General features: G+C 67.7%; 55 protein-coding genes and 1 tRNA gene. 36 read left to right on the top strand and 20 right to left on the bottom strand.

Going from position 1 to position 55511, the window contains the following annotated elements:
- Positions 1 to 28: 28 nt before the first annotated feature.
- The gene (locus B5X82_RS21685) at positions 29 to 712 is read right to left on the bottom strand and encodes a GntR family transcriptional regulator (protein WP_079650268.1); all 684 of its coding nucleotides are present in this window, start codon (positions 710 to 712) and stop codon (positions 29 to 31) included.
- 69 nt (positions 713 to 781) lie between these two features.
- Between B5X82_RS21685 and B5X82_RS21680 the strand changes: the two genes are divergently transcribed.
- Genes B5X82_RS21680 through B5X82_RS21670 form a run of 3 tightly spaced genes read left to right on the top strand, consistent with a single transcriptional unit; the run spans position 782 to position 3772 of the window.
- Complete coding sequence (locus B5X82_RS21680; protein ID WP_079650267.1) at positions 782 to 1537, top strand: SDR family NAD(P)-dependent oxidoreductase; 756 nt, start codon at positions 782 to 784, stop codon at positions 1535 to 1537.
- 13 nt (positions 1538 to 1550) lie between these two features.
- Positions 1551 to 2714, top strand: a complete 1164-nt coding sequence (locus B5X82_RS21675; protein ID WP_079650266.1) for an acyl-CoA dehydrogenase family protein — start codon at positions 1551 to 1553, stop codon at positions 2712 to 2714.
- Entirely contained in the window at positions 2711 to 3772 is a 1062-nt protein-coding gene (locus B5X82_RS21670; RefSeq protein ID WP_079650265.1) for a phosphotransferase, read from the top strand. The genes B5X82_RS21675 and B5X82_RS21670 overlap by 4 nt, the downstream gene beginning before the upstream one ends.
- An 8-nt stretch (positions 3773 to 3780) precedes the next feature.
- Here the strand turns inward: B5X82_RS21670 and B5X82_RS21665 are convergent, their stop codons facing one another.
- Entirely contained in the window at positions 3781 to 6492 is a 2712-nt protein-coding gene (locus tag B5X82_RS21665) for an adenylate/guanylate cyclase domain-containing protein (RefSeq protein WP_079650264.1), read from the bottom strand.
- Between the two features lie 204 nt (positions 6493 to 6696).
- Between B5X82_RS21665 and B5X82_RS21660 the strand changes: the two genes are divergently transcribed.
- From B5X82_RS21660 to dxs, 17 genes are all read left to right on the top strand, one after another.
- Entirely contained in the window at positions 6697 to 7599 is a 903-nt protein-coding gene (locus tag B5X82_RS21660) for a LysR family transcriptional regulator (protein ID WP_079650262.1), read from the top strand.
- 69 nt (positions 7600 to 7668) lie between these two features.
- Complete coding sequence (locus tag B5X82_RS21655) at positions 7669 to 8148, top strand: NAD(P)H-dependent oxidoreductase subunit E (protein ID WP_176152661.1); 480 nt, start codon at positions 7669 to 7671, stop codon at positions 8146 to 8148.
- Positions 8145 to 9692, top strand: coding sequence for an NADH-ubiquinone oxidoreductase-F iron-sulfur binding region domain-containing protein (locus B5X82_RS21650; protein ID WP_079650261.1), 1548 nt, complete (start codon positions 8145 to 8147; stop codon positions 9690 to 9692). Before B5X82_RS21655 ends, B5X82_RS21650 begins: the two co-directional genes overlap by 4 nt.
- A 4-nt stretch (positions 9693 to 9696) precedes the next feature.
- Complete coding sequence (gene fdhF, locus B5X82_RS21645; RefSeq protein ID WP_079650260.1) at positions 9697 to 12540, top strand: formate dehydrogenase subunit alpha; 2844 nt, start codon at positions 9697 to 9699, stop codon at positions 12538 to 12540.
- Entirely contained in the window at positions 12537 to 12767 is a 231-nt protein-coding gene (locus B5X82_RS21640) for a formate dehydrogenase subunit delta (protein ID WP_079650259.1), read from the top strand. The genes fdhF and B5X82_RS21640 overlap by 4 nt, the downstream gene beginning before the upstream one ends.
- 1 nt (position 12768) lies before the next feature.
- Positions 12769 to 13554 (top strand): formate dehydrogenase accessory sulfurtransferase FdhD, encoded by a 786-nt coding sequence (gene fdhD / locus B5X82_RS21635; RefSeq protein ID WP_079650258.1) that lies wholly within the window; start codon positions 12769 to 12771, stop codon positions 13552 to 13554.
- Positions 13551 to 14096, top strand: coding sequence for a molybdenum cofactor guanylyltransferase (mobA, locus tag B5X82_RS21630; RefSeq protein ID WP_079650257.1), 546 nt, complete (start codon positions 13551 to 13553; stop codon positions 14094 to 14096). Before fdhD ends, mobA begins: the two co-directional genes overlap by 4 nt.
- Positions 14097 to 14193: 97 nt before the next feature.
- Positions 14194 to 15909, top strand: a complete 1716-nt coding sequence (locus B5X82_RS21625; RefSeq protein ID WP_079650256.1) for an acyl-CoA dehydrogenase — start codon at positions 14194 to 14196, stop codon at positions 15907 to 15909.
- A gap of 217 nt (positions 15910 to 16126) precedes the next feature.
- The gene (gene kdpF, locus B5X82_RS27355) at positions 16127 to 16216 is read left to right on the top strand and encodes a K(+)-transporting ATPase subunit F (protein WP_016746708.1); all 90 of its coding nucleotides are present in this window, start codon (positions 16127 to 16129) and stop codon (positions 16214 to 16216) included.
- Between the two features lie 174 nt (positions 16217 to 16390).
- Positions 16391 to 18094, top strand: coding sequence for a potassium-transporting ATPase subunit KdpA (gene kdpA, locus B5X82_RS21615; RefSeq protein ID WP_079650255.1), 1704 nt, complete (start codon positions 16391 to 16393; stop codon positions 18092 to 18094).
- 33 nt (positions 18095 to 18127) lie between these two features.
- Complete coding sequence (gene kdpB, locus B5X82_RS21610; protein WP_079650254.1) at positions 18128 to 20221, top strand: potassium-transporting ATPase subunit KdpB; 2094 nt, start codon at positions 18128 to 18130, stop codon at positions 20219 to 20221.
- Positions 20222 to 20389: 168 nt separating this feature from the next.
- A complete protein-coding gene (kdpC, locus tag B5X82_RS21605) occupies positions 20390 to 20959 on the top strand; it encodes a potassium-transporting ATPase subunit KdpC (RefSeq protein ID WP_079650253.1) in 570 nt (189 codons plus the stop codon).
- Positions 20956 to 23643, top strand: coding sequence for a sensor histidine kinase (locus B5X82_RS21600; protein ID WP_079650252.1), 2688 nt, complete (start codon positions 20956 to 20958; stop codon positions 23641 to 23643). Before kdpC ends, B5X82_RS21600 begins: the two co-directional genes overlap by 4 nt.
- On the top strand, positions 23640 to 24308 hold the full coding sequence (locus B5X82_RS21595; RefSeq protein ID WP_079650251.1) for a response regulator transcription factor: 669 nt from the start codon (positions 23640 to 23642) through the stop codon (positions 24306 to 24308). Before B5X82_RS21600 ends, B5X82_RS21595 begins: the two co-directional genes overlap by 4 nt.
- 81 nt (positions 24309 to 24389) lie before the next feature.
- Positions 24390 to 24767, top strand: coding sequence for a MerC domain-containing protein (locus B5X82_RS21590; protein ID WP_079650250.1), 378 nt, complete (start codon positions 24390 to 24392; stop codon positions 24765 to 24767).
- 38 nt (positions 24768 to 24805) lie between these two features.
- Positions 24806 to 25282, top strand: a complete 477-nt coding sequence (locus B5X82_RS21585) for a Fur family transcriptional regulator (RefSeq protein WP_011952304.1) — start codon at positions 24806 to 24808, stop codon at positions 25280 to 25282.
- A 47-nt stretch (positions 25283 to 25329) separates the two neighbouring features.
- Complete coding sequence (dxs, locus tag B5X82_RS21580; protein ID WP_079650249.1) at positions 25330 to 27249, top strand: 1-deoxy-D-xylulose-5-phosphate synthase; 1920 nt, start codon at positions 25330 to 25332, stop codon at positions 27247 to 27249.
- Positions 27250 to 27404: 155 nt separating this feature from the next.
- Here dxs and B5X82_RS21575 read toward each other — a convergent pair whose 3' ends face one another.
- The 4 genes from B5X82_RS21575 to B5X82_RS21560 all read right to left on the bottom strand — a co-directional run bounded on the left by B5X82_RS21575 (position 27405) and on the right by B5X82_RS21560 (position 29968).
- Positions 27405 to 27692 carry a flagellar biosynthetic protein FliO gene (locus B5X82_RS21575; protein ID WP_079650248.1) on the bottom strand — a complete coding sequence of 96 codons (288 nt, stop codon included), beginning with the start codon at positions 27690 to 27692 and terminating at the stop codon, positions 27405 to 27407.
- Complete coding sequence (fliN, locus tag B5X82_RS21570; RefSeq protein WP_079650247.1) at positions 27689 to 28012, bottom strand: flagellar motor switch protein FliN; 324 nt, start codon at positions 28010 to 28012, stop codon at positions 27689 to 27691. Before fliN ends, B5X82_RS21575 begins: the two co-directional genes overlap by 4 nt.
- Positions 28009 to 29004 carry a flagellar motor switch protein FliM gene (locus B5X82_RS21565; RefSeq protein ID WP_079650246.1) on the bottom strand — a complete coding sequence of 332 codons (996 nt, stop codon included), beginning with the start codon at positions 29002 to 29004 and terminating at the stop codon, positions 28009 to 28011. Before B5X82_RS21565 ends, fliN begins: the two co-directional genes overlap by 4 nt.
- A gap of 178 nt (positions 29005 to 29182) precedes the next feature.
- Entirely contained in the window at positions 29183 to 29968 is a 786-nt protein-coding gene (locus tag B5X82_RS21560; protein WP_079650245.1) for an outer membrane protein assembly factor BamD, read from the bottom strand.
- 91 nt (positions 29969 to 30059) lie between these two features.
- Here B5X82_RS21560 and B5X82_RS21555 point away from each other — a divergent pair, with 91 nt between their 5' ends.
- Positions 30060 to 31238, top strand: coding sequence for a glycosyltransferase (locus tag B5X82_RS21555; protein WP_079650244.1), 1179 nt, complete (start codon positions 30060 to 30062; stop codon positions 31236 to 31238).
- Between the two features lie 107 nt (positions 31239 to 31345).
- Here the strand turns inward: B5X82_RS21555 and B5X82_RS21550 are convergent, their stop codons facing one another.
- From B5X82_RS21550 to yajC, 4 genes are read right to left on the bottom strand one after another with little or no spacing between them, the layout of a single operon-like run.
- Positions 31346 to 31723 (bottom strand): MTH938/NDUFAF3 family protein, encoded by a 378-nt coding sequence (locus tag B5X82_RS21550; protein ID WP_079650243.1) that lies wholly within the window; start codon positions 31721 to 31723, stop codon positions 31346 to 31348.
- The gene (gene secF / locus B5X82_RS21545; protein ID WP_079650242.1) at positions 31723 to 32688 is read right to left on the bottom strand and encodes a protein translocase subunit SecF; all 966 of its coding nucleotides are present in this window, start codon (positions 32686 to 32688) and stop codon (positions 31723 to 31725) included. Before secF ends, B5X82_RS21550 begins: the two co-directional genes overlap by 1 nt.
- Positions 32689 to 32702: 14 nt before the next feature.
- Positions 32703 to 34298 (bottom strand): protein translocase subunit SecD, encoded by a 1596-nt coding sequence (gene secD, locus B5X82_RS21540; protein WP_079650241.1) that lies wholly within the window; start codon positions 34296 to 34298, stop codon positions 32703 to 32705.
- Positions 34299 to 34305: 7 nt separating this feature from the next.
- Complete coding sequence (gene yajC / locus B5X82_RS21535) at positions 34306 to 34644, bottom strand: preprotein translocase subunit YajC (RefSeq protein ID WP_079650240.1); 339 nt, start codon at positions 34642 to 34644, stop codon at positions 34306 to 34308.
- On the opposite strand from yajC, the gene B5X82_RS26840 reads away from it, so the two are divergent.
- The 5 genes from B5X82_RS26840 to paaK all read left to right on the top strand — a co-directional run bounded on the left by B5X82_RS26840 (position 34574) and on the right by paaK (position 37788).
- Entirely contained in the window at positions 34574 to 34759 is a 186-nt protein-coding gene (locus B5X82_RS26840; protein ID WP_176152656.1) for a hypothetical protein, read from the top strand. The genes yajC and B5X82_RS26840 overlap by 71 nt on opposite strands.
- A 16-nt stretch (positions 34760 to 34775) precedes the next feature.
- Positions 34776 to 34852 (top strand) — tRNA-Pro (locus B5X82_RS21530).
- Positions 34853 to 35031: 179 nt separating this feature from the next.
- The gene (locus B5X82_RS21525) at positions 35032 to 35307 is read left to right on the top strand and encodes a metal/formaldehyde-sensitive transcriptional repressor (RefSeq protein WP_079650239.1); all 276 of its coding nucleotides are present in this window, start codon (positions 35032 to 35034) and stop codon (positions 35305 to 35307) included.
- Positions 35308 to 35315: 8 nt separating this feature from the next.
- The gene (gene dmeF, locus B5X82_RS21520; protein WP_079650238.1) at positions 35316 to 36260 is read left to right on the top strand and encodes a CDF family Co(II)/Ni(II) efflux transporter DmeF; all 945 of its coding nucleotides are present in this window, start codon (positions 35316 to 35318) and stop codon (positions 36258 to 36260) included.
- A gap of 238 nt (positions 36261 to 36498) precedes the next feature.
- The gene (gene paaK / locus B5X82_RS21515; protein ID WP_079650237.1) at positions 36499 to 37788 is read left to right on the top strand and encodes a phenylacetate--CoA ligase PaaK; all 1290 of its coding nucleotides are present in this window, start codon (positions 36499 to 36501) and stop codon (positions 37786 to 37788) included.
- Between the two features lie 119 nt (positions 37789 to 37907).
- On the opposite strand, the gene B5X82_RS21510 is transcribed toward paaK, so the two are convergent.
- The 6 genes from B5X82_RS21510 to B5X82_RS21485 form a co-directional block, all read right to left on the bottom strand.
- The gene (locus B5X82_RS21510; protein ID WP_079650236.1) at positions 37908 to 38435 is read right to left on the bottom strand and encodes a nuclear transport factor 2 family protein; all 528 of its coding nucleotides are present in this window, start codon (positions 38433 to 38435) and stop codon (positions 37908 to 37910) included.
- A 141-nt stretch (positions 38436 to 38576) separates the two neighbouring features.
- Positions 38577 to 39338, bottom strand: coding sequence for an SDR family NAD(P)-dependent oxidoreductase (locus B5X82_RS21505; protein ID WP_079650235.1), 762 nt, complete (start codon positions 39336 to 39338; stop codon positions 38577 to 38579).
- Positions 39338 to 39706 (bottom strand): nuclear transport factor 2 family protein, encoded by a 369-nt coding sequence (locus tag B5X82_RS21500; RefSeq protein WP_079650234.1) that lies wholly within the window; start codon positions 39704 to 39706, stop codon positions 39338 to 39340. The genes B5X82_RS21505 and B5X82_RS21500 overlap by 1 nt, the downstream gene beginning before the upstream one ends.
- Positions 39707 to 39749: 43 nt before the next feature.
- Positions 39750 to 40205, bottom strand: a complete 456-nt coding sequence (locus B5X82_RS21495) for an SRPBCC family protein (protein WP_079650233.1) — start codon at positions 40203 to 40205, stop codon at positions 39750 to 39752.
- Between the two features lie 12 nt (positions 40206 to 40217).
- Positions 40218 to 40976: an SDR family NAD(P)-dependent oxidoreductase gene (locus tag B5X82_RS21490; RefSeq protein ID WP_079650232.1), complete on the bottom strand. Its 759-nt coding sequence runs from the start codon at positions 40974 to 40976 to the stop codon at positions 40218 to 40220.
- Positions 40977 to 41000: 24 nt separating this feature from the next.
- Positions 41001 to 43136 carry a TonB-dependent receptor gene (locus tag B5X82_RS21485; RefSeq protein WP_176152660.1) on the bottom strand — a complete coding sequence of 712 codons (2136 nt, stop codon included), beginning with the start codon at positions 43134 to 43136 and terminating at the stop codon, positions 41001 to 41003.
- 279 nt (positions 43137 to 43415) lie between these two features.
- Here B5X82_RS21485 and B5X82_RS21480 point away from each other — a divergent pair, with 279 nt between their 5' ends.
- From B5X82_RS21480 to B5X82_RS21445, 8 genes are all read left to right on the top strand, one after another.
- Positions 43416 to 44195: a GntR family transcriptional regulator gene (locus B5X82_RS21480; protein WP_125724087.1), complete on the top strand. Its 780-nt coding sequence runs from the start codon at positions 43416 to 43418 to the stop codon at positions 44193 to 44195.
- Positions 44196 to 44297: 102 nt separating this feature from the next.
- Positions 44298 to 45785 (top strand): 2-hydroxymuconic semialdehyde dehydrogenase, encoded by a 1488-nt coding sequence (locus B5X82_RS21475; RefSeq protein WP_079650230.1) that lies wholly within the window; start codon positions 44298 to 44300, stop codon positions 45783 to 45785.
- Between the two features lie 17 nt (positions 45786 to 45802).
- Complete coding sequence (locus B5X82_RS21470) at positions 45803 to 46324, top strand: VOC family protein (RefSeq protein ID WP_079650229.1); 522 nt, start codon at positions 45803 to 45805, stop codon at positions 46322 to 46324.
- 1 nt (position 46325) lies between these two features.
- A complete protein-coding gene (locus B5X82_RS21465; RefSeq protein ID WP_079650228.1) occupies positions 46326 to 47216 on the top strand; it encodes a VOC family protein in 891 nt (296 codons plus the stop codon).
- A gap of 34 nt (positions 47217 to 47250) precedes the next feature.
- Positions 47251 to 47913 carry a class II aldolase/adducin family protein gene (locus B5X82_RS21460; RefSeq protein ID WP_209044878.1) on the top strand — a complete coding sequence of 221 codons (663 nt, stop codon included), beginning with the start codon at positions 47251 to 47253 and terminating at the stop codon, positions 47911 to 47913.
- Entirely contained in the window at positions 47895 to 48704 is an 810-nt protein-coding gene (locus B5X82_RS21455) for a 2-keto-4-pentenoate hydratase (protein ID WP_079650226.1), read from the top strand. The genes B5X82_RS21460 and B5X82_RS21455 overlap by 19 nt, the downstream gene beginning before the upstream one ends.
- A 43-nt stretch (positions 48705 to 48747) precedes the next feature.
- Entirely contained in the window at positions 48748 to 49527 is a 780-nt protein-coding gene (locus B5X82_RS21450; protein WP_079650225.1) for a 2-keto-4-pentenoate hydratase, read from the top strand.
- A 58-nt stretch (positions 49528 to 49585) separates the two neighbouring features.
- Complete coding sequence (locus B5X82_RS21445) at positions 49586 to 50047, top strand: MarR family winged helix-turn-helix transcriptional regulator (protein ID WP_176152658.1); 462 nt, start codon at positions 49586 to 49588, stop codon at positions 50045 to 50047.
- On the opposite strand, the gene B5X82_RS21440 is transcribed toward B5X82_RS21445, so the two are convergent.
- Genes B5X82_RS21440 through B5X82_RS21425 form a run of 4 tightly spaced genes read right to left on the bottom strand, consistent with a single transcriptional unit; the run spans position 50048 to position 52435 of the window.
- Positions 50048 to 50965: a fumarylacetoacetate hydrolase family protein gene (locus B5X82_RS21440; protein WP_079650223.1), complete on the bottom strand. Its 918-nt coding sequence runs from the start codon at positions 50963 to 50965 to the stop codon at positions 50048 to 50050. It abuts the gene before it with no gap.
- Positions 50962 to 51171, bottom strand: a complete 210-nt coding sequence (locus B5X82_RS21435; protein WP_079650222.1) for a tautomerase family protein — start codon at positions 51169 to 51171, stop codon at positions 50962 to 50964. The genes B5X82_RS21440 and B5X82_RS21435 overlap by 4 nt, the downstream gene beginning before the upstream one ends.
- Positions 51171 to 51599, bottom strand: coding sequence for a nuclear transport factor 2 family protein (locus B5X82_RS21430; protein WP_079650221.1), 429 nt, complete (start codon positions 51597 to 51599; stop codon positions 51171 to 51173). Before B5X82_RS21430 ends, B5X82_RS21435 begins: the two co-directional genes overlap by 1 nt.
- 17 nt (positions 51600 to 51616) lie before the next feature.
- Positions 51617 to 52435 carry a pirin family protein gene (locus B5X82_RS21425; protein ID WP_176152657.1) on the bottom strand — a complete coding sequence of 273 codons (819 nt, stop codon included), beginning with the start codon at positions 52433 to 52435 and terminating at the stop codon, positions 51617 to 51619.
- A gap of 245 nt (positions 52436 to 52680) precedes the next feature.
- Between B5X82_RS21425 and B5X82_RS21420 the strand changes: the two genes are divergently transcribed.
- Both B5X82_RS21420 and B5X82_RS21415 read left to right on the top strand, forming a co-directional pair.
- Positions 52681 to 53868 (top strand): cytochrome P450, encoded by a 1188-nt coding sequence (locus B5X82_RS21420; protein WP_079650219.1) that lies wholly within the window; start codon positions 52681 to 52683, stop codon positions 53866 to 53868.
- A gap of 71 nt (positions 53869 to 53939) precedes the next feature.
- Positions 53940 to 55166, top strand: a complete 1227-nt coding sequence (locus tag B5X82_RS21415) for an acyl-CoA dehydrogenase family protein (protein ID WP_079650218.1) — start codon at positions 53940 to 53942, stop codon at positions 55164 to 55166.
- Positions 55167 to 55511 lie beyond the last annotated feature (345 nt).

Raw genomic sequence — 55511 nt, 5'->3', positions numbered from 1 at the left:
TCCCAGGGCCAGCCGTAAACAGGCTTTATTACGGATGGACGGTCGTCAGCTCCCGGATCACGGCGCGGACGTTGTCGACATGTCCGGTCGCGGCGCGTTCGGCGGCGTCGGCGTCGCGCGCGACGATCGCGCGGGCGATCGCCTGATAGTCGGCCAGCCGGATGCCGCGCAGCCGGGGCGACGGATATTGCGCGTGGATGATGTGGATGCCGATCGCCGGGAACAGCCGTTGCAGCTCGCGATTGCCGCCGATCAGCAGCAGCGCGCGATAGAAGCCGCGCCGCGCCCGGCTGAACGCCGCCGCCTCGCCGCCCGGCGCTGCCTCGCCCAACTCGTCGAGCGCGGCCGAGAGCAGCGCGCCATGCTCGTCGCCGAACCCCTTCGCGGCGGCGCGCGCGACGAGCCGGGTCATTGCCTCGGCGACGTCGAGCACCTCGAAGGTCTCGGCGAGATCGAGCCGGCGGATCGCGGGCGAGCGGTTGGGGCTGAGGTCGACGACCCCGCGCACCGCAAGATGTTGCATCGCCTCGCGCACCGCGTTGCGGCCGACCTCGAACCGGGCGGCGAGGTCGGTCTCGATCAGCCGCTGGCCGGGCACCATCCGCCCGCCCTCGAGATCCTGGAGGATGCCGAGATACACCCGCCGCGCCGCGCCGGCGGGCTCGGGTCCGGGCCAGTGGAGGGCCGGCGATGATCCGGGATCGGTCGTCATGGCATTGATTGTTCCACAATCTTGTTCCATAGTCGAGAGACAATCGCCATGGAGTCGCAAGGAGCCCGGATGCCTGACCTTCACGATCTGAGCGGGAAGACCGCCTTCGTCACCGGCGCCTCGGGCGGGCTCGGCGCCCACTTCGCGCAGGTGCTGGCGCGGGCCGGCGCCGCGGTGATCATCGCCGCCCGCCGCCGCGAGGCGCTGGCCGAGGTGGCGGCCGGGATCGAGGCCGCCGGTGGCCGGTGCGAGACCGCCGCGCTCGACGTTTCGGATTCGGCGAGCATCGCCGCGATCGAGCCGCTGCTCGCCGGCGTCGACATCTTCGTCAACAATGCCGGGGTGGTGGTGGAGAAGCCCTTCCTTGACCAGAGCGAGGAGGATTGGGACCGGGTGGTCGGCACCAATGCCAAGGGCATGTTCCTGCTCACCCAGGCGGCGGCCCGGGCGATGAAGGCGCGCGGCAAGGGCGGGTCGATCATCAACATCGCCTCGATCCTGGGCCTGCGCCAGGGCGCCCATGTGTCGACCTATGCGATCTCCAAGGCGGCGGCGATCCAGCTCACCAAGTCGGCCGCGCTTGAGCTCGCGCGCTTCGGCATCCGCGTGAACGCGCTCTGCCCCGGCTATATCGAGACCGACCTCAACCGTTCCGCCTGGGAAACCGAAGGCGGCAAGCGGATGATCCAGCGCATACCGCAGCGCCGCCTCGGCGAGGCGCACGAGCTCGACGGGCCGCTGCTGCTGCTGGCGTCCGACGCTTCCACCTACATGACCGGATCGGCGCTCGTCGCCGATGGCGGCCACCTCGTCAGCTCGCTTTGAAGGAAGATCATCCATGACCGAACGCGCCCTTGCGATCGCCGCCCGCGTCGAGGCCTTCGTCCGCGAAACCGTCATCCCCTATGAGAAGGACCCGCGCTGCGGCGACCACGGCCCCAGCGACGCGCTGGTCCAGGAGATGCGCGTCAAGGCGCGGGCGGCGGGCGTCCTCACCCCGCACATCCTGGCCGACGGATCGCACCTCACCCAGCGCGAGACCGCGGTCGTCCTCAAGGCGTCGGGGCTGTCGCCGCTCGGGCCGCTCGCGGTCAACACCATGGCGCCCGACGAGGGCAACATGTACCTGATCGGCAAGATCGGCACGCCCGAGCTCAAGGCGCGCTTCCTCGACCAGCTCGTGTCGGGGGACAGCCGATCGGCCTTCTTCATGACCGAGCCGGCGCTGGAGGGCGGGGCGGGTTCCGATCCGTCGATGATGCAGACGCTGTGCCATCGCGACGGCGATCATTGGGTGATCAACGGCCGCAAGGCGTTCATCACCGGCGCCGACGGGGCAAGGGTCGGCATCGTCATGGCGAAGTCGGAGGACGGCGCCTGCATGTTCCTGGTCGACCTGCCCGATCCGGCAATCCGGATCGAACGGGTGCTCGAAACGATCGACAGCTCGATGCCGGGCGGCCATTCGGTGGTGGTCATCGACAATCTGCGCGTGCCGGCGAGCCAGATGCTGGGGGCGAGCGGCGAGGGGTTCAAATATGCCCAGGTGCGCCTCTCCCCGGCGCGGCTGTCGCACTGCATGCGCTGGCTCGGCTGTGCGACGCGGGCGCAGGAGATCGCGGTCGACTATGCCTGCCGGCGCGAGGGGTTCGGCAAGAAGCTGATCGACCATGAGGGCGTCGGCTTCATGCTGGCGGAGAACATGATCGACCTGCAGCAGGCCGAGCTGATGATCGACTGGTGCGCCGGGGTGCTCGACGGCGGCTCGCTCGGCACGGTCGAAAGCTCGATGGCGAAGGTGCAGGTGTCGGAGGCGCTCTACCGGGTCGCCGATCGCTGCATCCAGGTGATGGGCGGCATGGGCGTGTCGCGCGATACGGTGGTCGAGCAGATCTTTCGCGAGATCCGCGCCTTCCGCATCTATGACGGCCCGACCGAGGTCCATAAATGGTCGCTCGCCAAGAAGCTCAAGCGCGACCATGCCAGGGCCCATGCGGCATGAGCGGCGGGAACGGCCAGGACGAGAATAGCGGCACCACCCCGGTCCGCGCGGGCTTCGCCTTCGACGAGGCGAGCCTGGCGCGCTGGATGGCCGATCATGTGCCCGGTTTCGCGGGGCCGCTGACGGTCGAGCAGTTCAGAGGCGGCCAGTCCAACCCGACCTACAAGCTGGTGACGCCGGGGCGCTCCTATGTGCTGCGCCGCAAGCCGTCGGGCCAGCTGCTCAAGGGCGCGCATGCGGTCGAGCGCGAGGCGAAGGTGCTGACCGGGCTGGAGAAGGCGGGCTTCCCCGTCGCCCATGTCCATGCGCTGTGCACCGACGACGCCGTGATCGGCACCTGGTTCTACATCATGGACATGGTCGAGGGCCGGGTCTTCTGGGACGCGACCCTGCCAGGCATCGCGGCGGCCGATCGCCCGGCCTATTATGACGCGATGAACGCGACGATCGCCGCGCTCCACCAGGTCGACTATGCGGCGGTGGGCCTTGCCGACTATGGTCGGCCCGGCAATTATTTCGAGCGGCAGATCGGGCGCTGGTCGCAGCAATATCTCGACGATGCCGATGCCGGCCGCGACCCGGACATGGACCGGGTGATCGACTGGCTGCGCGCGAACATCCCGCCCGGCGACGAGACCGCGATCGTCCATGGCGACTTTCGTATAGACAATATGATATTCCACCCGAGCGAGCCGCGCGTGCTGGCGGTGCTCGACTGGGAGTTGTCGACGCTCGGCCATCCGCTCGCCGACTTCGCCTATCACGCGATGATGTACCACATGCCGCCGCACATCGTCGCGGGGCTCGCCGGGGCCGACCTGAAGGCGCTCAACATCCCGGACGAGGAGAGCTACATCGCCGCCTATTGCGCGCGCACCGGGCGAGTGTCGATCCCCAATTACCGGTTCTACACCGCGTTCAACTTCTTCCGCATGGCGGCGATCTTCCACGGCATCAAGGGCCGCGTCATCCGCGGCACCGCCGCCTCCGCCCAAGCCGCCCAGCGCGCGAAGATGTTCCCCGAACTGGCGCGGATCGCCTGGGCGCAGGTGGGATAGGCGCGCCCCTATTTGGAAGTGAGCGTCCAGACCCCGTCCCAGTCGGCGGGCGGGGGCGTTTTGGCGAAGGCGCGGCAGCGCTCGACATACATGGCCGAGGGGCCGTCGCCCGGCATCGCCCGCAGCGCGGCGAGGAAGGCCTGTTCGGCGTCGTCCCAGGCCATGGCGCGATAGGCGGCGAAGCCCGCTTCATAATGCTCCAGCATCGCGCCGAGCCCGCGATCGATCTCCGCCGCGCGATAGCCGAGCGATTCATGGACGCCGACCGGGAAGTCCTTGCCCTTCACCCGGATCAGGTCGATCTCGCGCACCAGCCTGGGATCGGCGAGCCGGGCATGGGTGAATTCGGAGAAAAGGATCTTCGAGCCATAGGCCTTGTTCGCGCCTTCGAGCCGGGAGGCGAGGTTCACGCTGTCGCCGATCACCGTATATTCCATGCGCTTGATCGAGCCGATATTGCCGACGATCACGTCGCCGGTGCTGATCCCCAGCCCGATATCGATCGGCTTCTCCCCCATCGCGGCGCGCTTCAGGTTGAGCGCGGCGAGCTCGACCAGCATCTGGTTCGCGGTCGCCACCGCGTTGTCGGCGTCGTTGGGCCCGGCGAAGGGCGCGCCGAACAGCGCCATGATCGCGTCGCCGATATATTTGTCGAGGATGCCCTTATGGGCGAAGATCACGTCGACCATCTCGGTGAAATAGCTGTTGAGCATCGTCACCGTCTCGCGCGCGCCGATCTTCTCGGCGATCGTCGTGAAGCCGCGCACGTCGGAGAACAGGATCGACACGGTCTGGTCCTTGCCGGTCAGTTCGCTCTCGCCGGCCTCCAATAGCTGGTCGGCGACCTCCTTCGACATGTAGCGCGCCATGGTCGACCGGACGCGCTTCTCGCTGGTGATGTCCTCCATCACCAGCATCGACCCGATCACCGCGTCGTTGGCGTCGACCAGCGGTGCGGCGGTGAGGTTGATCGAGGAGGCCTTGCCGTCACGGCCGATCAGCTCGGCATCGACCGCCAGATAAGCCTCCCGATCGCGGTCGGTGCGTTCCAGCCGCTCGGCGATCCATGCGTTGCTCCCGGTGAAGGCGTCGCGCGCGCTGGCGCCGATCAGCCCGTCGGATGCGTCCATCAGCCGGCGCGCGGCCTCGTTGCTGGTGACGATCCGCCGGTCCTCGTCGAAGGTGATCACCGCGTTCGACGTGCTCTTGAGGATCGCCTCGTTATAGTTCTTCATGTAGAGCACGTCGTCGAACAGCCGGGCATTCTCCAGGCACACCGCGATCTGGGCGGAGAAGGCGCGCAGCCGCGCCTCGTCCTTGGCCGTGAACGCCGCCGCGTCGCGCTTGTTGAGCACCTGGGTCACGCCGATCCGGCCGCCATGCTTGTCGAAGATCGGCTGGCACAGGATCGATCGGGTGACGAAGCCGGTCGCGCGGTCGACCTCCGGATTGAAACGCGGATCGGCATAGGGATCGGTGATCGTCTCGGCGACGCCGCTGGTGAACACCGCGCCGGCGATGCCGCGGTTCGACGGCAGGCGGATTTCGCGGACCAGGTCGCCCTCGGCGAACAGCGAGAACAGCTCGTCGGTCTTGCGGTCGTAGACGAACAGCGTCGACCGCTCGGCGTTGAGCAGTTCGGTCGTCGTCCGCATGATCCGGGCGATCAGTATCTCGAGCTTCAGTTCGCCCGCCAGGTCGTTGCTGACCTCGAGGATGAGCTGCTCCTCGCGCAGCGCCTCCAGCATGTGCTGGAAGCCGCGGAAGATGTCGGCATATTCGTCGGTGGAGACGACCTCCAGCTTCACCTCGTCGAGGTCGCCGCGCTCCACCTGGCGCATGCTGTCGATCAGCCGGCTCGCCGATCGCGACACCTCGTGCGCGGTCAGCAGTGCCATCATCACCGACCCGAGCATGCAGATGCAGACCACGCCGGTGATCCAGATATAGAGCGGCATCATCATCGACGGCGTCGGATCGATCCCCTGCAGGACGAACATCCGCTGGACCTTGAAGATGATCGAGGCGGCGAAGAAGATCAGCGGCAGCGCGGCGACGAAGATCGTCAGGTAGAGCAGCTTGCTCTTGAGCCGGATCGCGACGAGCTGCTGCTGATATTCGGGCGGCAGGCCGCCGTCGAGCTGCTCCGACAGCCGCACGATCGTCGGCACCAGCGCGCGGGCGACCCCGAAATATTCGAAGATCGCATGGGTCGGGGAAGCGAAGAACAGGCACGTCGCGGCGAACACCAGCACCTGCCAGCCCTGATAGCCGGCGTCGAACGCCCAGTTGGCGAAGGGCAGCGCCATGCACACCATCACCGTCACGATCGGGCCGTGCAGGAAGGTGACGCGCATGAACGAATAGAAGGGCAGGTTGAGCGCGCGGACCACCGCCGCCATGATCACCGGCTGCGGCGGCTGCGTCCCGGCGTCGAGTGCGCGCAGCGCCGCGTCGATCGGGCGATAATGGCGGACGATCAGATAGACGTCGGACAGGTTGTAGATGGCGACGACGACCGGCGTCATGCCGATCAGGATCAGCCATTGGCGCAGGTCGAGTTCCAGCCCGAACAGCACGAGCGCCATGGTGATGACGATCGCGGTGGTGCAGCCGCCCTGGTAGAGCCAGACCAGCCGCCAGAACAGCGCCCGGGCGCCGGGCGGCGGCATGGCGCGGGTCTCCGCGCCGGCGCCGGCGATCGGCTTGAGCTCGGTCATGGCCGGACTCGGGCGGGTGGCGGCTTCATGCTGTCGCGGCTCCCCCGATGTCCCCCGACCTGCGTGCATCGCAAGATCCCCCCGCCGATGGTTTGCCGCCGCAGCGGAGCCTTTGTCCAGCGAAGTTTCGCTTGGTCGGCCCGGTCTCGGCTGTCGCGCCAGCCTTCGCGACATGATAGGGCCCGTCTATCGAGAGGAGCATCGATGCAGCTTCGCCTGTTGCGCTACTTCACCACCCTGGCCCGCGAAGGGCATTTCGCCCGCGCGGCCGAGGCGTGCGGCGTCACCCAGCCAACGCTGTCGGCCGGGATCGCCGCGCTGGAGGAGCAGTTCGGCCATAGGTTGGTGCTGCGCGAGCGGCGCTATATCGGACTCAGCCCCGAAGGGCAGGCGATGCTGCCCTGGGCGCAGCAACTCATCGCCGTCTATGACGGCATGGCGCATGCGATGGAGGCGATCGACGGCCCGATCCAGGGCGAGTTCCGGCTGGGCGTGATCCCGGCGGCGATGCCGGCGACCGGCTATCTCGCGCGGGCGCTGCTCGCCGGACATCCGGCGTCGACCCTGTCGGTGCGCTCGCTCACCTCGCGTGAAATCGAGCGGGGCCTGGTCGCCTTCGACCTCGATGCCGGGCTCACCTATCTCGACCATGAGCCGCCCGCCGACATGCTCGCCGCGCCGCTCTATGCGGAGCGCTACATCTTCCTCGCCCGCGCCGGCGGCGATTTCGACGGGCGGACGTCGATCGGCTGGGCCGAGGCGGCGGGGTCCGATCTCTGCCTGCTCCATCCCGGAATGCAGAACCGCCGCATCCTCGACACCCGGCTCGCCGAGCGCGGCCTCGCCATCCGTCCGCGCGCGACCGCCGACAGCTATGTCGCGCTGCTGGCGATGGTGCAGGCGGGCGGTTTCGCGACGATCATGCCCGACAGCTATCTGGCGCTGTTGCCCGGCATGAGCTGGGCCCGCATCCTGCCGTTCGACGATCCCGCCCCGGCCAGCCGGATCGGCGTGATCGTTCCCAACCGCCATCCGATCGGTCCGCTGGCGGCGGCAGCGCTGGCGGTCGCGCGCGCCGTCGCACTGCCCGACGGCTTCAGGATCTGATAGAGAATATCTATCAATCATTGGGATTAGTGATTTGACCCGGCCGGGCGGCGGGGTCACATCCGGGCCATGACGATGGAGAGACGAGAGCCGGTCGAGGCGGTGGTCGCGCGCCTCCTGGCCGCGCAGGGCGAACGGCGCGGGGCGCTGTTGCCGCTATTGCACGATCTGCAGGAGGAACTGGGCTTCGTCGGCGAGGAGACGGTCGCCGCCGTCGCTCACGCGATGAACCTCAGCCGGGCCGAGGTGCACGGCGTGGTCAGCTTCTACCACGACTTCCGCAAAGCGCCGGCCGGTCGGCACGTCGTCAAATATTGCCGTGCCGAAAGCTGCCGGTCGCGCGGCGGCGTCGCGATCGAGACGGCACTGGCCGATCGGCTGCGGGTGGCGATGGGCGAAACCCGCGCCGACGGGCAGGTAACGCTCGAACCCGTCTATTGCCTCGGCCTCTGCGCGATCGGGCCCAATGCGCTGGTCGACGGCGCGCCGGTCGCGCGGATCGACGGCGCGGCGGCGATCGAGCGCATCGCCGCGACGGTGGCGGCATGACCACGGTCTTCATCAGCGCCGACATGGCCTCGGTCGCGCTCGGCGCGGACGCGCTGGCCGACGCGTTCGCCCGCGCTGGCTGCACCGTCGTCCGCACCGGCAGCCGTGGCCTGTTCGCGATCGAGCCGCTGGTCGAGGTGCAGGAGGGCGAGGCGCGGATCGGCTATGGCCGGGTCGGCCCCGACGATGTCGCGGCGATCCTGTCGGGCGACCATCCGCGCCGGCTCGGCCCGGTCGACGCGCTTCCCTTCTTCGCCCGGCAGCAGCGTTTCACCTTCGCGCGATGCGGAATCAACGATCCGCTGGACATGGCCGCCTATGCCGCGAGCGGCGGCTGGCGCGGGCTGGAGGCGGCGCGGGCGATGGCGCCGCAGGCGGTGGTCGACGCGGTCAAGGCGTCGGGCCTGCGCGGCCGGGGCGGGGCGGGCTTCCCGACCGGGATCAAGTGGCAGACCGTGCTCGACGCCAGGCCCGCCGAGAAGTTCGTCGTCTGCAATGCCGATGAGGGCGACAGCGGCACCTTCGCCGACCGGATGCTGATGGAAGGCGACCCCTATTGCCTGATCGAGGGCATGGCGATCGCGGCCCATGCGGTCGGCGCCGGCCATGGCTATGTCTATATCCGCTCCGAATATCCCTTCGCGATCCGGGCGATGCAGGGCGCGATCGAGCGCTCGGCGTCGCTGCTCGCCCCGTTCACCCTGGAGGTGCGGGTAGGGGCAGGGGCTTATGTCTGCGGCGAGGAGACCGCGCTGCTCGACAGCATCGAAGGCAAGCGCGGGCAGGTCCGCGCCAAGCCGCCGCTGCCGGCGATCGAAGGGCTGTTCGGCCAGCCGACCGTGATCAACAACGTGCTCAGCCTCGCCGCCGTCCCGTTCATCCTGAGCGAGGGGGCGGAAGCCTATGCGGCGGTCGGCCTCGGCCGCTCGCGCGGCACCATGCCGGTGCAGCTCGCGGGCAATATCCGCAACGGCGGCCTGTTCGAGATCGGCTTCGGCATCAGCCTGGGCGAGCTGGTCGAAACGGTCGGCGGCGGCACCGCGTCCGGCCGGCCGGTGCGCGCGGTGCAGGTGGGCGGGCCGCTCGGCGCCTATATCCCGCCATCGATGTTCGACCTGCCGTTCGACTATGAATCCTTCGCGGCGGCGGGCGCGCTGATCGGCCATGCCGGGATCACCGTGTTCGACGACACGGTCGACATGGCGCAGATGGCCCGCTTCGCGATGGAGTTCTGTGCGGTCGAGAGCTGCGGCAAATGCACCCCCTGCCGGATCGGATCGACCCGAGGGGTCGAGACAATCGACCGGATCATCGCCGGCGGGCGCGGCGGCGACCGGGTCGAAGCGCTGCCGCAGATGCGCAACGCGAAGGCGCGGCAGAAGATCGTCGAGCAGGAGATCGCCCTGCTGCGCGACCTGTGTGACACGATGAAATACGGATCGCTCTGCGCGCTCGGAGGTTTCACCCCCTATCCGGTGCTGAGCGCGCTCGATCATTTCCCCGAGGATTTTGGCGCGCCGGCGATGCCGGCGGCGGCGGAGTAGGCCCATGGCGTGGATCGGCGAAATCGACCTCGGCACCAAGGCGGTGCCGGTGACCGGCCCGATGGTGGCGCTGACCATCGACGACCAGCGGGTCGAGGTGCCAGAGGGCACGTCGATCATGCGCGCGGCGGCGCTGATGGGGACGACCATCCCCAAGCTTTGCGCGACCGACATGCTCGACAGCTTCGGCTCGTGCCGGCTCTGCCTGGTCGAGATCGACGGGCGGGCGGGCTATCCCGCCTCCTGCACGACGCCGGTGGCGCCGGGCATGGTCGTCCGCACCCAGACCGCCAAGCTCCAGGAGCTGCGGCGTGGGGTGATGGAGCTCTATATCTCCGACCATCCGCTCGACTGCCTGACCTGTTCGGCCAATGGCGATTGCGAGTTGCAGGACATGGCGGGGGCGGTCGGCCTGCGCGAGGTGCGCTATGGCTATGAGGGCGAGAACCACCTCGTCGCTGAAAAGGATGAGTCCAACCCCTATTTCACCTTCGACAGCACCAAGTGCATCGTCTGCTCGCGCTGCGTGCGCGCCTGCGACGAGGTGCAGGGGACGCTGGCGCTGACCGTCGACGGGCGCGGCTTCGAGTCGCACATCGCCGCCAGCCAGGACCAGGACTTCCTCTCTTCCGAATGCGTTAGCTGCGGCGCCTGCGTCCAGGCCTGCCCGACGTCGGCGCTGATCGAGAAGTCAGTGATCGAGAAGGGCACCCCCGACCGCGCCGTCGTCACCACCTGCGCCTATTGCGGGGTCGGCTGCGCCTTCCGCGCCGAGCTGCGTGGCGAGGAGCTGGTGCGGATGGTGCCGTGGAAGGACGGCAAGGCCAATCGCGGCCATAGCTGCGTCAAGGGCCGTTTCGCCTGGGGCTATGCCCAGCATCGCGAACGCATATTGAAGCCCATGGTCCGCGCCTCGGTCGACCAGCCCTGGCGCGAGGTGGGCTGGGAGGAGGCGATCGCCCATGTCGCGTCCGAGTTCCGCCGCATCCAGGCGACCTATGGCACCCGCTCGGTCGGCGGCATCACCTCCAGCCGCTGTACCAACGAGGAGACCTTCCTCGTCCAGAAGCTGATCCGGCAGGGCTTCGGCAACAACAATGTCGATACCTGCGCACGGGTCTGCCACTCGCCGACCGGATACGGGCTGAAGACGACCTTCGGCACCTCGGCCGGTACCCAGGATTTCGACAGCGTCCAACAGGCGGACGTGATCATGGTGATCGGCGCCAATCCGACCGATGGTCACCCGGTCTTCGCCAGCCGGATGAAGCGGCGGCTGCGTCAGGGGGCGAAGCTGATCGTCGTCGATCCGCGCCGTACCGACCTGGTGCGCAGCGCCCGCATCGCGGCCGACCATCACCTGCCGCTCAAGCCGGGCACCAACGTTGCGGTGCTGACCGCTATGGCGCATGTCATCGTCGGGGAAGGGCTGGCGGACGAGGCCTATATCCGCGAACGTTGCGACTGGGACGAATATCAGGACTGGGCGGCGTTCGTGTCCGAGCCGCACCGCTCGCCCGAGGCGACCGAAGCTCTGACCGGGGTGCCCGCCGCCGATCTGCGTGCCGCGGCCCGGCTCTATGCGACCGGCGGCAACGGCGCGATCTATTACGGCCTCGGCGTCACCGAGCACAGCCAGGGATCGTCGACGGTGATGGCGATCGCCAACCTCGCCATGGCGACCGGCAATATCGGCCGCGAAGGCGTGGGCGTGAATCCGCTACGCGGACAGAACAACGTCCAGGGCTCGTGCGACATGGGCAGCTTTCCGCACGAATATTCGGGCTATCGCCACGTCTCCGACCCGGCGACGCGCGCGATGTTCGAAGCGGCCTGGGGCGTGCCGCTCGATCCCGAGCCGGGCTTGCGGATCAACAACATGCTCGATGCCGCGACAGACGGCGTCTTCAAGGGGCTTTTCATCCAGGGGGAGGACATCCTCCAGTCCGATCCCAATACGACCCATGTCGCCGCCGGGCTCGCCGCGATGGAATGCGTGGTGGTGCAGGATCTCTTCCTCAACGAGACCGCCAATTACGCGCACGTATTCCTGCCGGGATCGACCTTCCTGGAGAAGGACGGGACCTTCACCAATGCCGAGCGCCGCATCCAGCTCGTCCGCAAGGTGATGGCGCCGCTCAACGGCTATGCCGACTGGGAGATCGTCCAGCTCGTCGCCCGGGCGATGGGGCTCGACTGGAATTATACCCATCCGTCCGAGATCATGGACGAGGTCGCCCGCCTGACGCCGAGCTTCGCCGGGGTCAGCTTCGACCTGATCGCGGAGCATGGGTCGATCCAGTGGCCCGCCAATGACAAGGCCCCGCTCGGCACGCCGACGATGCACATCGGCGGCTTCGCGCGCGGCAAGGGCAAGTTCGTCGTCACCGACTATGTCGCGACCGACGAGAAGACCGGGCCGCGCTATCCGCTGCTGCTGACAACCGGCCGCATCCTCAGCCACTACAATGTCGGCGCGCAGACGCGGCGGACGGCCAACGTCGCCTGGCATCCGGAGGACCTGCTGGAGATCCATCCGCTCGACGCGGAGAATCGCGGCATCAAGGATCGCGACTGGGTCTATCTGCGCAGCCGCGCGGGGGAGACCACGTTGCGCGCGACGGTGACCGAGCGGGTCGCGCCCGGGGTGGTCTATACCACCTTCCACCACCCGGCGACGCAGGCCAACGTCATCACCACCGACTATTCCGACTGGGCGACCAACTGTCCCGAGTACAAGGTCACGGCGGTGCAGGTCGGCCTGTCCAACGGCCCGTCGGACTGGCAGGAGGACTATGCCGAGCAGGCGCGGCTGAGCCGCCGCATCCTCGTCGAGGCTGCCGAATGAGCGGGATGACCAACGACGAGAAGCTCGTCTATATGGTGAACCAGATCGCCCGCAATTTCGAGGCGCTGGGATATGACCATGCCGTGGCGGCGACCGAGGATCACCTGCTCAAATATTGGGACCCGCGCATGAAGACGCGGATCCGGATGCTTGCGGCGGAGCATGCCGACGCGCTGTGCGCCATCGCCTCGGCCGCATTGTCGCGTCTGGGCGCGGACGCCGGCTGAAATGGCCGACGGGCCGTCCGTCCGCCGACAGTCCTTCCGTCGCGTCTCCCCGACCGGGGCGGTCGAGCCGGTCGAGCGGCCGGTTGCCGACGAGACGCCTGTCGCCATCGACTATAACGGCCTCGGCTATGCGGTGCTGATGGCCAGCGCCGCCGATCTGGAGGACCTGGCCTACGGCTTCAGCCGGGCCGAGCGGCTGATCGACGACGCCGGCCAGATCGTCGACGTCGACCTGCATCGCGCCGAGCGCGGCATGCTGTTGCGCATCACCCTGGCCGACGAGCGGCTGGCGCTGGTCACCGAACGGGTCCGCCACCGTGTCTCCGATTCCTCCTGCGGGCTGTGCGGGATCGAGAATCTCGAACAGGCGCTCCGCCCGTTGCCCCGGGTCGATCCGGGGCAGCCGCCCGCCGACGCCGCGATCTTCGCCGCCTTGTCGGGACTGTCGGCGCACCAGCCGCTCAACGCTGCGACCGGCGGCGTCCACGCCGCCGCCTTGTGCGGCCGCGACGGAGCGATCCGGCTGGTGCGCGAGGATGTCGGCCGGCACAACGCCTTCGACAAGCTGATCGGCGCGATGCTGCGCCGGGGGCTCGACTGGAACGGCGGCTTCGCGCTGCTCAGCTCGCGCTGCTCCTATGAGCTGGTCGAGAAGGCGGCGCTGGCGAACTGTCCGACGCTCGTCACCGTATCCGCCCCGACCGGCCTCGCGGTCGACCGGGCGCGCGAAGCGGGGCTGCGGCTGGTCGCGCTCGCCCGGCCCGACGCGATGCTGGTGGTGCCGTGACCCGCCTGCTCGGGGCGCTGATCGCCGGCGGCCGGTCGAGCCGCTTCGGATCGGACAAGGCCCTGGCATGCTGGCGGGGGAAGCCGCTGATCGACCATGCGGCCGATGCGCTGCGCCCGCATGTCGAGGCGCTGGTGGTGTGCGGCCGGGCGCATGGCGGGCTGACCATGCTCGCCGACCGTCCCGCGCCCGACATGGGACCGCTCGGCGGGCTCAACGCTGCCCTTCACCATGCGCGGGCGAACGGCTTCGACGCGGTGCTGACGGTCGGATGCGACACGCCGCTGCTGCCCGATACGCTGGCCAGCCGGCTGTCGGCTGCTGCATCCGGCGCGGCCTGCCTGTCGAATCTGCCGGTGATCGGCCGCTGGCCGGCGGCGCTCGCCGATCGGCTCGACGCCTTCCTCGCCGAGGACCGCAAGCATTCGATCCGCGCCTGGGCGGCGGAAGCCGGCGCGGAGGTGATCGAGGGGATCGACCTGCCCAACGTCAACCGGCCGGAAGACCTTGCGGTGCTGACCGGTCAAAACTGGTATGAATGATCAAAAATAATTGACTTCACCGGCGGGTGGGCTAGGCGGTGCAAGGTCGAAAGCGCCCGAAGGCGCCGGCATGGATGCAGGATGAAAGGCCCCGTCGATGTTCACGCCTCCTCTCGATGAACAGCGCTTCGTGCTCGAACATGTCACGCGCCTGGCCGAGCTTGGCGCGACCGATCGCTTTGCGGCGGCGACGCCCGACCTGGTCGATGCGGTGATCGAGGGGGTGGGGAGCTTCGCCGAGGGCGAATGGGCGCCGCTGGCGCGCGTCAGCGACCAGGTCGGCGCGAAGTGGACGCCCGAGGGCGTGGTGATGCCGGAGGGCTTCGCCGCCGCCTACAAGGCCTATGTCGAGGCGGGCTGGGGCACGATCAGCGCGCCCGAGGCGTTCGGTGGGCAAGGCCTGCCCTATGCGCTGGCGTCGGTGGTGCTGGAGACGCTCGGCACCGCGAACATGGCTTTCACCCTCTGTCCGCTGCTGTCGGTCGGCGCGATCGAGGCGCTGGTCCATCACGGCTCGCCCGAGCAGCAGGCGCTTTACCTGCCGAAGCTGGTCAGCGGCGAATGGACCGGCACGATGAACCTCACCGAGCCGCAGGCCGGTTCGGACGTCGGCGCGCTGCGGGCGAAGGCGACCCCGCGTGGCGACGGGACATGGTCGATCAGCGGTACCAAGATTTTCATCTCCTTCGGCGACCATGACCTGGCGGACAACATCGTCCACCTCGTCCTTGCCCGCACCCCCGACGGCCCGGCCGGCACCAAGGGCATCTCGCTGTTCCTCGTTCCCAAATATCGGGTGAACCCCGATGGGTCGCTGGGTGCGGAGAACGATGTCCGCACCGTCTCTATCGAGCACAAGATGGGGCTGCACGGGTCGCCGACCTGCGTCCTCTCCTTCGGCGACCATGGCGAGTGCGTCGGCGAGCTGATCGGGCCCGAGTTCGGCGGCATGCGCGCGATGTTCACGATGATGAACAACGCCCGTCTCAACGTCGGCCTGCAGGGTGTTCAGGCGGCCGAGGCCGCGACCCAGAAGGCGGTCGCCTATGCGCGCGAACGCATCCAGTCGGCGCGCGCCGGATCGGGCAGCCCGGCGCCGGTCGCGATCATCGAGCATCCCGACGTCCGCCGCATGCTGCTGCGGATGAAGGCGCTGACCCAGGCGGCCCGCGCGCTGCTCTATTATGCCGCCGGCATGGTCGACCGGGCGACTTTGGGCGACAAGGCGGCGCAGGCCCGGCTTGAGCTGCTGACCCCGCTCGCCAAGGCCTATGGCACCGATCTCGGCTGCGAGGTCGCGAACCTCGGCATCCAGGTCCATGGCGGCATGGGCTATATCGAGGAGACCGGCGCGGCGCAGGTCTTCCGCGATGTCCGCATAACCGCGATCTACGAGGGCACCAACGGCATCCAGGCCGCCGACCTCGTCGGCCGCAAGCTCGGCCTCGAAGGGGGCGAGACGCTCGCCCGGCTGATCGCCGACATGCGCGCCGAGGCCGAGGATGCGGGCCTCCGTAGCCTGATCGACGCCTGTGAGGAGGTTGCCGGGCACCTGAGGGCGGCGGCCGTCGACGATCGGCTGGCGGCGAGCTATCCCTTCCTCACCATGCTGTCGACCGCCGTGGCCGGCTGGCTGATGGAACGGCAGGGCCGGATCGCGGCGAACGGCGATGGCGCCTTCCTGGCGATGAAGCGGACCGCCGCGCGCTTCTATGTCGAGCAGGTCGTGCCCGAGGCGATGGGGCTGATGGTGGCGGCGATGGCGCCCGCCGACATCCTCTACGCGGTCGGACCCGACGAGTTCGCCGCCTGAGGCGCCGCGTGCCGGGCCTCCGGCGCCTTTCCTTATGCTTTCCTTATGCCAGCCGCGGCATTTGCCCGTGGCGGCCTAACGGCCCCGACGCCTAGCTGAGCCTCCGGACAATCGGTTCGGAGGTCATGATGCAGGACGTCTTGTGGATCGCGCTGGTCGCGGGACTGGCCATCGCCAGCCTTTGCTATGCCGGCCTCGCCGGCCGGGCCTGACGATCATGGGCATCGATCTCTGGCTGGGGGCCGCCACCGCGCTGGGCCTGCTCCTCTACCTCGTCGCCGTGCTGGCGCGCCCCGAACGCTTCTAGTCCCGTTCCGGGTTGGTTTGGTGCACGCCTCCCGTTTCCCATCGTCATTCCCGCGAAAGCGGGAATCCATGGATGGCGGCCCGCAAGAGGTCGGACATGCGTGACCGTGGATTCCCGCTTTCGCGGGCATGACGGAAAGATCCGGAAAGAAGCTGATCATAAGGAATTGAAGCCATGAGCCTTGCCGGCTGGGCGCTGATCCTCGTCTTCATCGCCATCCTCCTCTTGCTGGCCAAGCCGATGGGCGCGTGGATGTTCGCGCTCTACGAGGGCCGGCGCACGCCACTCCACCCGCTCCTCGGGCCGGTGGAGACCGGCTTCTACCGCCTGTCGGGTGTCGATCCGGCCGCCGAGCAGGATTGGCGCCGCTATGCGGTCCACATGATCCTGTTCAACCTGGGCCTGCTGCTGCTGACCTACCTCATCCTGCGCACCCAGGCCTGGCTGCCCTTCAACCCGCGCGGCCTGCCCAACGTCGCGCCCGACCTGGCGTTCAACACGGCGGTCAGCTTCACCACCAACACCAACTGGCAGAGCTATGCCGGCGAGGCGACGATGAGCCAGCTCAGCCAGATGGTTGCACTCACCGTCCATAATTTCACCAGCGCGGCGACCGGCATCGCGCTCGCCTTCGCGCTGTTCCGCGGCTTCGCGCGACGCGAGGCGGCGATCATCGGCAATTTCTGGGCCGATGTCACCCGTATCACCCTCTATCTGTTGCTGCCGCTCTCGGTCCTGTTCGCGGTCTTCCTGATCGCCAACGGCGTGCCCCAGACGCTCGCCGGATCGGTCGACGCCACGACGGTCGAGGGCGCGCGCCAGTCGATCGCGCTGGGGCCGGTCGCCAGCCAGGAGGCGATCAAGCTGCTCGGCACCAATGGCGGCGGCTTCTTCAACGCCAATTCGGCGCACCCCTTCGAGAACCCGAACGCGCTGACCAACCTGTTCCAGATGCTGTCGATCTTCCTGATCGCGGTCGGCCTGACCTGGACCTTCGGCAAGGCGGTCGGCAATCCGCGCCAGGGCTGGGCGATCCTCGCCGCGATGCTGATCCTGTTCCTCGTCGGAACCAGCGTCGTCTACTGGCAGGAGGCGGCCGGCAACCCTGTGCTCCACGGCCTCGGGATCCCCGGCGGCAACATGGAGGGCAAGGAGGTCCGCTTCGGCATCGCCGGCTCGGCGCTCTACGCCGCGGTCACCACCGCCGCCTCGTGCGGCGCGGTCAACGCGATGCACGACAGTTTCACCGCGCTGGGCGGGATGGTCCCGCTGATCAACATGCAACTCGGCGAGGTCGTCGTCGGCGGCGTCGGCGCGGGCGTGTATGGCTTCCTGCTGTTCGCGATCCTCGCCGTGTTCGTGGCCGGGCTGATGGTCGGCCGCAGCCCCGAATATGTCGGCAAGAAGATCGAGGCGCGCGAGGTGAAGCTCGCGGTGCTGGCGATCGCGGTGCTGCCGCTCGTCATCCTCGGCTTCACGGCGCTGAGCGCGGTGTTGCCCGCCGGCCTAGCGGGACCGCTCAACAAGGGACCGCACGGCTTCTCCGAGATCCTCTACGCCTTCACCAGCGGCGTCGCGAACAATGGTTCGGCCTTCGCCGGCCTGACCGCCGCCACCCCCTGGTATGACGGGCTGCTCGGCGTCGCGATGTGGATCGGCCGCTTCTTCGTGATCATCCCGATGCTCGCGATCGCCGGGTCGCTCGCCGCGAAGAAATATGTCCCGGCCGGCGCCGGTTCCTTCCCCACCACCGGGCCGCTGTGGATCGGCCTGCTCGTCGGCATCGTCCTGATCGTGGGCGGCCTGACCTTCCTGCCCAGCCTCGCGCTCGGCCCGATCGCCGATCATCTTGCGATGATCCGCGGCCAGCTCTTCTGATGACGACCCATCTCCATCCGAAGGACGCTTGAAATGGTGCGTTCCCAATCCCTGTTCACCGCCGATCTGATGATCCCCGCGATCGGCAACGCCTTCCGCAAGCTCGACCCGCGCGCGCTGGTCCGCAACCCGGTGATGTTCACCACCGCGGTCGTCGCGACGCTGCTGACCCTGCTGCTCGCCGTCGGCGACAGCGGCCTGGGCCGGGGATTCGAGGCGCAGCTCGTCGCCTGGCTGTGGCTGACCGTGCTGTTCGGCACCTTCGCCGAGGCGATCGCCGAGGGGCGCGGCCGGGCGCAAGCGGAATCGCTGCGGGCGACCAAGGCCGATCTCAGGGCGAAGCGGATGCTGGGCGTCGGCGAGACCTGGGAACTGGTTCCCGCTGGCTGGCTCGAAGCGGGCGAGATCGTGCTGGTCGAGACCGGCGACCTGATTCCCGGCGACGGCGAGGTGATCGAGGGCGTCGCATCGGTCAACGAGGCCGCGATCACGGGCGAGAGCGCGCCGGTGATCCGCGAGGCGGGCGGCGACCGGTCGGCGGTGACGGCGGGCACCCGCGTCATCTCCGACCGGATCAAGGTCCGGATCACCGCGCAGCCGGGGCAGGGCTTCCTCGACCGGATGATCGCGCTGGTCGAGGGCGCGCAGCGGCAGAAGACCCCAAACGAGGTAGCGCTCACCATATTGCTCGTCGGACTGACCATCATCTTCCTGATCGCGGTCGCGACCATTCCGGGCTTCGCCGCCTATGCCGGCGGGTCGGTGCCGGTGGCGATGCTCGCCGCGCTGCTGATCACGCTGATCCCGACGACGATCGCAGCGTTGCTGTCGGCGATCGGCATCGCCGGGATGGACCGGCTGGTGCGCTTCAACGTCCTCGCCAAGTCGGGCCGCGCGGTCGAGGCGGCGGGCGACATCGACACGCTGCTGCTCGACAAGACCGGCACGATCACGATCGGCGACCGCCAGGCGACCGACTTCCGCGCGATCGGCGGCACCTCGGCGGAGGCGTTGGCCGAGGCTGCTCTGCTTGCCAGCCTCGCCGACGAGACCCCCGAGGGCCGCTCGATCGTCGCCTTCGCGCGGGAGCGGCATCATGTCGCGACGGTCGAGCTGCCGGCCGATGCCGAGATCATCCCCTTCACCGCCCAAACCCGGATTTCCGGTGTGAAGCTGGGTGGCAGCACGATCATCAAGGGCGCCGTGGACTCCGTTCTGAAGGCTCTCTCCCAGCCTCCGTTCGTGTCGAGCGAAGTCGAGTCACGCAGCCGCGGCGAAACGTCCCTCGACGTCGCTCGGAACGAACGGCCCGGAGAGAGCGAGTTGCGCCGCGTCACCGACGAGATCGCCCGCGCCGGCGGCACCCCGCTGGCGGTGGTCCGCGACGGCCGGCTGCTCGGCGCCGTCCATCTGAAGGATGTGGTCAAGGCCGGGGTGCGCGAGCGCTTCGCCGAGCTGCGCCGCATGGGCATCCGCACGGTGATGATCACCGGTGACAACCCGCTGACCGCCGCCTCGATCGCGGCCGAGGCCGGGGTCGACGATTTCCTCGCCCAGGCGACGCCCGAGGACAAGCTGGCGCTGATCCGGCGCGAGCAGCAGGGCGGCAAGCTGGTGGCGATGTGCGGCGACGGCACCAACGACGCGCCCGCGCTGGCGCAGGCCGATGTCGGGGTGGCGATGAACACCGGCACCCAGGCGGCGCGCGAGGCGGGCAACATGGTCGACCTCGACAGCGATCCGACCAAGCTGATCGAGATCGTCGGCCTCGGCAAGCAGCTCCTGATGACGCGCGGCAGCCTCACCACCTTCTCGGTCGCCAACGACGTCGCCAAATATTTCGCGATCATCCCGGCGATCTTCGCGGCCCTTTATCCCGGGCTGGCGGTGCTCAACGTCATGGGGCTGACCACGCCCCAGTCGGCGATCCTGTCGGCGATCATCTTCAACGCGCTGATCATCCCCTGCCTCGTTCCGCTCGCGCTCAAGGGTGTCCGCTACCGGCCGATCGGTGCGGGGCCGCTGCTCGCCCGCAACCTGGGCATCTATGGCGTCGGCGGCCTGATCGCGCCGTTCGTCGGCATCAAGCTGATCGACCTCGCGGTCGGCGGGCTGGGGCTGGCGTGAGGTCGCCTGCATTCCGACCCGTCATGCTGAACTTGTTTCAGCATCCACCCGGCCGTTCAGGCTGGACGGGAGGGAGGGGACGGGCCGTCGCAACAGGAACCGCGGGGCAGGAGCCTGCCTCCCGGTGGATGCTGAAACAAGTGCAGCATGACGAATGAGAGATAGATCATGAAACAGGACATTCTCACCGGCCTCCGCCCCGCGCTCATGACCGGGCTGCTGTTCGCGCTGCTGCTCGGGCTGGCCTATCCCTTCGCGCTGCTCGGCGTCGGCCAGGCGATCTTCCCGCACCAGGCCAATGGCAGCCTGGTGGTCGAGCGGGGGCGGATCGTCGGGTCGGAGCTGATCGGCCAGGCCTTCGCTGCCGATCGCTATTTCCACGGCCGGCCGTCGGCGGCGGGGAAGGGCTATGACGGGCTCGCCTCGTCGGGATCGAACCTCGGCCCGACCTCGCGGGTGCTGGCCGACCGGGTGAAGGCCGACGTCGCTGCGCTCGGCACCGGGCAGGTGCCGGCCGACCTCGCCACCGCCTCGGGATCGGGGCTCGACCCCGACATCAGCCCGGCGGCGGCCGACTGGCAGGTCGACCGGATCGCCAAGGCGCGCGGTATCGAGCCGGCGGCGGTGCGGCGGATTATCGCCTCCGAAACGCGGGGGCCTGTGCTAGGCTTCATCGGTGACGCGCGGGTCAACGTCCTCGCGCTCAACCGCCGGCTCGATGGCCAGAGGAGCGACTGATCCACCCGCCCGAACCCGCCAGAGCCGATCCGGACGCCCTCCTGCGCGCCGCCGCGCGGGAGGCGCGCGGCCGCCTGAAGCTGTTCCTCGGCGCGGCGCCGGGGGTCGGCAAGACCTATGAGATGCTGTCCGAGGGCGCGGCGCGGCTGCGCGAGGGCGAGGACGTCGTCGTCGGTGTGGTCGAGACGCACGGTCGCCGAGAGACCGAGGCGCTGACCCGGCCGTTCGAGATCATCCCCCGCCGCGTGTCCGAGAATCACGGCCGTCCGCTGAGCGAGATGGACATCGACGCGATCCTCGCCCGCGCGCCGCAGCTCGTGCTGGTCGACGAGCTCGCCCACAGCAACGCCCCCGGATCGCGCCACCCCAAGCGCTGGCAGGACGTGGAGGAGCTGCTGGCTGCCGGAATCGACGTCTATTCGACGATCAACATCCAGCATGTCGAGAGCCTCAACGACGTCGTCGCCTCCTTCACCCGCGTCCGGGTGCGCGAGACGGTGCCCGACCATGTACTGGAGCAGGCCGAGATCGAGATCGTCGATATCCCGCCCGACGAGCTGATCGAGCGGCTGAAGGACGGCAAGGTCTATGTGCCCGAGGAGGCGAGCCGGGCGCTCAGCCATTTCTTCTCCAAGTCGAACCTGTCGGCGCTGCGCGAACTGGCGTTGCGGCGCGCGGCGCAGGCGGTCGACGCGCAGATGCTCGATCATCTGCGGGCTCATGCGCTGGGCGGCACCTTCGCGGGCGGCGAGCGGGTGCTGGTCGCGGTCAGCGAACGGCCCGAGGCCGAGACGCTGGTGCGCGCCGCCAAGCGGCTGGCCGATGCGCTGCGCGCGCCCTGGACCGCGATCCATGTCGAGACCGGCCGCTCGTCGGGCTTCGGCGCGGCCGAGCGCGAGCGGCTGGCCCGCACCCTGGCGCTCGCCGCGCAGCTCGGCGGCGGGACGGCGTCGGTGCCCGCGACCGACGTGGTGAGCGGACTCGCCGGCTATGCGCGCGACTATCGGGCGACCCAGCTGGTGCTCGGCAAATCGTCGCGCAGCTGGTGGTTCGAGCTGCGCCACGGATCGGTGGTCGACCGGATCGTGCGCAGCGCCGAGGGGATCGCCGTCCATGTCCTGCCCGTCGCGGGGCAGGTCGCGGCCGGGCGGCCCGCGCGGCGGAACTGGCGCGAGGGGCTGGAGGCGCGGCCCTTCCTCTGGTCGCTGGTCATGGTCGCGGTGACGGTCGCTTGTGCGGTCGGGCTGCGCCAGCTGCTCGACCTCAACAATGTCGCGATGCTGTTCCTGCTGCCGGTGCTTGCGGCGGCGGGGCGCTTCGGGCTGCGGCCGGGGCTGTTCGCGGGGCTGATCTCGGCGCTCGCCTACAATTTCTTCCTGCTGCCGCCGCTCTACACGCTGTCGATCAGCAATCCGGAGAACGTCATCGCCTTCTTCGTGCTGCTGATCGTCGCGGTGGTGACGAGCCAGCTCGCCGCGCGGATGCGGGCACAGGCCGAGCTCGCCAACCGCTCGGCCCGGCAGAACGCGGCGCTCGCCGGTTTCGCGCAGCGCATCGCCGACGCCGCCAATCCCGACGAGCTGGCCCAGGCGATCTGCGGGGAAATCGCCCGGCTGTTCAACGTCCACGCCATGCTGTTCGTGCCGTCGCCAGCCGGCGCGGCGCTGGTTGCGGCGATCCCGGTAGAGCATCGGCCCGACCAGCTCGACCTCGCCGCCGCCAATTGGACGCTGGAGAAAGGCAAGCCCGCCGGGCGCGGTTCCGACACGCTGACCGCATCCGACTGGCTGTTCCAGCCGATTGCCAAGGGCGACCGGACCCTCGCCGCGCTGGCGGTCGCGCATGTCGAGCCGGACGGCGCGGCGATCCGCTCCGACGAACTGCCGCTGCTGCTCAGCCTCGCCCATCAGTCGGCGCTGGCGATGGACCGGATGCAGCTCGCCGAGGCGATGCGCGAGCTCGATGTGGTGCGCAGCCGCGACCGGCTCCGCGCCGCCTTGCTCTCCTCGGTCGGGCACGACCTGCGCACGCCGCTGACGACGATCCGCTCGGCGATCGGCGAGCTCGGGCAATCGGCGCTCGCCCCGGCGGAGGCGGCGATCGTCGACGCGCTCGACGGCGAGGTCGAGCGGCTCGACCGCTTCGTCGGCAACCTGCTCGACATGGCGCGCGCGCAGGCCGGGGCGATCACCCTGGCGATCGAGCCGATCGACCTGACCGATGCCGTGGCGAGCGCGGTCCACGCCGTGCGCAAGACGCTCGACGGGCATGACATCCTGCTCGACATCCCGCCCGAGCTGCCGATGGTTCGTGCCGACCCGCAGCTCCTCCACCATGTCCTCATCAACCTGCTCGACAATGCCGGTCGCTACGCCCATCCCGGCACGCCGGTGCGGATCGGCGCGCGGCGTGGGCCCGATGGCTTGTGGCTGGCGATCCGCGACGAGGGGCCGGGACTACCCGAAGGCAAGGAGACGGCGGTGTTCGAGACCTTCACCCGCTTCGACGGATCGGACCGCGCGCGGGGCGGCACCGGCCTCGGCCTCGCCATCGCGCGCGATTTCGCCGCGGCGATGGAGGTCGATATCCGGGCGGAGCGTTGCACCGATCCGCAAGGCGCGCGCTTCACCCTGTCCTGGCCCGACCGGCTGGTCGTCCGGATCGACCCGGAGGCGCTGGCATGAAGATATTGGTGGTCGACGATGAGCCGCAGATCCGTCGGCTGCTCGGCGTCGCGCTGAAGCGGGCGGGGCATGAGGTGGCCGAGGCCGGCGACGCCGCATCGGCGCTGCGCCTCGCCCGGACGGAGCGGCCGGCGGCGATCCTGCTCGACCTCGGCCTGCCCGACCGCGACGGGATCGAGCTGATCCCTCTGCTCAAGGCCGATGGCGAGGCCGCGCTGATCATCCTGTCGGCGCGCGACGCGACCGACGAGAAGGTCGCCGCGCTCGATCTCGGCGCCGATGACTATGTCACCAAGCCGTTCGACAGCGAGGAGCTGCTCGCCCGGCTGCGCACCGCCGCGCGCCATGCCGGGCGACGCGGCGAGGAACGGCTGAGCGCCGGGGAGATCATGATCGACCTCGCCGCCCGCCGGGTCGAGCGGGGCGGGGAGGAGGTCCACCTGACCCGCAAGGAGTTCGCGCTGCTCGCCGAGTTGGCCGCGCATCCCGGCCGGGTGCTGACCCACGGCCAGTTGCTGCGGACGATCTGGGGCCCCGCGCATGAGAAGGACATCGAATATCTGCGCGTCGTCGTCCGCAACCTGCGTCAGAAGCTGGAGGAGGATGCGGCGCGGCCGTCGCTGATCGTCAACGATCCGGGGGTCGGCTACCGCCTCGCGCGCTGAGCGGAAGAAAAATCTCCGTCCGAATGGCAATGATATATTGTATCTTCGGCGTGAACATGCCATTTGCGGCGGGAGAGGAAGATGATCGTGACTCGCCCGACCCCTGCCCGCGACCTGTTCGACCGTCTGGCCATCGGCCTGTCGGCGCTGTGCTTCGTGCATTGCGCGGCGAGCGTGCTGCTGGTCGCGGTGCTGGCGACGGCAGGCGGCTTCCTGCTGCATCCCGCGATCCATGAGGGCGGGCTGGTGCTGGCGATCCTCCTCGCGATCGTCGGCCTCGGCCGTGGCTTCACCCAGCATCGTCGGCCGATTCCGGTGATGCTGGGCACGATGGGGATCACGCTGATGGCGGCCGCGCTGACCGTGCCGCACGGCGTGATCGAGGCGGCCTTCACCATGGCCGGCGTCGTCGCGGTGGCGGGCGCCCACTTCCTGAACCGGCGCGCCCACGCCTGGTAAGGCTTGTATGCCCCCCTGCCGGGGCCTAGATTATCGATATGGCAACCGCACATGATCACCGGCTCCACGAGGGGCAGTCGCTGGCCGATGCCGCGCAGCGCGCCTTCGAGCGCGCGGGCGAGCAGTGGACCCCGATGCGGGCCGAGATCTTCGCCGCGCTGAGCGCCGCGACGAAGCCGGCCTCGGCCTATGACCTGGCCGAGGCGGTGTCGGGTTCGACAGGTCGGCGGGTCGCCGCCAACAGCGTCTACCGCATCCTCGACGTGTTCGTAGCGGCCAATCTGGCGCGCCGGGTCGAGAGCGCGAACGCCTATATCGTCAACGCCCATCCTGAATGCCAGCATGACTGCATCTTCCTGGTCTGCGACAGCTGCGGTCAGGCCAGCCATGTCGACGACGACGCGCTGACCGGATCGGTCCGCCGCGCGGCGGAGAAGGCCGGCTTCACCAATCTCCGCCCGGTGATCGAGGTGCGCGGGTGCTGCGCGCAATGTTCGGAAGGCGACGCGGCCTGACGCATCTGCGCTGGCTACCGGGGGTCAATGGGTCTAAGGCGAGCAGGATGAACGACCGTCCCGTAACGCCGCTTCTCGATACCGTCAGCACGCCCGAAGATCTGCGGCGCCTCAAGCCCGCGGATCTGCGTCAGCTGGCCGACGAGCTGCGCGCGGAGATGATCTCGGCGGTGTCGGTGACCGGCGGACATCTCGGCGCCGGCCTCGGCGTGGTCGAGCTGACGGTGGCGCTCCATTACGTCTTCGACACGCCGCGCGACGTGCTGATCTGGGACGTCGGCCACCAGGCCTATCCCCACAAGATCCTGACCGGCCGGCGCGACCGCATCCGCACGCTGCGCCAGGGCGGCGGGCTGTCGGGCTTCACCAAGCGGTCCGAGAGCGAATATGATCCGTTCGGGGCGGCGCACAGCTCGACCTCGATCTCGGCCGCGCTCGGCTTCGCGGTCGCCAACAAGCTGGCGAACAAGGACGGCCGCGCGATCGCGGTGATCGGCGACGGCGCGATGTCGGCGGGCATGGCCTATGAGGCGATGAACAACGCCAAGCAGGCGGGCAACCGGCTGATCGTCATCCTCAACGACAACGACATGTCGATCGCCCCGCCGGTCGGCGCGCTGTCGGCCTATCTCGCCAAGATCGTCTCCTCGCGCCCCTTCCTGTCGATGCGCGGCTTCGCCAAGCGGGTGGCGCAGAAGCTGCCCCGGCCGATCCACGACTTCGCCAAGCGGTCCGAGGAATATGCCCGCGGCATGGCGACGGGCGGCACCCTGTTCGAGGAACTGGGCTTCTATTATGTTGGCCCGGTCGACGGCCATAATCTCGACCATCTGCTGCCGGTCCTCGAGAATGTCCGGGACGGCGATCACGGCCCGATCCTGATCCACGTCGTCACCAACAAGGGCAAGGGTTATGCCCCGGCCGAGGCGGCGGCGGACAAGTATCACGGCGTCCAGAAGTTCGACGTCGTCTCGGGCGTGCAGGCCAAGGCACCGCCGGGGCCGCCCAGCTATACCGGCGTATTCGCCGACGCGCTGGTCGCCGAGGCGAAGCGCGATGACCGGATCTGCGCGATCACCGCGGCGATGCCCTCGGGCACCGGCCTCGACAAGTTCGGCAAGGCCTTTCCGGAGCGGAGCTTCGACGTCGGCATCGCCGAGCAGCATGCGGTGACCTTCGCCGCCGGCCTCGCCGCGCAGGGCTATCGCCCCTTCTGCGCGATCTATTCGACCTTCCTGCAGCGCGCCTATGACCAGGTCGTCCACGACGTGGCGATCCAGAACCTGCCGGTGCGCTTCGCGATCGACCGCGCCGGCCTGGTCGGAGCCGATGGGTCGACCCATGCCGGCAGCTTCGACGTCACCTATCTCGCGACGCTGCCGAACATGGTGGTGATGGCCGCCGCCGACGAAGCGGAGCTGGTCCACATGGTCCACACCGCCGCCGTCCACGACAGCGGCCCGATCGCGCTGCGCTATCCGCGTGGCAACGGCGTCGGGATCGCGCTGCCCGCCGCGCCCGAACGGCTCGAGATCGGCAAGGGCCGGATCGTGCGCGAGGGCAAGACGGTGGCGATCCTGTCACTGGGCACCCGGCTGGGCGAGGCACAGCGCGCCGCCGATCAGCTCGATGCGCTGGGCCTGTCGACGACGGTCGCCGACCTGCGCTTCGCCAAGCCGCTCGATGAGGCGATGATCCAGACGCTGCTGACCAGCCATGAGGTGGCGGTGACGATCGAGGAGGGCGCGATCGGCGGCCTCGGCGCGCATGTCCTGACGCTGGCGTCGGACCTCGGCCTGATCGACGGCGGCCTGAAGCTCCGCACGATGCGCCTGCCGGATGCGTTCCAGGAGCATGACAAGCCCGAGAAGCAATATGCGGAGGCGGGCCTGGATGCCGAATCGATCGTCGCGACGGTGCTCGCGGCGCTGCATCGGAACAGCAAAGGGTTAGAGGAAAGCGCCTGACGCCCTCCTACTCCCGTCGTCATGCTGAACTTGTTTCAGCATGACGACGGGAAGCAGGGGGCAGGTTCCGAGGCTCCTGCCGCCACGGCTCGACCATCGCCCGTTTCGTTTCCAGCCTCCGGGTGGATGCTGAAACAAGTTCAGCATGACGGACGTCAGACGTCCTCGTCCGGCAGCACGAAGGCCCCGTCGGCGGGGGCCTCGGCGATCTTCTCGATGCGGCCGCGCGAGACGGCGACGAGGATGTGGCGGTTGGCGAACTCGACCACCGCGAGCCGGCCGGTGGCGCCCATCGGGATCGCGTCGACGATGCGGATCGCCCTGTCCCTGTTGCCGATGGCGATGCCGGGCTGGAGCTTGCGCCACAGCCACAGCGAACCATAAGCAAGCCCCGCGACCAGCGGGACGAGCAGCAGCAATCGCAACAGGTAATCCAGCATCATTGGCGGCGTTCGATTCCCGGTAGCCGCGCGTCGGCGGCGACGATGTCGACCACCCTTATTCCGAACTTTCCGTTCACTGTCACTACCTCGCCTTTCGCGACGAGCGTGCCGTTGACCATGATGTCGAGCAGCTCATTGGCCTGGCGATCGAGCTCGACCACGCTGCCCGCGTTGAGGTCCATCAGCTCGGCGAGGCGCAGCGAGGTGCTGCCGACCTCGACCGACAGGCGCAGCGGGATATCCGCCAGCAGCCGCAGATTGTCGCGTCCCGCGAGGTCGGCAGTGCCGGGAACCGCGGGAACGTCGGACATGTCGCTCATTTCAGCACTTCCTTGTTGAGGCTTTCGATCATCAGCGCCGCGCGGCCGTCCTGCTCGCCGATCGTACCTTCGGCGAAGCGGCGGTTACCGACGAGGAGAGGGACCGTCTGCGAGAGATTGACCGGGATGACGTCGCCGGGCTTGAGCGCCAGCAGTTGCGCGACGCTCATCTCGGGCCGCGCCAGCACGGATCGGACGGGCAGGGCGACATTGTCGAGCGCGGCGAGCAGCTTGCCCTTCCATTCGGGATCGTCGCCGTCGGCGCCCGCCTGGGTACGCGCGGCGATCTGGTCCTCGATCGGCTGGAGCAGCGCGAGCGGGTAGAGGATCTCGACCCGGGTCGAGCGCGACATGCCGGGCTTGATCGTGAAGCTCTGGACGACGACGGGCTCGTCGGCGCGGACCATGTTGGCGAAGGCCGCGTTGGTCTCGTGGGTCGAGAAATCGAACTGGAGCGGGAAGGTGTCGCTCCAGATGCGCGTCAGCACCTCGACGATCGCGTCGGTCAGCCGGCGCTGGAGGCGCTGCTCGGAGGGGGTGAACTCGCCGCCCTTGGTGGTCAGGCCGTTGCCGGTGCCGCCATAGAAGGCGTCGACCATGTTGGTGATGAAGCTCGGCTCGATCGCGACCATCATCATCCCCTTGACCGGGCGGACCCGGAAGAGGCTGAGGCTCATATGATCGGCCTGGTTCCGCTGCCATTCGTCGAAGCGGCGGGTTTCCAGCGGGATCGGATCGACCTTGCTGCGGGTCTGGGCGATCGGCTCGATCACGTCGCGCAGGCGGCGTGCGATCCGTTCGTTCATCCGCTCGAGATGGGCGAGGTGGGCGACCGGCCGGTCCTTGCGCTGGCCGAGCGCATAGGGTTCGATATCGCGAACCTGGCGGACCTTGGGCGGCTCGACGCCCTCCTGATCGAAGGAGATGTCGCTGAGCTCGTCCATCAGCGCGGCGACCTCGTCACCCGAAAGACTGGAAGCTGCGCGCGTCATCGAATCAGCGAATATCCCGAACCGTCCATGCCGGGGCTGCCGGCGGGATTCGCTATAGATCGAAGGTGGTTAATGAATTGATGATGGAGGAAGGGGAGTTTGTTTGTTTAGCCCTCAGGCGCCGGGCGGCGGACGGATGTCCGCCGCCCGGCGCCTGAGGGCTAAACAAAAGCGAGCTTCAGCTCGCCGAGATACCCTTCTTCCGCAGCAACTCGTAGGAGTGCTGATACCATTTGCTGCCCGGATAGTTGGCACCCAGCACCGCCGCAGCGCGCTCGGCCTCCTTGGGGACGCCAAGCTCCAGATAGCTTTCGGTCAGCCGCATCAGCGCCTCGGGCGTGTGGCTGGTGGTGTCGTATTTGTCGATCACGGTGCGGAAGCGGATGACGGAAGCGAGCCAGTCGCCGCGCCGCTGGTAGAAGCGGCCGATCTCCATCTCCTTGCCGGCGAGATGATCGTTGACCAGATCGACCTTCACCCGTGCATCGGCGGCGTAGCGCGATTCCGGATAGCGGCGGATCAGTTCGTTGAGCGCATCGAGCGCGTTCTGCGTCAGCTTCTGGTCGCGGGTGACGTCCTGGATCTGCTCATAATAGTCGATCGCGATCAGGTAGAGCGCATAGGGCGCGTCGCGGTTGCCCGGATGGATCGAGATGAAACGCTGCGCCGAGGCGATCGATTCGGTGTACTGGCGCGCCAGATAATAGGAGAAGGCGCTCATCAACTGCGCCCGGCGGGCCCAGACCGAATAGGGATGCTGCCGCTCGACCTCGTCGAACAGCGCGGCGGCCAGCTTGTACTGGTGCCGGTCGAGCCGCTCCTTGGCCGCGTTGTAAAGCGTGTCCACGTCGCGGGCGACATATTTGGTGTCGCCCTTGTTCTTGCTGGTGGCGCAGCCGGCCAGCGGAACCAGGGTGGCGGCGGCGATCATCAGCGCGATCGGGCGGGAGACTTTACGCAGCATAGGATCGCCTCTTTACGGGGCAAATCTTCCGGCCGCAATGGTCGCGAAGAGAGGGGGTGCGCAGCGTCGGCAACACGTTAATGTAGGGGCAATGTTGCGGGTCCTGACCTTGTCCACCCTCTATCCGGATCGCACCCGGCCCGGCTTCGGCGGCTTCGTCGAGCGGCAGACCCGCACGCTGGCGGCATTGCCCGGCGTCGAGGTCCGGGTGGTCGCGCCTTTCGCGCTGCCGCCGACCCGCTGGGCGCGGCGCCATCCGGCCTATCGCGCGCTGGCCGAACTGCCCGAGCACGAGATGTGGAACGGGCTGGACGTCCGTCGCCCGCGCTTCGCGACGCTGCCGATGATCGGGGGCAGGATCAATCCGTGGAGCCTGGCGCACAGCGTGACGCCGCTGCTCGATTCGATCCGGGGGACCTTTCCCTTCGACGTGATCGATGCTGAGTTCTTCTATCCCGACGGCCCGGCGGCGGTACGGCTGGGCGCGCGTTTCGGCGTGCCAGTGTCGATCAAGGCGCGGGGCAGCGACATCCACCTGTGGGGCGCGAAGCCCGCCTGTCGGGCGAAGATCGTCGCCGCGGGGCTGGCGGCGGACGGGATGCTCGCGGTATCGGCGGCGCTGCGCGACGAGATGATCGCGCTGGGCCTGCCGGGCGAGCGCATCCGCGTCCACCATACCGGTGTCGACACCTCGGTCTTCCATCCGCGCGATCGGGCAGCGGCGAAGGCAGCGCTCGGCGTGGCGGGGCCACTGGTGGCGAGCGCCGGCAACCTGATCCCGCTCAAGGGCCATGCTCTGCTGGTCGACGCCATGACGGAGCTGCCCGGCGTCACCTTGCTGATCGCCGGGCATGGGCCCGAGCGGGAGGCGCTTGCCGCGCGGATCGCGGGGGCAGGGCTCCGCGACCGGGTCAGGCTGCTCGGCGCGCTGCCGCATGACGAGCTGCCGGGGCTGTTCGCGGCGGCCGATGTCGTGGCGGCGCCCTCCGCGTCGGAGGGACTCGCCAATGTCTGGGTCGAGGCGCTCGCCTGCGGCACGCCGATCGTGATCACCGATGTCGGCGGCGCGCGCGAGGTGGTCGACCGCCCCGCCGCTGGCCGGCTGGTCGAGCGGACCCCTGCGGCGATCGCCGGGGGCATCCGCGCCGTGCTGGCCGACCCGCCTCCACAGGCCGAGGTCGCCGAGGCGGCGGCGCGGTTCACATGGGAGCGGAACGGCGCGGCGCTGTACGAGCATCTGAGCGGGCTGGTCGAGAACCGCCACCGTTGACGTCATCCCGGCGAAAGCCGGGATCTCACTTCTCTTCGTCCTTCGCGCCTGAGCGTGGAAAGGCGGGGAGATCCCGGCTTTCGCCGGGATGGCGATTCAGCCTGCGATCACAGCGGCATGAACGCCGCGACGATCCAGCGGTCCTCGCCGCGCAGCACGTTCCAGGCGCGGGCGGCGGCGCGGCTGTCCATCGGCTCGACGCCGAAGCCGAGCGCCTCGATCGCGGCGACGAAGGCGGGGGAGGGGCGGCGCATCGTCGGGCCGGTGCCGAGCAGCAGGAATTCGGGCGGCGGCTGGATCGCGATCAGTCCCGCCACGTCGTCGACGGCCAGTGCCTCGAACGCCGGCGGAGTCCAGTCGAGCGCGTTGTCCGGCGTCAGCCACAGCCCGCCGGGCACGATCCGGTCCGCGACACGGAAGGCGTTGCCGGAGAAGCCCCGGATCGTGGGGCCGGCCGGCGCTTCCTCCCGGTCGAAGCTGACCATCAGGGCTGCGGGCCGACGCGCTCGGCGTCGGGCCGGCTTTCCTTGGGCTTGGCGGAGAAGCGCTGCGGCTCGAGCCCGAGGGTGATCAGCAGCGACGAGGAGACGTAGACCGACGAATAGGTGCCGACGACGATGCCGAGCATCATCGCCGCCGCGAAGCCGCGCAGCACATGGCCGCCGAACAGCAGCAGCGCGCCGAGCGCCAGCATCACCGTGACCGAGGTCATGACGGTGCGCGGCAGCGTCTCGTTGACCGACAGGTCGATCAGCGCCTTCATGTCCATCTGGCGATATTTGCGCATATTCTCGCGGATTCGGTCGTCGATCACCATCTTGTCGTTGATCGAGTAGCCGATGATCGTCAGCACCGCGGCGACGATGTTGAGGTCGAATTCGAGCTGGGTCAGCGCGAAGAAGCCCAGCGTCATCAGCACGTCGTGGACGATCGCGACGAAGGTCGACACGCCGAACTGCCATTCGTAGCGCAGCCAGGAGAAGATCGCGATGCCGAGCACCGCGAGCACGACCGCGAGCACGCCGTTCTGGATCAGCTCCTCCGACACCTTGCCCGATACGGTGTCGTAGCGGGTGAAGGTGACGCCGGGAAACTGCTTGACCAGCGAGGCCGAGACCTTGCTGACGACGGCATTGGTCGCGCCCTCGTCGCTGCTTTCGGGGATCGGCAGGCGGATCGACACGGTCTTGGGATCGCCGAACTGCTGGAGCGAGCTGACGCCCACGCCGAGGCCGTCGATGTTGCTGCGTACCGCATCGAGCTGCGGCACGGTCTGGAACTTCGCCTCGATCATCAGGCCGCCGACGAAGTCGACGCCCATGTTGAGACCGCGCGCACCCACCACCGCGAGCGACGCAATGGTCAGCAGCGCGGTGATGACGAAGGCGACGAAGCGGACCCGGACGAAGCCGATATTGGTGTTGTCGGGAACAAGTTTCAGCAGACGCATGGCTCTGTTTCCGATCAGATATGGATGCTGGTGGGCCGCTTGTGGCGAAGCCACAGCGCGACGAGCATGCGGGTGAAGACGACGGCGGTGAATACCGAGGTCGCGATGCCGATCAGCAGCACGACCGCGAAGCCCTTCACCTGGCCCGATCCGAGCACGAACATGATCAGGCCCGCGATGGCGTGGGTGACGTTCGCCTCGAAGATCGTCCGGCTGGCTTCCTTATAGCCATGCTCGACCGCCTGGGTCGGCGTGCGCCCGCGGCGCAGCTCCTCCCGGATGCGTTCGTTGATCAGCACGTTGGCGTCGACCGCGGTGCCGATCGTCAGCACGAAGCCGGCGATGCCGGGCAGCGTCAGCGTCGCGTTGAGCAGCGCCATGATGCCGAGGATCACGAAGACGTTAATCACCACGGCGAGGTTGGCGTAGAAGCCGAAGCGGCCGTAGCTGACGAGCATGAAGATCACGACGCCGACCACGGCGATCACGCTGGCAAGGGTACCGGCGCGGATCGAATCGGCGCCGAGATCGGGGCCGACGGTGCGTTCCTCGACGACCTTGAGCGCGACCGGCAGCTTGCCCGAGCGCAGCGCGATGGCGAGCTGGTTGGCGCTGTCGGTGGTGAAGCGGCCCGAAATCTGCGCCTGTCCGCCGAGGATCGGCTCGTTGATATTGGGCGCCGACAGCACCTTGCCGTCGAGGATCATCGCGAAGGGCTTGCCGACATTCTCCTGCGTGACGCGGGCGAATTTGCGCCCGCCTTCGCTGTTGAAGGTGATCGAGACGACCGGTTCGTTGGTCTGGCTGTTGTAGCTTAGCTTCGCGTCGATCAGCTCGTCGCCGCTCAGCATCGCGCGGCGCTTGACCGCGATTGGTGCCTGGCCGGGCTCGGCATAGGCGACGACCTCGCTGCCCACCGGTGCCCGCCCTTGCGCGACGGCGGCGGGATCGGCGGTCAGGTCGACCAGCTTGAATTCGAGCTTGGCGGTGCGGCCGAGCAGCGCCTTGAGCGCCGCCGGGTTCTGGAGGCCGGGCACCTGCACGACGATGCGCTCCGCGCCCTGGCGGATGATCGTCGGCTCGCGGGTGCCCATCTCGTCGATGCGCTTGCGAACGACTTCAGTGGCGACCTGCATCGCGCTGTCGGTCGCCTGGGCCAGGCCCTGCTTGGTCGGGGTCAGGACGATCCGGGTCGAATCGACCACCTGCACGTCCCAGTCGCGCTGGCCGGTCATGCCCGACGGCTGGGTCAGCGTGCGGATCCGCTCGACAGCGGCGTCGATCCGGCTGGCGTCGCGTACGAAGAAGGAGAGGCGCCCGCCCGTCGTCGAGATGTCGCCGATCGCGATCGGGGGATCGGCGCGGCGCATCTCGGTGCGGACCTGCTCCTCCATCTTCGCGATGTTCTGCTTGGCGAGGTCGGTGGTGTCCGCCTCGAGCATCAGGTGGCTGCCCCCCGACAAGTCGAGGCCGAGGTTGATGCGCGGCAGGCCGCTCAGGCCCATGCGCTCGGCGGTCGATTCGGGGATGAAGCTGGGCAGCGACAGCAGGACGCCCGCCGCCAGCAGCAGGCAGATCGACCAGACCTTCCAGCGCGGAAAATCGAGCATATGCGGATCAGTCGTTCGCGGGCTTGCCGGCGCCCGCTGAGCGGACCTCGGCGATCGTGCCCTTGACGATCTTCACCTTGACGTTCGGGGCGATCTCCGCCTCGACCTCGGTCTCGTCGACCTTCACGACCTTGGCGACGATGCCGCCGGCGGTGACGATCACGTCGTTCTTCTTGACCGCGTCGATCGTCGCGCGGTGTTCCTTCATCCGCTTCTGCTGCGGACGGATCAGCAGGAAATAGAAGATGACGCCGATCAGGACGAACTGGCCGAGCATGAAGATCGTGCTGCCGGAAGAGGACCCGGCGGCGCCTGCGGCCTGTGCGTATGCGGGAGAAGCGAACATCTTATCTGGTATCCCGGAAAAAGCGGGCCCGACGGCCCCCGAAGTGGCGCGCGCCTATCACGTTCCGCACGTCAAGGGCAACCGCGCGCTTGCCAAGCGGCAAAACCCTCCCTAAAGCGCGCAGCCTTGGTCGGGGCGTAGCGCAGCCTGGTAGCGCATCAGACTGGGGGTCTGGGGGTCGCAGGTTCGAATCCTGTCGCCCCGACCATCATCCAGCCGGAACCACGCCATCCCCCAGATGGCCCGGCATGATCGAGAATGGCGCGTGGCGCCCCACGGCCGCCAATTCTCCTTCCGCATGATCCTCCCCAGCTTCGCCGAATCGGACTCGGTCCTGCATCCGGGATCGATTGCGTTCGGCGTCGATATAGGGTACCCCCCTATGCTATGGCACATGTGGCAGGGAATCGCGATCAACTGATCGCGCGGGTGCGGCGCATCGCCGGGCAGATCGGCGCGGTCGAGCGGTCGATCCAGGCCGAGGCGGCGTGCAGCGAGACGCTCCACCTCGTCGCGGCGGTGCGCGGCGCGGTGGCCGGGCTGATGGACGAGCTGGTCGAGGAACACCTGCGCGAGCATGTCGCCGCAGAAGGGCTTTCGGACGAGGAGCGGAAGGCCGGGGCCGACGAGCTTTCGACCGTTCTTCGCCGGCATTTTCGCTGAGGGTTGCCATGGCCAGCCGTTTCGAGATCGAAGCCCAGGCGCACGCCCACGACTATCTGGGCGCCGCGCATGACGACAACGCCCGGCGGACGGCGTGGGTGGTGGCGCTGACGGCGGCGATGATGGCCGGGGAGATCGTCGCCGGCTATCTGACCGGCTCGATGGCGCTGCTCGCCGACGGGTTCCACATGGCGACCCATGCCGGGGCGCTGGGCGTCGCGGCGCTCGCCTATCGCTATGCCAAGCGGCACGTCGCCAATCCGCGCTACAGCTTCGGGACCGGCAAGGTCGGCGATCTGGCCGGCTTCGCCTCGGCGCTGGTGCTCGGCATCGTCGCGCTGGGGATAGCGATCGAATCCGCGGTCCGGCTCGCTCAGCCGGCCAAGGTCGCCTTCGACGAGGCGATCCTGGTCGCGGTGCTGGGGCTGGGCGTCAACCTGGTCAGCGCCCTCCTGTTGTCGGGCGGGCACGGTCATCACCATCATCACGATCATGGCCATGCGCACGGCCACGATCATGGCCATCATGATCACCACCATCATGGCGGCGCCGACAACAATCTGCGCGCCGCCTATGTCCATGTCCTCGCCGACGCGCTGACCTCGGTGCTCGCGATCGTCGCGCTGCTCGCCGGGCGCTATCTCGGCTGGCTGTGGCTCGATCCGCTGATGGGGTTGGTGGGAGCGGTCGTGATCGCGCGCTGGGCCTGGACGCTGATGGCCGACACCGCCGCGGTCCTGCTCGACACCGCCGACGCGCATCTGGTCGCGGAGATTCGCGACTGCGTCGAGAGGCCGGGCGATGCCCGGATCGTCGACCTGCATGTCTGGCAGGTCGGGCCGGGCGCCCATGCCGCGATCGTCGACATCGTCGGCGCCGCGCCGGCCGCGGCGATCCGCGAGCGGCTCGAACCCGTCCATGAGCTGGTCCACCTGACGATCGAGCGCCGTTGATCCGACCCAAACTCGATTTCGGTCCCGGTTTTCGGGCGTTTCATATATTGATCGACCAGACGTTTAATTATATCAGCGGGGCGTCGGAGCGGTGGGCGGCCAGGCGATTCTCGTCATCCACGCCTGCGCGGCTCCGGGGTTTCGTCCGGTTGTCGGGAGCATCGGCACGGTCCACTATGGACGTCATGCCATCGCTCCGACCGCCGTGGGTCGTGCGCAGGAATGGAGGGAGAGGATCATGGCTGAGGTCGATTATGGCCCCGCGAATCTGGCGGAGTTGCGGGCGCTCCAGCTCGAGCGGCTGAAGTCGACGCTGGCCCATGCCTATGCGAATTCGCCCCATTATGCGAAGGCGTTCGATGCGGCCGGGGTGACCCCCGACGACCTGACGTCGCTCGCGGACCTCGCCCGCTTCCCCTTCACCACCAAGGCCGACCTGCGCGCCACCTATCCGTTCGGGATGTTCGCGGTGCCGCAGGAGCAGGTGTCGCGCATCCACGCCTCGTCGGGCACGACGGGCAAGCCGACCGTGGTCGGCTATACAAAGCGCGACATCGAGATCTGGGCGAGCCTGGTCGCGCGCTCGATCCACGCGGCCGGGGGCCGGCCGGGCATGAAGGCGCAGATATCCTACGGCTATGGTCTGTTCACCGGCGGCCTTGGTGCGCATTACGGCGCGGAGGCGCTGGGCTGCACCGTCATACCGATGTCGGGCGGCCAGACCGAGAAGCAGGTCCAGCTTATCTGCGACTTCAAGCCCGATATCATCATGGTGACGCCGAGCTACATGCTGGCGATCCTCGACGAGTTCCGCCGCCAGGGCATCGATCCGCGTGCGAGCTCGCTCAAATACGGCATCTTCGGCGCCGAGCCCTGGACCGAGGCGATGCGCCGCGAGGTCGAAGAGGCGTTCGACATCAAGGCCTGCGACATCTACGGCCTGTCCGAGGTGATGGGCCCCGGCGTCGCGCAGGAATTCGTGTCGTCGCAGGCCGGGCCGACCATCTGGGAGGATCATTTCTACCCCGAGGTGATCGACCCCGCGACCGGCGAGGTCCTGCCCGACGGCGAGGAAGGCGAGCTGGTCTTCACCTCGCTGACCAAGCAGGCGCTGCCGATCATCCGCTACCGCACGCGCGACCTCACCCGGCTGCTGCCGGGCATCGAGGTGCCGATGCGCCGCATGGCGAAGATCACCGGCCGCAGCGATGACATGCTGATCATCCGCGGCGTCAACGTCTTCCCGACCCAGATCGAGGAACAGGTGCTTAAGTGCGAGGGCCTCGCCCCGCATTTCGAGGTCGAGATCACCCGCCCGGGCCGGATGGACGAGGTGCTGATCATCGTCGAGCGCCGCCTCGACTGCGACGAGGCCCGCGGCAGCGCCGAGGGCGCCCGCCTGGCCGGCTACGTCAAGGAGGTGATCGGCATCAGCGCCCGGACCCGGATCGTCGAATCGGGTGCCTTGCCGCGCTCCTCGGGCAAGGCGGCGCGGGTGCGCGACCTGCGGGATCGCACGCCGGCGTGATGTGACGCGGCGTTCCCCGGCCGCGCGCGACGCTGCCGCTGGCGAAGGGAGGGATCGCGCTGTGAGTCCAGCGGGTCTTTGATCGCGGACCCATCGGTCCGGGGCCGTGCAATCTCAGCTCATTCGCGCGCCGCTGCGAAATTGGGTTCGCAGAAGATCTTCGTCATGGTCTCGACGAGTGCCGGCTCCTGAAGATCGAGGAGCGCATTGTTGCCGTCGACCCATTGGAAATCGTGCTTCACCTTGTGCATCAGCCACTCGCCGTCGGCTTGGCGCGCGAGCCAGAAATCATACCATCCATATTGGGTGTTGTGCGAAACACCGAGGTCGGTCGATTTCCAGTGCCGTGCCGTCATGTAGACGAGCGCGTGGGCGCGGTCCCCGTCCACCGTGATATCCCAATTGGTATAGACATGGTGGCGGCGTACAGGGCTCAGGATCTGCTCGGCGAAGAGCGTCCAGAGGTCGGCGTCGATGCGAACCTCGTCGCGCCCCGTCAGCCGCTTGAAATCGATGTTGACCGGGTTGGTGAAGCAGGAACGGTAGGCCGGCCAGTTGCCGGTATCGAGCGCGCGGCCGAAGCGCAGGATCACGTTGCGGACCTGCTTCTCATCCCACAACGATGCGATCTTCTGTTCGGGGGTCATGCGGCTCTCTCCTCTTCGGTCCTTCTTGCGGCACGCTCCGGAGCCGTCCCGCACGCCGCCTGGCAGCGAAAGGCCGCGGCTGCGGGTGATCCGCCAGAGGGATAGCGCGGCGTCCGGGTGAGGCGGGCGGCCGTCGCTGCCTCACCAGGCACGGACGCCGCCGTCGACCGCAATGTCTGCGCCCGTGACGTAGCTCGCGTCGGCGCTGGCCAGGAAAGCGACGACGCTCGCCACTTCGCTCGGCTGGCCCATCCGGTTGATCATCGCACGGCCAAGCTGGATGCGGCACCATTCCGGATCGTCTAGGATGAAGCGCGTCTGGTTCGTCTCGATCGTACCCGGCGAGACGGAATTGGCGCGGATGCCGTGCTTGCGGCCTTCCATCGCGAGCTGGCGGGTCATCGAGAGGACGCCGCCCTTGGCGGCCGCATGCGCGAGACCGGGAAGAAGCTCGATTCCCGCCCAGGCCGAGAGCGAGGCGGTGTTGACGATGCAGCCCTTCGACTTGACCAGTTCCGGCCAGGCGGCTCGGGTGAGCAGGAAGACCAGATCGAGTTCCTCGTTGATGGTCTTGTACCAGGTCTCGTCCGACATCTCCTCGATCCAGGCGAAATAGGCCATCGCGCCATTGTTGAAGAGCACGTCGATCGCCCCGAACCGCTCGACCGCTGCGGCGACGAGCCCCTCGCAGGCCGCCTTGTCGGTAAGGTTGCACGGATGGACCGAGATCATCGTGCCGCCCGCGTCCTCGACGAGGCGAACCGTTTCCTCTGCGCCCGCCGCGACGACGTCGCAGCCGACCACGTTCGCGCCCTCGGACGCGAGACGCAGCGCGGTGGCGCGCCCGATGCTGCCGCCCGATCCGGTGACGATGCAGGTCTTGCCTTCGAACCGGCGCATCATCAGGCCGCATCCGCCCAGAGCGGAGCGATGTCGATATAGATCCACAGCCGGTCGAGCTTGCCGGCGGCGTTGCGGCGCAAATAGCTGGAGACGGGCAGGGGGACGACGCCGCCGTCCTTGCGCGTATAGGTGACGATGGCCTGTTGGGCAGCGGCTTCGCCGTCGCCGATCAGCGTCTCGACCGAATGGCTCATCCCCGAGATCGAATCGTAGAACTGGCTCATCACCTGAACGGCGGTCGCCTTGTCGCGGATCGCGGGATTATTGGCGAAACGCAGCTCGATATCATCGGCGAACCATGCCGCGAGCTTGTCGATCTCGACCATGTCGGCATCGCGGAAGAAGGCGGCTACCCATTCCAGTGACACTCTTCCTCTCCTTCATGTTCATTTTCGTTCGGGCGCGATCCTGTCAGAGTTCGCCGTCCGCCACCATCTGCCGCACGCGACTGAGCGTGGCGCCGACCGCGCCGACATAGGCGCCGCGCATGCTGTCGCCCTTGGCCGACTCCTCGGGGCTGCCCTCGGCAATGCCGGGGAAGCGAATGCCGAAGGTGAAGGAGAGGAGGAGCCCGTCGTCGGAATCACTGATCACATTATCGATCCAGCCCGTGCCGTCCTGCCGCTCGAACTGCACCTTGACCGGTGCGAACAGCGTGATGAGCTCCTTGCTCTGCATGCCGGCGAAAGTGATCTCGCGCAGGATCACATTATCCTTGCGCTCGATCAGGTCGCATTGAGTCATTCCGTTGACGAAGGGGATGGCGTTCTCCGCCTTCATCTCGAGCCCGCGCCAAACCTGCTCGCGCGTGAGCTTCGGCTCGATGCCGTCGGGGTTCACCGGGATAGCGTGGGAGAGCATGTACATCGATTGCTCCGTTCAGATGGAAAGATAGCCGCCGTCGACCGCGATGGCGGCGCCGTTCACGAAGGATGCCTGCGGCGAAAGCAGCCAGGCAACCGATTCCCCGATCTCGTCCGGTTCGCCGAAGCGGCCCATCGAGTGACGCAGCCGCAGCCGGTCGAACGTGGCCGATAGCGCGGGGTCCTCGCTCAACCGTCTGATCATCGGTGTGCGCGTGATGCCGGGAAGGATCGCGTTCACGCGGATGCCGCGCTGGCCGTAATCCGCGCCGCCCGCGCGCGTGAGGCCCAGCACGCCATGCTTGGCCGAGCAATAATCGGCGGCGCCGGCCAGCCCTACCTGGCCGAGCGAGGAGGCGGTGTTGACGATCGACCCGCCGCCTTGCGCGAGCATGGCTCTCGCTTCGTATTTCATGCAGAAGAAGACCGCCGACAGATTGATGCGGATGACCTTGTCCCACTCCTCGGTGGTGATCTCGTCGAGCGGCTTGTTGTGCTGCTCGACCGCCGCATTGTTGAACGCACCATCGATCCGGCCGAAGCGATCGACCGTCGTTTTGACGAGGCCGGCGATCTGCTCCTCCGATCCGAGGTCGGCGGGCACGAAATAGGCTTCGCCGCCAGTGTCGGTGACCGCCTTGGTCGCCGCCTCCCCGGCTCCCGCGTCGACGTCGGTCAGGATCAGTCGTGCGCCATGACGGGCCAGGACAAGCGCGGTGGCGGAACCGATCCCGCCTCCCGCACCCGTGACCAGGACCGAAAGATTATCGAGCATGCCGGCCAATCATCGCCTCCATCGTCAGAAATTGAAGGTGACGCGCGCGCCATAGGTGCGCGGTTCCTCGAGATAAGCGGTCGCGGGGCCGGGAATGCCCGCCGCCGCGGTTGCCGCGATCACTGCCTTGTTGGTGATGTTCTTGATCCATGCCCCGGCGCTCCACCGCCCGCTGTCGGCGAAATAGGTGATCGAGGCGTTCTCCCGCCAGGTAGGTCGCTGGCGCGTGCCGGGCGTATGGACGAAGTCCGCGAAATAGGAGCTTTCGTAGCGGGCATCGACCATTGGCCGGATATAGCCGCTCGCCAGATGGAAATCGTGCTGGTAGGCGAGGTTGATCGTCCAGTCCGCCGCATAGGGCAGGCTCAGATTCTCGAAGCGCTCCAGCCCGGCCACGGCATATTTCTTGGTCCGCGCATGGAGATAGCCAACCGATGCGTTCAATCGGTCGTCCGGCGTCGGCTGGAGCACCGCGTCGATCTGGACGCCGTAGGTTTCGGCCTTGGCGTTGAAGATCTCATTATATGGTTTGCTCGCATCATAAGCCTGCAACAGCAGGTCGCGGTAGGAATAGTAGAAGGCTTCGACATTGATCTGCAGTCGATTGTCGAGGAAACGGCTCTTGAAGCCGCCGGTGATCGACGACAGTTTCGGGGGGCTGATCCGGTTCGACTTGGCGGGTGTCGAAGGCACCTCGTTGAACGTGCCCGGCTGATAGGCGGTCTGGTAGGTGAGATAGGTCATCACCTTGGGCGTCAAATCATATTCGGTGCCGATCTTGAAATCGAACCGCTTGTACGACTTTTCGAAGGTGAAGAGCGGATTGCCGACGTCCGGCGAGATGCCGTTCGCCTTGCGCTTGTCCAGGCTGCCGCGGCCGCCCGCGGTGATCCGCCATGCATCGGTAAGGTGATAGGTTGCCTGGCCGAACAGCGCGATGCCCTTGACGCGATGGTGGAGAACGCCGCTGGCGATGAACCCGAATGGTCCGGCTTCCTTGCCGACGTACGAGAAGCCATAGGTGCGCTGAGTATAGCCGTAGAGACCGACCAGCCAGTCCAGCCTCTCGCCATCGCCGGCGAGCCGCAGTTCCTGCGTCAGCAGCCGGTAATTGTCTTCCTTGAAATCGGGAATGACGCCGAGCCAGTAGCGTGAATGCGAGTCCAGCCGGAAATAGCCCGGGATATAGGTGAGGGTCAGGCCATCGGCCAATTGGACGTCGAGCTGTCCGCCGAAGTTCCAAAGATGGTATTTCTGCTTTTCCTTGATCGGCTGGCCGAAAGGCAGGAGCGCGGGATCCGCGAACGCCCCCACACGGAGCTCGTCCCACGGATCCTTTCGCAGGAACGCATTCTCGCTGAACTGGCCCGTATTTGGATCGAACCCCTTGTTCACCAGGTTGGAGGGGGATCCGTCGCGGTTGGTATATTGGCCCCAGAGATAGAACGAGACGTCCGTGCTCGGTTCGTACAGCAGGCCCAGGCGGACGGCGATGTCGTCCTTTGAATAGGCGCCCGTCTCCATATAGCCGTCGCGCTTGGTGTAATCGACCGCCGCGCGCACCGCGAGCGCATCGGACAGCGGCAGGTTCTGCACGAGGGTGGCGTGCATCAGATCGTAATTGCCGCCCTCGATCACGCCGCTCGTCTCGGCCTCGTGCGTCGGCCGCTTGAACGAGACGTTGATCGTGCCGCCGAGCGCATTGCGACCGTAGAGCGTGCCCTGCGGTCCCGGCAGCACCTCGATCCGATCGAGGTCGAAAAAGGGCTGGCTGGTGCCTTCGCGCGGGGTGAAGATGCCGTTGACGTTGAAGGCGACCGTCGGTTCGACATTGCCGAAGTCCAAGTTCGAGCCGACGCCGCGCAGGATCACCTGCGTGGTGGCGCCTTCCTGCTGGAAGCGGGCAGCGGGAACGATGTTCTGCACCGCGCGAAGGTCGGTCGTGCCTGACTGGACGAGCGAGCTGCCGGTGAAGGCGGTGACCGCCGCCGGGGTCCTCTGCAGATTCTCGCTGCGCTTCTGCGCGGTCACGACGATATCCTCGATGCCGGTGACCTCGCCCGCCGTCCGAGTGTCGGCGTTGGGGGTGGAGGTCTGCGCATGGGCTGGCAGGGCGGCGGCCAGCGCCGTCATGCTTGCAGCGAGAGCCCGTCTCGTCATCCCGTTTCTCGTCATCGTCTCCCCTCCTTGTTGACCGCGCCGATTCGCGTCTGGTCCGCCGATTGGCGGCTTGCCTTGGTGGATCGGGGTCTTTCCGGGTTTTCCGGCTGAAGCTGCCCCGCTGCCTCCGTGATAAGTGGACGCACTTTTGCATTCAGCCTGATCCAAGTCAAGATAGGACCTATACGTCCATTCATCTATTTTTTGCGTCTCTATATCGGGAATAGGCTGGGCCATTGAATCTGGCACAGCAGGTCGTGCAAGCTGCCCCTTGCCATAATGTATCCAGTTAGGCATGCAGTATCCATGAGCTTGGAACCCGATATGTTGAGGCCGCTTGAGCGTGGCGATGGCCGCCGGACGGCGGTCGAGGTCTATGAGAGCCTGCAGGAATCAATCCTGAGCGGGCGGCTCAGGCCAGGCACGGTGCTGTCGCAGGTCGAGGTCGCGCGCCTGCTCAACGTGAGTCGGACGCCGGTGCGCGAAGCGATGCGGATGCTGCAGGAGGGCGGTCTCGTCACCGGCGAGCCCAATTTCCGCAGCCGTGTGCTGGGCTTCGACCCCAAGGATATCGAGGCGCTTTACATGAAGCGCATCATGATGGAGGCGCTCGCCGTGACCTTCACGACGCGGACCATGACGGCGGCGCTGAAGGAAAGGCTCGGCGAGGTCGTCCATGCTCTGGAAGGGCGTGATGCGCATGACAGCTTCGCTGTCTGGCAGAAGCTGCATCGGGAGTTTCACAGGCTGATCGTGGCGCAGGCCGGGGACGCCTATGCTGCGGATCTCGATGCGCTCGAAAAGCGAAGCGAGCGCTACCAATCGGCTTACAAGGGCGAGCATCTGCCCGGTTGGTGGCAGCGCGGCGAGCGGGAGCATCGCGCCCTGTTCGACGCGATCTCCGCCGGCGACGCGATGCTGGCCGGCGAGCTGTCCGCACGCCATCTCGCGCGTACCGCGCTGGAGCTGCTGGCGGCATTGGCGCCGGAATATGACACGGCACGTGTTCGCATGAGCCTGCAGTTCGCGATCGCCGGCGCCACGGCGGGCAAGTTTTAGGCTAGGGCGGCAATTGCATGCCCTTGTCGATCGGAAAAGTAGGACGTATACGTCTTTTATGGACGTGAGTCGTTTGGAGGTGTGAGAGTGGCGACCCGAAGCATGCATCTGGCGGACGCCGTACCGAGCGAGGGGCCGAGGCGGCTGCGCAATTTCGTCGACGGGCGTTTCGTCGACGGAGGCTCTCCTTTCGACATCCGCGATCCGGCGACCGGGCGCGTGCACGCGGTCGCCTATGAAGCTGACCGCGCGATCGTGGATGCGGCTGTCACCGCGGCGCGCAAGGCGGTCGCGGGCGACTGGGGGCGCATGCCGCTCGCCCGGCGGCGGGCGCTGCTCTGCCGGGTGGCGGACCGGATCGAGGAGCGGTTCGACGACTTCCTCGAGGCCGAGATCGCCGACACCGGCAAGCCGCACGCGCTCGCCCACCACCTCGACATTCCTCGCGGAGCGGCCAATTTCCGTGTCTTCGCGGACGCCATCGCCAACCTCTCAACCGAGACCTTCGAGATGGACACGCCGGATGGGGGCACGGCGCTCAACTATGCGGTGCGCAAGCCGCTCGGCGTGGTCGGCGTGATCTCGCCGTGGAACCTGCCCTTGCTGCTGATGACGTGGAAGGTCGCCCCCGCCATGGCCTGTGGCAACGCGGTCATCGTGAAGCCTTCGGAGGAGACGCCTTCGACGACCACCTTGCTCGGCGAGGTGATGGCCGAGGTCGGCATGCCGGACGGCGCCTTCAACGTCGTGCACGGCTTCGGACCGGATTCGGCGGGCGAGTTCCTGACCTCCCACCCCGGCATCCGGGCGATCACCTTCACCGGCGAGACACGCACCGGATCGGCGATCATGAAGGCGGCGGCGCCGACCGTGAAGGCGCTGTCGTTTGAGCTGGGCGGCAAGAACGCAGCCATCGTGTTCGCCGACGCGGATATGGACGCGGCCGTGGCCGGTCTCGCCCGTGCGGCGTTCCTCAACACCGGCCAGGTCTGCCTCGCGCCCGAGCGCATCTATGTCGAGAGGCCGGTTTTCGCGGCGTTCGTCGCGGGCCTGAAGGCAAAGGCCGAAGCGCTGAAGCCCGGACTGCCCCATGACGACGGCGTCGACCTCGGGCCGCTGATCTCGGACGAGCATCGGCGCAAGGTGCTCGATTATTACAGCCTGGCGGTGGAGGAAGGCGCGACGGTCGTTACCGGCGGGGGCGTGCCGCGGCTCTCTGGCGAGGCCGCCAACGGCTATTTCGTGCAGCCGACCATCTGGACAGGCCTTCCCCATGGCGCGCGGACATGTCGGGAGGAGATCTTCGGCCCCTGCTGCGCGGTCATCCCCTTCGATACGGAGGAGGAGGCGATCGCATTCGCCAACGATACCGAATATGGTCTCGCCTCCTCGATCTGGACGCAGAACCTGTCGCGCGCGCACCGCGTCGGCAAGGCGATGGAGGTGGGTATCTCCTGGGTGAACTGCTGGTTCCTGCGCGATCTGCGCACGCCCTTCGGAGGGGCCAAGATGTCCGGTATCGGCCGCGAGGGCGGCGAGCATTCGATCGACTTCTATTCGGAACCGACCAACATCTGCATCAAGCTATAAGCGACAGGAGAGAGGCCATGGCGACCGTTGCCGAATCGCGCGAGAAGGTCGAACCCGCGCTCAAGCTCAATTTCTACAGCCACGCGACGCTGGAGTGCGGAGACATCGCCTTCACCCGGAGGTTCTTCGAGGAGTTCCTGGGTTTCGAGACGGTACAGATGGCGGACGTTTCGTTCTGGGCGCGGCTCGGCGGAGACCAGATCATCGTCGTGGTGAAGAGCCCGTCCAAAACCAAGGACGCGATGCCGTTCCTCAATCACAACGGCCTCGACGTCGAGACCGAAGCCGAGGTGGACGCGGCCTATCAGATCGTGCTCCGCGACGCGGAGAAATGGGGTCTGCACAAGATCACCAAGCCGGTGGTCCAGCACGGCACCTACTGCTTCTACTTCTGGGACAAGGACGACAATGCCTGGGAGATATTGTGCAATCCCAAGGGCGGCTATTCGTGGGGCTTCGCGCTCGGCGACCAGCAGGGCGCGGGTCATATGAGCCGTAAGTTCCAGCGCCCGCAATCCACCCTCACCAAGGGAAGCTGACATGGGCGCGGACCTGCACGACATCCGCTACGTCCGCATCGGCACCGAGGATCTCGACGAGAGCATCCGCTTCGCGACGCAGATGCTCGGGCTCGAGCTGGTCGGTCGCGAGGCGAGCGCCGCCTATCTCCGCGGAGACGATCGCGACCACAATATCTGCTATGTGCGAGGGCGCGAGGCGGGACATGTGCTCGGTTTCGAGATGAAGGACATGGCGGCGCTCGACGCCGCCGCCGCGATGTTCGAGGATGCGGGCGTCCCGGTGCGTCACGGCACGTCCGACGAGCGCGAGCAGCGGCGCGTGCGCGGGCTCGTCACCATCAAGGACCCGACCGGCAACGTGATCGACCTCGTCGCCCGACCGGCGGCGAGCGGCAAGCGCTATTACGGAACACGCGATGCCGGCATCACCTCGTTCAGCCATGTCGGCCTGCGGACCGCCGACGCCCAGGCGGACGAGCGCTTCTATACGACCTTGCTCAATGCCAAGGTGAGCGACTGGATCGGCGATGCGGCACTATTGCGCATCGACGAGGTGCATCACAAGATCGCCCTTTTCCCCTCCACTTTTGCCGGCGTGCAGCACGTCAATTTCCAGGTGGAGAGCCAGGACGACATCATGCGCTCCTGGTATTTCCTCCAGAACCACAATGTCAGGATCGTGTTCGGTCCCGGCCGTCATCCAACCTCCGGTGCCCGATTCCTCTACTTCATGGGGCCGGACGGGATCGTCTATGAATATTCCACCGGCGTTCGGATGATAACGGCGGAGGACGAGAAGACCTACGTGCCGCGCTCCTTTCCGGCGGTTCCGTCGAGCTTCTGCATGTGGGGCTCGCTGCCCGACATTCCCGAATTCAAGACCGAGCCGGATATCGCGCGTGCTGCCTGAACCGGCTCAGGCCCGAAGGGATGTCGCAAGAGGTGTGAGGCTCGCCGCCCGCGCGACGGCGCGGCACGGGCTGGTTCATGCCTATGGCCATGTCAGCGCACGCATCGACGAGCGGCATTTCCTCTGCTCGCCGCCGCAGCCGCTCGGAACGGTGGAAACGGACGATCCCGGCGTGGTCGTGCCCATCGACGGCGAATTGCCCGAACGGGCTTTGCCCGAAGTGCGTATCCACCGCGAGATCTACCGCCGGCGGCCGGCGGTCGGCGGCGTCTGCCGCTTCCAGTCGCCGGCGGTGATGGCACTGTCGGCGCTCGGCGAGACGCCGCGAGTCCTGCACGGGCTCGGCAGCTATTTCGCGCCGTCACCTCCGCTATGGCCGGACGTCCTGCTCGTCCGGGACGACGAGCGGGCCGAGCAGGTGGCCGGGAGGATGGGCGACGCTGCCGCGATCGTGCTGCGTGGCAACGGTGCAGTCACTGCGGGCGCGACGATCGAGGAGGCGGCGGCCTTTGCCTTCTTCCTCGAGGATGCTGCGCGGATCGAGCTGGCGCTGCTTCCCGCCCGCGCTGCCGGCATCCGTCCCCTCGAATATACAGCCGACCAGGCCGCGCGTCGCGCGGTCAGGGCCGGCGCGCTCATCGAGCGCATGTGGCACTTCCTCTGCTCCGGAGATCCCGAATGGCAACCCGCAGATTAGGTCTTGGCCTCGATGTCGGTACCGTCGCCGCGCAGCTGCGCGACTGCTATGCGAGCGGCGTGGCGATGGCGCCGATCCGCGAGGCGTTTCCCGATGCGAAGATCGAGGACGCCTATGCGATCCAGGCGGCCAACACCGCTCATTGGGAGGCGCAGGACCGCGTCGTCGTCGGCGCCAAGATCGGGCTGACCGCGAAGGCCGTGCAGGGGCAGCTCGGCGTCGACCAGCCCGACTTCGGCCATCTCTTCGCCGACATGGCGGTGGCCGATGGCGACATCGTGGCGGCCGGCCGGCTGCTCCAGCCCAAGGTCGAGGCGGAAATCGCCTTCATCATGGCGCACACGCCCGATGCTGCGCGGCTGACCACCGCCGAGCTGATCGACAGCGTCGCTTATGCGCTGCCTGCGATCGAGATCGTCGACAGCCGCATCGCCGGCTGGAACATCGGCATCGTCGATACGGTGGCGGACAATGCCTCGTCCGGCCTGTTCGTGCTCGGCACCCGGCCCGTGTCGCTCGGCGCGATCGACCTGAGGCTGTGCGGCATGGTGCTGGAAAGGAATGGCGAACCGACCTCGTTCGGCGCCGGTGCGGCCTGCCTCGGCAATCCGCTCCACGCGCTTGGTTGGCTCGCGGCCAAGATGGCCGAGGTCGGCCGGCCGCTCGCCCAGGGGGACATTGTCCTTTCGGGTGCCCTCGGACCGATGGTCGCGGTGGCGCCCGGCGACAGCGTCGAGGCACGCATCGGCGGGCTCGGCAGCGTGCGGGTCGGCTTCGGGAAGGACGGATGACCGTCGATCTCACGCGCAACGCACCGACAGGGGAGGAATAGCCATGACCGATCTCGCCAAGCTGGCAACGCGCCTCGACGAAGCGCAGCGCACGGCCACCGCGACGCCCCAGCTCGCCGAGCCGATCGGACTGGTGGAAGCCTATGAGGTGCAGAAGGCGTCCATGGCGCGACGCTATGCGCGCGGAGAGCGCCGGATCGGCATCAAGATGGGTTTCACCAGCCGCGCCAAGATGACCCAGATGGGGATCGACGAGATGATATGGGGCCGGCTGACAGACGCGATGCTGGTCGAGGACGGAGGCGCGATCGACTTCGCCGGTTTCGTCCATCCGCGCGTCGAGCCGGAACTGGCCTTCCTGCTCAAGGCACCGCTGGCGGGGAAGGTGACGCCTATGGCGGCGCTCGCGGCGCTGGCGGGCATCGCCCCCGCGCTCGAGATCATCGACAGCCGGTACGAGAATTTCAAATTCTCGCTGACCGACGTGGTTGCCGACAACAGCTCTTCCTCGGCCTTCGTGGTCGGTCCCTGGTCGAGCCCCGCGATCGATTTCTCCAACCTCGGCATGATCCTGGAGATCGATGGGGCGGCCAGGCAGATCGGATCGAGCGCCGCCATCCTCGGCCACCCGATCCGATCGCTGGTCGCCGCCGCACGGTTGGCTGGGGCGGCGGGCGAGCCGCTGCAGGCCGGTGACGTGGTGATGGCGGGAGGCGCGACGGCGGCCGAGGCGCTGGCGCCCGGCCAGCATGTGCGGGTCAGCGTGCAATCGCTCGGCTCGGCCGAGTTCCGGGTTGGCCGCAGCCTGCACGCGGCGGCTTGATATGGTGGGGCGCTCCACGGCATGGTCGCCGTCGCAAGCGACCATGTCAGGAGCCGAAGTGGACGATCCCGAGCTGCGCCGCCGTCTGGCCGAGTTCAACCTGCTCGATGCGCCGGGCCATCTGCTTCGCCGCAATCACCAGCGTTCCTACGAGATCTTCGCCCGCCATGTCGGCGACGATGTGACGCGTCAGCAGATTGCGCTGCTCATCGCGCTGTCCAAGAATCCGGGCTCATCGCAACGCGAGCTGGTCGAAGCGACCGGGATCGACAAGAGCACGCTCAAGGAGATGCTCGGCCGCATGGTCGCGCGCGACTGGGTGAAGCGCGAGCGCGATCCCAACGACAACCGTGCCTGGACGATGCAGATCACGCCGGGCGGCGAAGCGCTGCTGGCCGATCGCATCGAGGGCGTGGTGGCGGCGCAGCGCGAAATCCTCGCGCCGCTGGAGCCCGCCGACCGCACCGCCTTCCTTCGGTGCCTGCGCGTTCTGATCGGGCATGACGAGCCCATGGGATGATCAGACGATCGGCGTGACCAGTTCGCCCAGATTGCCGATCTCCATCCGCACCTCATCGCCCGGCTGCAGATATTCGGGCGGCTGCCGGCCATGGCCGACCCCAGCCGGCGTGCCGGTCGCGATGATGTCGCCGGGTTCGAGCGTCATGATCCGGGAGAGATGGGCGATGACCGCGGCTACGCCGAACACCATCTGCGCCGTGGAGCTGTCCTGCTTCGTCACGCCGTTGACCGAGAGGCGGACAGGCAGCGCCTGGGGATCGCCGGTGAATTTGGCGGGTTCGAAATAGGGCCCGATCGGGCCGAAGCCGTCGAAATTCTTGTGTTGCACCCAATCGACCCCGATCGGCGGGCGCGAGGCGATCCAGTCACGGGCCGAAAGATCGTTGAAGTTGGTGTAGCCCGCCACCACGGTGAGCGCGCTTTCCTCGGGCACGTCGCGGCAGCGCAAGCCGATCACCACGGCGAGCTCGGCTTCCCAGTCCATCATCCGGGTCATCGACGGTTTCTCGACCGCCGCACCCGAGCCCCGCAGCGTGGTGCTCGGCGACATCAGGAAGGAGTAGGGGTAGGTCGGCACGATCGGGATCGGCATCTCGGCGATATGGTCGTGATAATTGGCGCCAATGCAGATCAGCTTGCGCGGAAGGGCGATCGGGGGGAGGAAGCTGAGCGTGTCGGCCGGAATCGCGGCATCGCCGAACCGGTCGGCCTTGCCGGCCATCCGTTCGGCCAGCCTTGCGGACCAGTGGGGCCATTCCTCCAGCAGCGGCATCAGGTCTTTCGGCGCACCGCCCAGGCGCGCAAGATCGTCGGGTTCGAGCAGCGCCGTCAGTGGAACCGCCAATCCTTTCCGCTCGACCACCACCCTGGAGCCGCCATCGCCTTCGACGGTCGCCAGCCGATATGCCTCACTCATTGCCCCTCCTTCGCTTTCGCGTTCTGGCTCGCCTTCGTTTCATTGCCTATGCCCCAATGTTCGGGCGGTACTTCGTTCAAGACCACCCGGACGGAGGCCAGCGGCACGTCCAAGGCGCGCACCGCGGCGTCGGCCAGTTCGCGGATGAGCGCGCTCTTCTTCGCCTGGTCGCGCCCGGTGAGCAGATTGACGGTGATGATCGGCATCAGGCGACCTGGGCCGCCTGGATGTCCTGGCGCAGCTGCGTCCAGGGGACATGCCGCTCGACGGCGTCGGCCCAGACCGGACTCTGGTCCAGATAGGCGCGCTGCTCGCAGATCAGCGTGCCGCGCGTGCGGATGACGTCGCAGCACGGCACGGTCACGCTGTGGCCGTCGAGCCGCTCGTAATCGACGTCCGCCTCGACGAAGATCAGGTCTTCTGCCGCCACCGTTACCCGCTGGATATTGTGCCTCAGGCGTCCGATGAGCGACCAGAAATGGAGCACCTGCTCGCGGGCGTCAGCCTTGCCGATCACCGGCGGGCGCCCGCCGAAGACGAAGCGATGGTCCTCCGTCAGCATGTCGATGAAGCCGTCGATATCCTTGGCGTCTACCGCGGCGAAGCGTTTCAGCACCCAGTGGTCCTGTGTCATTCCTTCTCTCCTTCCCGTCAGGTGAGCGCGCCCATCGCGCCGCGGCGGTAGCGCTCCACGGCAGCGTCGAGCGCCGCCTGCGACGACAGGACGAACGGGCCGTTGCTGACGGACGGGGCGTCGAGCGGCCGGCCGGCCAGCACCAGCAGGCGGGTATCCTCGATAGCGGTGCAATGGACCGGCGCCTGGCCATGCTCGAACAGGATCAGCACCGGGGCCGCGACCTCACGACCGCCTGTCGCCAGCCGGCCCGCGAAGAGATAGATCGCGCAGCTGGTGATGCCGGGCTCGGGCGTCCAGGCGAAAGGCTCGTTCGCGACCAGCGTCACGTCGATGAGGGCGAGCGGGCTCGGCGGATCGAAGGGTGCGCCGCGGTCCCCATAGCGCCCGGCAAGTACGCGCGCGAAGCCCCGATTCAGTCCCACTTCCGGCACGCCATCCGGATCGACATGATGAATGACCGGCGCCGCATCCTCCTGCGCGACCGGTTGCCGAACGAAGATCTGGAAGCCTTCGATCGTGAGCCCGTCATGTTCTGGCACCTCCTCGTGGACGATGCCGGAACCGGCGGCCGTCCAGTGGAGGCCGCCGGACGGGATGACGCTGTGGTCGCCCCGGCTGTCGCGGTTGCGCATGCCGCCGGGCGACTCGGGCAGCATATAGGTGACCGCCGAGAAGCCGGCATGCGGATGCGGAGGGAAGGTGGGGCCGCCCATCCGAAAATGATCGAGGTTGAGGAAAGGGTCGCCCTCCCGTCCGAACGCGGCCATTCCCATGCGCCGTGCGGAGAAGGCCGAGCCATGCTGCGCGGCCGTCGGCACGACGATCCGTGCCACGGCGCGCCCTTGGCCGGCGAGCCCGGAGGGCGGTTCGATAGACGGGTCCTGACGGCTATTCTTCATCATAAGTGGATATACATTTCCTCCATATCGCAGCGCTGGTCAAGATAGGACCTATACGTCTAATATTGTTTGTCCTAATATTATGCGAAGAATCGCTACCCGGTTGCGGATTGCGGGTTTCGCGACGGCGAAGATCCGACGTCTAGGACCTCGCTATAGTGGATACACAAGGAGGGAGCATGAAGGAGCCGAAACTGACAGGCAATGCCACGGCCTGGAGCTGCTATACCAGCCAGCCCGCCGAGAGCCTCGCGCTGTTCGAGGTGGCGCGGGCGCGCTGCCCGGTCGCGCATAGCGAGGAGCATGACGGCTTCCATATGCTGCTCGGCTACAAGGAGGTGCGGAAAGCGATGGCCGACCATCGCACCTTTTCCTCCGAGCCGCAGGTGCTTCGCCCGATGCTGCCGCGCCGGCCGATCCCAGCGCTCGAGATGGATCCGCCGCGTCATGGCGCCTGGCGCGCGATCTTCAACGCCGCGGTCACGCCGGAAACGCCGGCCGCTCTTGAGCCTTTCGTGCGCGCGGACGTGCGCCGGCATCTCGCCCGTGTCGCGGATTCGGGTTCTTGTGACATCGTTGCCGAACTGTGCGAACCCGTGCCCGCCGAGACGATCTGCCACCTCGTCGGTGTCGACGAGGATCGCGTGCCGCCGATCCGCGAGGCGGCGATCGCCATGTTCGCCGCCCAGGGCGACCCTGAGGCATTCGGTCGCCGCCAGGCCGAGTTCGGCGCACTCACCGTCTCCGAGATCCACGAGCGGCGCGATCGGCCGCGCGGCGACTTCCTTTCCTCGCTGGTCGGCATGACCGTCGAGGGACGCGTGCTGGATGACGAGGACTATGTCGTGCTGCTGGCTGCGTTCCTCGGCGCCGGGCATCACAGCACCACCTCGGCGCTGGCGAGCATGATCTTCGAGATATTCTCGGTCGCGGACCGGCGCGACCGGCTGATCGCCGATCCGGCGCTGATCCCGGTGGCGGTGGAGGAGACGCTGCGCCTGCATCCGCCCTTCTTCGGTTTCTTCCGCCGGACGAAGGCCGAGGTTGAGGTCGCCGGTGTGGCGATCCCGGCGGGGAAGGATGTCTATGTCGGCTGGGCAGCGGCCAATCGCGATCCAACGATGTTCGAGGAGCCGGCCTGTTTCCGGCTGGATCGCGAGAACAACCGCCACATGAGCTTCGGCTTCGGCATCCACAACTGCCCCGGCGCCAACCTCGCGCGGATGGAGATGCGTGTGGTGCTCGAGGAGCTGCTGGCGACCTTCCCCGACTTGCGCATCGAAGGCGAGCCGCCGGCTTATCGCTTCGGAGGCGGGGACTACAGCTTCATCCCCGAGCTGCGGGCGTGCTGGGGGAGCGGCATCTAGAGACGATGCCGCCAGGATCGCCGCGTCCGCCTGATGCGGGCGAGGTTCGACTGGAGAGGAGGGAGAGGCCGATGACCCTGGTGACTTCCGTCGTGGAACCGGTGGAGACCGGTCGCCCGGCGATCGAGGAGCTTCTTGAGCGGGCACGTGCGTTCCGCCCGATGCTGATGGACCGCGCGGCGGCGACCGAGGCGGACGGGCGGGTCAGTGCGGAGGTCACCCGGATGATGATCGACGCGGGTCTCTATCGGCTTGGCCAGCCACGCCGTTTCGGCGGTTATGAATATGGCCCGAGCGACATCCTGCGGCTCGGCTTCGAGCTGGGACGCGGCTGCGGCAGCACGGGCTGGTGCGCGATGCTCGCCAATGTCAACGGCTGGCTCGCCGCCTATTGGCCGCTCGCCGCGCAGGAGGAGATCTGGGGCGACAATCCCGACCATCTCGTGACCGGCACCTTCGTCCCGACCGGTCGGTGCGAGGCTTCGGAAGAAGGCTATCGCGTCTGGGGGCGGTGGCCGTTCGCCAGCAATTGCGACAATTCGGACTGGCTGTTCGTCTCGGCCATGCTGCCCGAGGTCGCAGGCGAAGCGCCCAGCGTCGGCTGGTTCATGGTGCCGCGCGCCGATCTGGGCATCGATCATGACAGCTGGCGCGTCGCCGGCATGCAGGGAACCGGCAGCAAGACGCTGTTCGCCGACGATCCCATCTTCGTGCCCGGGCATCGCGTGATCCGCTTCGCCGATGTCGAGCAGGGGACGACGCCTGGGCGCGACGTTTCCGGCAACCTCATGGCCCGTTTCAACTTCGCGACCATGGGGGCGGTGACGCTGGTGGCGCCGCTCCTCGGCATGGCGCAGTCGGCGCTCGACTGGTATGCCCAGGCGATGCGCGCCAAGATGAAGGCGTCGCTCAAGCCCGGCGCACCGATCAGCGTCGCGCAGAGCCCTCAGGCGCAGGCCCGCGCAGGCGAGGCACAGGTGAGGATCGATGCCGCGCGGACGCTGCTGCTCGCCGACCTCGTCCCGCTGGAGGCGCGCGTGCGCGCCGGCGAGGACCTTGCCGTTGCCGATCGCATTCGAATCCGCCGCGACATCGGCTTCGCCACGCGCGCGGCCGTCGAGGCCGTCAACCTGCTGTTCGAGGGAGCCGGCGCGAGCTCGGCCGCGCTCGACACGCCGATCCAGCGCCACTGGCGCGACGTCAACGCGGCGGCGCGCCACGCCAGCCTCGACACGCAGGCAATCTATGCGCTGGTCGGCCAGCTTTGCTTCGGTCTCGATCCGAAGGGGCAATTCTAAACGCCAGGCAGTTGGCCCTGAACCAGGCCGATCCCATCTTCAGGGAAGAAGGGCGATCGTCGCGACGATCGCGAGGGTTGATGTGTCGGCGGCGGCGAGACCCGATTGCCGCCGTTGCTGCAACCGCGAGCGGAGCGGCGGCTATTCGGCCGATGTCTAGCCGAGCAGTGCCAAGGGTGTCGCCCTTCCACCGGCGATCTATTTGCTACCTCGCTCGCTGAGCAATACGAGGTTCTTCTGCTAAGTTCCTGGAAAATTGGCGCGCCCGGAACGAGACGGCTGCGGAGTGTCATGCTGGTCAGACGATCTGCGAGCCATCGTGGTATGATCGGGCGGCATCATTGG

The sequence above is a fragment of the Rhizorhabdus histidinilytica genome, from assembly GCF_900167915.1.
In the GTDB taxonomy this organism is placed as follows: domain Bacteria; phylum Pseudomonadota; class Alphaproteobacteria; order Sphingomonadales; family Sphingomonadaceae; genus Rhizorhabdus; species Rhizorhabdus histidinilytica.
The sequence above is the reverse complement of the archived record's forward strand: the minus strand, read 5'-3'. Positions and strand labels throughout refer to the sequence as shown.

Excerpts from the sequence above, each read along its gene's own strand:
- B5X82_RS21455 (WP_079650226.1), top strand. The coding sequence starts at position 47,895 with ATGGCAACCCGCAGATTAGGTCTTGGCCTCGATGTCGGTACCGTCGCC.
- secD (WP_079650241.1), bottom strand. The coding sequence starts at position 34,298 with ATGCTCGATTTTCCGCGCTGGAAGGTCTGGTCGATCTGCCTGCTGCTG.
- B5X82_RS21675 (WP_079650266.1), top strand. The coding sequence starts at position 1,551 with ATGACCGAACGCGCCCTTGCGATCGCCGCCCGCGTCGAGGCCTTCGTC.
- B5X82_RS21670 (WP_079650265.1), top strand. The coding sequence starts at position 2,711 with ATGAGCGGCGGGAACGGCCAGGACGAGAATAGCGGCACCACCCCGGTC.
- B5X82_RS21415 (WP_079650218.1), top strand. The coding sequence starts at position 53,940 with ATGACCCTGGTGACTTCCGTCGTGGAACCGGTGGAGACCGGTCGCCCG.
- B5X82_RS21560 (WP_079650245.1), bottom strand. The coding sequence starts at position 29,968 with ATGCTGCGTAAAGTCTCCCGCCCGATCGCGCTGATGATCGCCGCCGCC.
- B5X82_RS21495 (WP_079650233.1), bottom strand. The coding sequence starts at position 40,205 with ATGTACATGCTCTCCCACGCTATCCCGGTGAACCCCGACGGCATCGAG.
- B5X82_RS21665 (WP_079650264.1), bottom strand. The coding sequence starts at position 6,492 with ATGACCGAGCTCAAGCCGATCGCCGGCGCCGGCGCGGAGACCCGCGCC.
- yajC (WP_079650240.1), bottom strand. The coding sequence starts at position 34,644 with ATGTTCGCTTCTCCCGCATACGCACAGGCCGCAGGCGCCGCCGGGTCC.
- B5X82_RS21590 (WP_079650250.1), top strand. The coding sequence starts at position 24,390 with ATGATCGTGACTCGCCCGACCCCTGCCCGCGACCTGTTCGACCGTCTG.
- B5X82_RS21585 (WP_011952304.1), top strand. The coding sequence starts at position 24,806 with ATGGCAACCGCACATGATCACCGGCTCCACGAGGGGCAGTCGCTGGCC.
- B5X82_RS21555 (WP_079650244.1), top strand. The coding sequence starts at position 30,060 with ATGTTGCGGGTCCTGACCTTGTCCACCCTCTATCCGGATCGCACCCGG.
- B5X82_RS21660 (WP_079650262.1), top strand. The coding sequence starts at position 6,697 with ATGCAGCTTCGCCTGTTGCGCTACTTCACCACCCTGGCCCGCGAAGGG.
- B5X82_RS21505 (WP_079650235.1), bottom strand. The coding sequence starts at position 39,338 with ATGATGCGCCGGTTCGAAGGCAAGACCTGCATCGTCACCGGATCGGGC.
- B5X82_RS21440 (WP_079650223.1), bottom strand. The coding sequence starts at position 50,965 with ATGAGTGAGGCATATCGGCTGGCGACCGTCGAAGGCGATGGCGGCTCC.
- kdpC (WP_079650253.1), top strand. The coding sequence starts at position 20,390 with ATGAAACAGGACATTCTCACCGGCCTCCGCCCCGCGCTCATGACCGGG.
- fdhF (WP_079650260.1), top strand. The coding sequence starts at position 9,697 with ATGGCGTGGATCGGCGAAATCGACCTCGGCACCAAGGCGGTGCCGGTG.
- paaK (WP_079650237.1), top strand. The coding sequence starts at position 36,499 with ATGGCTGAGGTCGATTATGGCCCCGCGAATCTGGCGGAGTTGCGGGCG.
- B5X82_RS21480 (WP_125724087.1), top strand. The coding sequence starts at position 43,416 with ATGTATCCAGTTAGGCATGCAGTATCCATGAGCTTGGAACCCGATATG.
- B5X82_RS21475 (WP_079650230.1), top strand. The coding sequence starts at position 44,298 with ATGCATCTGGCGGACGCCGTACCGAGCGAGGGGCCGAGGCGGCTGCGC.
- dmeF (WP_079650238.1), top strand. The coding sequence starts at position 35,316 with ATGGCCAGCCGTTTCGAGATCGAAGCCCAGGCGCACGCCCACGACTAT.
- B5X82_RS21510 (WP_079650236.1), bottom strand. The coding sequence starts at position 38,435 with ATGACCCCCGAACAGAAGATCGCATCGTTGTGGGATGAGAAGCAGGTC.
- B5X82_RS21430 (WP_079650221.1), bottom strand. The coding sequence starts at position 51,599 with ATGACACAGGACCACTGGGTGCTGAAACGCTTCGCCGCGGTAGACGCC.
- B5X82_RS21435 (WP_079650222.1), bottom strand. The coding sequence starts at position 51,171 with ATGCCGATCATCACCGTCAATCTGCTCACCGGGCGCGACCAGGCGAAG.
- fliN (WP_079650247.1), bottom strand. The coding sequence starts at position 28,012 with ATGAGCGACATGTCCGACGTTCCCGCGGTTCCCGGCACTGCCGACCTC.
- B5X82_RS21650 (WP_079650261.1), top strand. The coding sequence starts at position 8,145 with ATGACCACGGTCTTCATCAGCGCCGACATGGCCTCGGTCGCGCTCGGC.
- secF (WP_079650242.1), bottom strand. The coding sequence starts at position 32,688 with ATGCGTCTGCTGAAACTTGTTCCCGACAACACCAATATCGGCTTCGTC.
- kdpA (WP_079650255.1), top strand. The coding sequence starts at position 16,391 with ATGAGCCTTGCCGGCTGGGCGCTGATCCTCGTCTTCATCGCCATCCTC.
- dxs (WP_079650249.1), top strand. The coding sequence starts at position 25,330 with ATGAACGACCGTCCCGTAACGCCGCTTCTCGATACCGTCAGCACGCCC.
- B5X82_RS21685 (WP_079650268.1), bottom strand. The coding sequence starts at position 712 with ATGACGACCGATCCCGGATCATCGCCGGCCCTCCACTGGCCCGGACCC.
- kdpF (WP_016746708.1), top strand. The coding sequence starts at position 16,127 with ATGGGCATCGATCTCTGGCTGGGGGCCGCCACCGCGCTGGGCCTGCTC.
- B5X82_RS26840 (WP_176152656.1), top strand. The coding sequence starts at position 34,574 with ATGAAGATCGTGCTGCCGGAAGAGGACCCGGCGGCGCCTGCGGCCTGT.
- kdpB (WP_079650254.1), top strand. The coding sequence starts at position 18,128 with ATGGTGCGTTCCCAATCCCTGTTCACCGCCGATCTGATGATCCCCGCG.
- B5X82_RS21565 (WP_079650246.1), bottom strand. The coding sequence starts at position 29,004 with ATGACGCGCGCAGCTTCCAGTCTTTCGGGTGACGAGGTCGCCGCGCTG.
- B5X82_RS21595 (WP_079650251.1), top strand. The coding sequence starts at position 23,640 with ATGAAGATATTGGTGGTCGACGATGAGCCGCAGATCCGTCGGCTGCTC.
- B5X82_RS21550 (WP_079650243.1), bottom strand. The coding sequence starts at position 31,723 with ATGGTCAGCTTCGACCGGGAGGAAGCGCCGGCCGGCCCCACGATCCGG.
- B5X82_RS21640 (WP_079650259.1), top strand. The coding sequence starts at position 12,537 with ATGAGCGGGATGACCAACGACGAGAAGCTCGTCTATATGGTGAACCAG.
- B5X82_RS21490 (WP_079650232.1), bottom strand. The coding sequence starts at position 40,976 with ATGCTCGATAATCTTTCGGTCCTGGTCACGGGTGCGGGAGGCGGGATC.
- B5X82_RS21655 (WP_176152661.1), top strand. The coding sequence starts at position 7,669 with ATGACGATGGAGAGACGAGAGCCGGTCGAGGCGGTGGTCGCGCGCCTC.
- B5X82_RS21465 (WP_079650228.1), top strand. The coding sequence starts at position 46,326 with ATGGGCGCGGACCTGCACGACATCCGCTACGTCCGCATCGGCACCGAG.
- B5X82_RS21470 (WP_079650229.1), top strand. The coding sequence starts at position 45,803 with ATGGCGACCGTTGCCGAATCGCGCGAGAAGGTCGAACCCGCGCTCAAG.
- B5X82_RS21450 (WP_079650225.1), top strand. The coding sequence starts at position 48,748 with ATGACCGATCTCGCCAAGCTGGCAACGCGCCTCGACGAAGCGCAGCGC.
- B5X82_RS21485 (WP_176152660.1), bottom strand. The coding sequence starts at position 43,136 with ATGACGAGACGGGCTCTCGCTGCAAGCATGACGGCGCTGGCCGCCGCC.
- B5X82_RS21525 (WP_079650239.1), top strand. The coding sequence starts at position 35,032 with ATGGCACATGTGGCAGGGAATCGCGATCAACTGATCGCGCGGGTGCGG.
- B5X82_RS21625 (WP_079650256.1), top strand. The coding sequence starts at position 14,194 with ATGTTCACGCCTCCTCTCGATGAACAGCGCTTCGTGCTCGAACATGTC.
- B5X82_RS21575 (WP_079650248.1), bottom strand. The coding sequence starts at position 27,692 with ATGATGCTGGATTACCTGTTGCGATTGCTGCTGCTCGTCCCGCTGGTC.
- B5X82_RS21420 (WP_079650219.1), top strand. The coding sequence starts at position 52,681 with ATGAAGGAGCCGAAACTGACAGGCAATGCCACGGCCTGGAGCTGCTAT.
- B5X82_RS21680 (WP_079650267.1), top strand. The coding sequence starts at position 782 with ATGCCTGACCTTCACGATCTGAGCGGGAAGACCGCCTTCGTCACCGGC.
- fdhD (WP_079650258.1), top strand. The coding sequence starts at position 12,769 with ATGGCCGACGGGCCGTCCGTCCGCCGACAGTCCTTCCGTCGCGTCTCC.